This is a genomic window from Micromonospora sp. NPDC092111 (assembly GCF_044755745.1).
Taxonomy (GTDB): domain Bacteria; phylum Actinomycetota; class Actinomycetes; order Mycobacteriales; family Micromonosporaceae; genus Micromonospora.
Genome location: NZ_JBIVRQ010000010.1, coordinates 113631 through 171301, shown reverse-complemented (window position 1 = coordinate 171301; position 57671 = coordinate 113631). Strand labels below are relative to the sequence as shown.

The window sequence follows — 57671 nt, the reverse complement described above, 5'->3', positions numbered from 1 at the left end:
CCGATGCCGGTGTAGGTGGGGTTGCGCAGCATCCGGCCCCGCCGGCCCCGCTTCACCTCCCAGCCGATCTCGCAGCCGAACTGGAAGTTCAGCCGCTTGTCGTCGATCGACCAGGAACGGTTGACGTCCATCAGCACCCCGTCGTCGGTGGCCGCGACGATCTCGTCCAGCGTGTGTGGGCCGGGCTCCAGGCCGACGTTGGTCATCCGCACCATCGGCAGCCGGGCCCAACCGTCGGCGCGGACGCTGCCGCCGTACCCGAGGCCGGCGACCGCGGCCGAGTCCCGCCCGGCGAGCACCCCCACCCAGCGCCCCTCCCGGACCGCGTCCCGGGCGACGGCGGGGGAACCCTCGTCGTCGTAGCCGAAGCTGCCCAGCGCGCCCGGGATGGTCGGGTCGATGGTGACGTTCATCAGCTCGGAGCCGTAGCGCAGCGAGCCGAGCTGGGCCAGGTCCAGCCAGGACGTGCCGGCGAAGGCCGCCTCCCAGCCGAGGATGCGGTCCAGCTCGATGGCGTGCCCGACCGACTCGTGGATCTGGAGGGCGAGCTGCTCGCCGCCGAGGATCAGGTCGGTGTCGCCGGCCGGGCACTCGGGCGCGGTGAGCAACGCCCGGGACTCCTCGGCGATCCGCGCCGCGTGGGCGGCCAGCTCCAGCGACTCGACCAGCTCCCAGCCGGTGGTGCCGTACTGGCCCCGGTAGCTGGGCCAGGACCGGCGCTGGGTCTCGCCGTCGCCGATCGAGGTGGCCGAGATGCCCCCGCCGCACTCGCGGATGCGCTGGTCGATGCGGTGCCCCTCGCTGGAGACGAACCACTTCGTGGTGTCCCAGACCTGGTAGAGCCCCTCGGCCAGGTCGGCGCCGTGCTCACGCATCGCCGCGGTGGCCCGGACCAGCAGGTCGCCCTTGTCGGACAGCGGCACCCCGAGCGGGTCGATCTCGCAGGCGGAGGCCCAGCTCGCCACCGCCGGCTCGACCGGTACCAGGTCGATCGGCGGGCCGGGCACCCGGGCGCTGGCGGTGGCGACCGCCGCGGCCCGCCGTCCGGCGGCGCGGGCCGCGGTCGCCGACAACTCGGGTACGGCGTGGAAGCCCCAACCCGACCCGACCAGCGCCCGGACGCCCAGCCCGAGGCTCTCGTCCTGGGCCAGCTCCTCGACGTCGCCGTTGCGCGCGGACATCGACTCGTAGCGGCGGTGCATCACCCGGGCGTCGGCATACCGGGCACCCGCGTCGAGGGCGGCCTGTACGGCGGCGGACGCCACGTCGAACTCGGTCATGGCCCGACCCTAGGCGAGTCGACCGACATCCGTCAGGGGACGAGGTCGGAAGAGCCGCCGCGCACCGGTCTCCGGCTCCCGCGCTCGCCGGGTGTGAGGACGCCGGCCGGGACGGTGAACCCGTCGAGGACTGCGGTGCGGTGGTCCAGTCGTTACGCTGTGGCCTGCTGACAGCTCCCGGCCTGTAGCTTATTTTCACCCTCGGGTCTTTGTTGTAGGTTCTCTACAACCTGAGGGGAGGCGGTCGTGGACAGTCCGGAAGCAGCGCCGTCCGGGCAGCCGGACGACCAGCCGGCCGTGCCGGAGCGGCACGTCGACGGCGGCCCGGCCGTGCCGGAGCAGCGCACCGGGGCGGACCCGTACCTGCGGGTGGACGACCTGCGGGTCTCGTTCGACACCACCGACGGCGTGGTCCGCGCGGTCGACGGGGTGTCCTTCGCGGTGGACCGTGGCCGGACGCTCGGCATCGTCGGCGAGTCCGGCTCCGGCAAGAGCGTCACCTCGCTGGCCGTCCTCGGCCTGCACGACCCCCGGCGGAGCACCGTCACCGGCGGGATATCCGTCGGCGGCCGGCAGTTGGTGGGCCAGCCCGAGGAACAGGTACGCCGGCTGCGCGGCCGGGACATGGCGATGATCTTCCAGGACCCGCTCTCCGCGCTGCATCCCTACTACCCGGTCGGTCGGCAGATCGTCGAGGCGTACCGGGTGCACCATCCCCGGGCGGGGCGGCGGGCGGCCCGTACCCGGGCGGTGGAGATGCTGGACCGGGTCGGCATCCCGCAGCCGGCCCGCCGGTTCGACCAGTACCCGCACGAGTTCTCCGGCGGTATGCGGCAGCGGGCGATGATCGCGATGGCGCTGGTCAACGACCCGGCCCTGGTCATCGCCGACGAGCCCACCACCGCGCTGGACGTGACCGTGCAGGCGCAGATCCTGGACCTGCTGGCCGACCTCCAGGCCGAGTTCCACACCGCGATCATCCTGATCACCCACGACCTGGGCGTGGTCTCCCAGGTCGCCGACGAGGTGCTGGTCATGTACGGCGGCCGGGCGGTCGAGCACGGCAGCGTCGCGCAGGTGCTGCGTCGGCCGCAGCACCCGTACACCTGGGGGCTGCTCTCCAGCGTGCCGTCGCTGCACGGCGACGCGGACGCGGACCTGGTGCCGATCCCGGGCAACCCGCCGTCGCTGATCAACCTGCCGCCGGGGTGCGCGTTCCACCCCCGCTGCCGGTACGCCGACCGCACCGGGGACCGCTCCCGCACCCAAGTGCCGGAGCTGGGCCCGGCCGGGGAGGCCGGACACCTGGTCGCCTGTCACCTGGCGGCCGACGACCGGACCCGGCTCTACCGGGCGGACGTGGCCCACGTGGGGGTGGCCCGGTGAGCGCGAGGAACGCAGCGCAGCGGAGTCCCGCAGTCGCGAGCGAAGAGGTTGGCCCGGTGAGCGCGAGGAACGCAGCGCAGCGGAGTCCCGGGCCGGAGTCGACCGAGCCGCTGCTGCGGGTACGCGGGCTGGCCAAGCACTTCCCGGTGCGTACCGGCTTCCGGTCGAAGGGGCTGGTCCGGGCGGTCGACGGTCTCGACTTCGACGTGCGGCCCGGCGAGACCCTAGGGCTGGTGGGGGAGTCGGGCTGCGGCAAGACCACCACCGGCCGGATGCTGGTGCGGCTGCTGGAGCCGACCGCCGGGACCATCGAGTTCGCCGGCCGGGACATCACCCACGCCCGGCGTCGGGAGCTGCGGCCGTTGCGGCAGGACCTCCAGATCATCTTCCAGGACCCGTACGCGTCGCTGAACCCCCGGCACACCGTCGGGCGGATCGTGGCGATGCCGTTGCAGGTCAACGGGATCGACCCGCCCGGCGGGGTGCGTACCCGGGTGCGCGAGCTGCTGGAGCTGGTCGGGCTCAACCCGGAGCACTACAACCGTTACCCGCACGAGTTCTCCGGCGGGCAGCGGCAGCGGATCGGGATCGCCCGCGCCCTGGCGTTGCGGCCGAAGCTGATCGTGGCCGACGAACCGGTCTCCGCGCTGGACGTCTCGATCCAGGCGCAGGTGGTCAACCTGCTGCGGGACCTGCAACGCGACCTCGGCCTGGCGTTCGTGTTCATCGCCCACGACCTGGCCGTGGTGCGGCACTTCTGCCAGCGGGTCGCGGTCATGTACCTGGGCCGGATCGTGGAGATCGGCGACCGCGCCGACATCTACGAGCGGCCTCAGCACCCGTACACCCGGGCCCTGCTGTCGGCGATCCCGGACGTGACCGCGCTCGGCGCGGCCGGGCGGATCCGGCTCACCGGGGACGTCCCCACCCCGCTGGATCCGCCGTCGGGCTGCCGGTTCCGGACCCGCTGCTGGAAGGCCCGGGACGTCTGCGCCACCGAGGAACCGGCGCTGGTGGCCCGCGACGGCGGCCGGCAGGCCACCGCCTGTCACTTCCCGGAGGACGGGTCGGTGGCCGGGCCCGGAACGGCGGCCACTCCACCGCCGCCGACCCACCGTCGCGGGCGATCCGGCGCGGCGGCGAGCGACCCGCCGGTCGCCGGAGGGCCGGGCAGCGCGGACGCGCCGAGCGGCCCGGCGGGCCCGGCGTCGTCGGGCGGCGGAGCGGGTCGGCGGGACGCGAGCGCCGAGGAGGTGGCGACATGAGTCTGTCCCCGGTGGAGCCGGCGGCGCTGGCCGAGGCCGAGACCATTGGCGACCGGCCCGAGGCGGGCGGGGGGATCGTCGGGCGTTCGCCCGGCCAGCTCGCCTGGGCCCGGCTGCGGCGGGACCGCACCGCCGTGGTCAGCGGGGCCATGCTGGCGCTCTTCGTGCTGGTCGCGCTCGCCGCCCCGCTGATCGAGCTGGCGTACGGGATCGGGCCGCGCGAGCAGTTCCAGGGCCGGTTGGACGGCTTCGGCATGCCGCTCGGGTACGCCGGTGGGGTGACCGGTGAGCACTGGTTCGGCCTGGAACCGGGGCTCGGCCGGGACATCTTCATCCGGATGGTCTACGGGCTGCGTAGCTCGCTGCTGATCGCCTCCGCGGCGGCGGTGATCACCGCCGCCATCGGCATCGTGCTGGGCACCGTCGCCGGTTACCTGGGCGGCTGGCTGGACGCCGTGATCAACTGGATCACCGACCTCACCCTGGCCATGCCGTTCCTGATCATCGCGCTGGCGCTGACCCCGACCATCGCGCTGCGCTTCTACGGGCAGCGGGCGGCGGTGCCGCCGGCCTTCCAGATCGGGGTGCTCATCGCGATCTTCGCGATCTTCGGCTGGACGAGCACCGCCCGGCTGGTACGCGGCCAGGTCATCGCGCTGCGTGAGCGGGAGTTCGTGGAGGCGGCCCGGGCCAGCGGCGCCGGCCTGGGGCACATGCTCTTCCGGCAGTTGCTGCCGAACATCTCGGCGCCCGTCCTGGTCTCGTTCTCGCTGGCGGTGCCCGCGTACATCACCAGCGAGGCGGCGCTGTCGTTCATCGGGGTCGGGTTGACCGACGCCACCCCGAGCTTCGGCCGGATGATCTACCGCAGCCTGGACTACCTCCAGACCGACCCGGCGTACGTCTTCTTCCCCGGCGTCACGATCTTCCTGCTCGTGTTCGCCTTCAACCTCTTCGGCGACGCGCTGCGCGACGCGCTCGACCCGAAGTCGTCCCGGTAGGAGGGCACCCATGGCCCGGTTCCTGGTCAAGCGGCTCTTCTCCGCCACGCTCACGCTCTTCGCGGTCAGCGTGCTCAGCTTCCTGATGTTCTTCGCCCTGCCCCGGGACCCGGTCACCGGCATGTGCCCGAAGAACTGCAACCCGGAACGGCTGGAACGGGTTCGCCAGGAGTTGGGCCTGCGTGACCCGCTGATCAGCCAGTACGCCGGCTACATGAAGGGCATCGTCACCGGCCGGGACCTGGGCAGCGCCCAGGGCGGCCGGTGCGACGCGCCCTGCCTGGGCTGGTCGTACGTGGCCAACGAGGCGGTCTCCGACACCATCGCCCGGGTGCTGCCGGTGACCCTGAGCATCGTCATCCCGGCGGCGGTGCTCTGGCTGCTGCTCGGGGTCGGCCTGGGCATGGTCTCGGCACTGCGCCGGGGCACCTGGCTGGACCGGGCGGCGATCGGCTTCTCGCTGGCCGGTGCCTCGTTGCAGCTCTACTTCGTCGGTGCGGTGCTGCTGCTGGTCTTCGTCTACACGCTGCGCTGGCTGCCGGTGCCGAGCTACACGCCGCTGCTCGACAATCCGGTGCGGTGGGCCAGTGGGCTGGTGCTGGCCTGGTTGGCGCTGGCGTTCCTGTTCTCGGCGATCTACGCCCGGCTGTCCCGGGCGCAGATGCTGGAGACGCTGTCGGAGGACTTCGTCCGGACCGCGCGGGCCAAGGGCCTGGCGAAACCCACCGTGTACGGCCGGCACGCGCTGCGCGCGGCGATCACCCCGGTGGTGACCATCGCCGGGCTGGACGTGGGCGGGGCGCTGGGCGGGACGGTGATCACCGAGACCACCTTCGGCCTCAACGGCATGGGGCGGACGGCGGTCGACGCGGTCCGCTCCGGCGACCTGCCCACCATCATGGCGACCGTGCTGATCGCCGCGGTCTTCGTGGTGCTGGCGAACGTGTTGGTGGATCTGCTCTACGCGGCGATCGATCCCCGGGTGCGGCTGCGCTGACCGGGGCCGGGGATCGTCCCCGGTGACGAAATTTATCGACAACTGTTACACCGTCCGAAGGTTTTCTTCTTTACGATCCTCGGGACGTCGGCGTTCCCGTCCGACGGCAACCGGGGTGGAGGAGGTAGGAGATGCGACCACGCGCAGCAGCCGCCGCAGGCGGCGCGATCGCCCTGGTGGTGGCGTTGGGGGCGTGCTCGGAAAACACCGGTGAGGGCACCACGGTGGACACCGACCGGCAGCAGACCGGGGTGATCGCCACCGACCCGAAGGACTCCCAGGGTCCCGCCGCCGAGGTGACCGGCGCACGCAAGGGCGGCACCTTCACCATCATCCGGGAGACCCCGATCTCCCACCTGGACCCGCAGCGGACGTACTCGTTCGCCGGCCTGATGGCCAACCCGCTCTTCGCGCGCTACCTGACCACCTGGAAGGACGACGGCAAGGGCGGCCTGGTCCTGGTCGGCGACCTCGCCGAGACGCCCGGCAGCAACGTCAACAACGACTGCAAGGTCTGGGAATTCAAGGTCAAGGACGGGGTGAAGTTCGAGGACGGCAGCCCGATCACCTCGACGGAGATCGCCTACGGCATCGCCCGCTCCTTCGACCCCGACCTGACCGGCGGCCCCACCTACCTCCAGGAGTGGCTCGCCGACAGCCCGCAGTTCGACACCCGGTGGGACTTCAAGAAGAACAAGACCGGGCTGCCGCCGGGGTTGACCACCCCGGACCCGAAGACGCTGCGGTTCGAGTTCGCCAAGCCCCGCTGTGACCTGCCGTTCGCGGTCTCGCTGCCGACCACCGCGCCGCTGCGGCCCGACCAGGACACCGGTGTCAACCTGGACCAGAAGCCCTTCTCGTCCGGGCCGTACAAGGTCGCCAAGAACCAGGCCGGCGTGCAGCTCACGCTGGACCGCAACCCGCACTGGGACGCCGCCACCGACCCGGTCCGGCACCAGTATCCGGACCAGTTCGTCTGGACCTTCGGTCCGACCGCCGACGCCGCCACCAACCGGGTGATCGCCGACAACGGCACCGACCAGAGCGCGATCTCCTGGAACTACGTGCCCGCCTCGCTGGTCGCCCGGGTCGCCCAGGACGCGGCGCTCAAGGAGCGGACCATCCTCTCCCCGACGCCGAGCGCCAACCAGCTCGTCATCAACAACCAGCGGGTCACCGACCTGAAGATCCGGCAGGCCCTCAACTACGCCATCGACCGGGACGGCCTGGTCAAGGCGCTCGGTGGGCAGACCGTGGCCCAGCCGCTGACCACGCTGATGCCGCCGGCCACCATCGGCTTCCAGGCGTACGACGCCTATCCGGCCGGGGCCAACGGCGACGTCGACAAGGCCAAGGAACTGCTCGGCGGGAAGACCCCGGAACTGGTCCTCGGCGTCGCCGACAGCAGCACCGAACAGCAGATGGGCACCCAGCTCAAGGGCAACCTGGAGCGGGCCGGCTTCAAGATCACCGTGCGGAACATCCCGGACGACGCGAAGCTCGACGAGATCAAGAAGAAGAACAACCCGTGGGACCTGTACATCGGCAACTGGGCGGCCGACTGGCCCAGCGGCGCGTCGATCCTGCCGGTGCTCTACGACGGCCGGACCATCAAGGCCGAGGGCAACAGCAACCAGGCGTACTTCAACGACCCCGCGATCAACGCCGAGTTCGACCGGATCCTGGCCCTGCCCCCGGCCGACCAGGGTCCCGAGTGGGGCAAGCTCGACCAGCGGATCATGAAGGAGCAGGCCCCGGTGGTGCCGCTCTTCGTCGACGTGGCCTACACCGTGCACGGCTCCAAGGCCGCCGGGGTCTTCATCTCCAGCGTCTTCGGCTACCCGTCCTTCGTCAACGCCCACGTCAAGCAGTGACCTCGCACTGACCACCCGCGCTGCGGGCGGCAAGGGTCCCCTCTCGACAACGCCGTCGGGAGGGGACCCTCTCGTTCACCCCGGAGCGGTCCCGGCTGCTTCGCGGCCTCCGCCTTGGTCCGGTGCACGGCCTGGTCGTCCTCCCGCTACGCGGGCGGCGTGTTGTACTGGTCGAGGGTCGCCTTGGACGTCGACGCGACCTGGAAGGTCAGTTCCCACGGGCCGGTGTTGACGTCCATGTCCTTGCCGAACCCGACCCACTTCCCGGCCATCCGTCGCCCGGTGGGCTCGACCATCAGTTGGATCGCGCCGTGGTACCGGGCTCCCCGGTAGTAGCCGGCCGGGTCGGTCTGCTCCACCCAGGTGCCGGTGACGACGGCACCGTCCACGGTCAGGTCCAGCGACAGCGACGATGCCGCCGAGCCGGGCAGGCTGCGCGCGGTCAGCCGGTCACCGTGCTGGAGTACGACCACGAAGTGCTGCCCCGCGAACGACTCTCCCCGGCCGCTGGAGTGGTACTGGTATCGGCTGAGCCATACCCCCTCGTACGACCCGTGCACCGTGGCCGGTCTGGGCGTCGGTGTGGCCAGGTTGGACACGGGCGAGGTCAGGTCGTGGCCGCCGTGCTGGTCATCGACGGCATCGTCGTGGGGTGTCGCGGCGAAGCCGAGCAGTGAGATGGGCAGACCGGTGACGACCTCCAACGCGCGGGCGTAGCCGGGTCGCGGGGCGGCAATCACCCCGGACTCCCAGCGTTGGACGAGTCTCTTGTTGGCGTCGTTGGGCTCGCCGACGCGGTGGCCCGCGGCCTGGAGCGCACGCGCGAAGTCGTCCTGGCTCATGCGCATCCCGGTACGGACGGCGCGTAGGGCGGTGTTCGGGGCGGTCATGCCCGTCACGATAGCGGTATGTCGTCTTAATGTCGCCTCCGATGTGGCCGTCTTGTCGTGTCTTGGGCCGTCGCGCTGGGCGACATCCCGGCGTCATCGTGGATGACACGCGATGGCTGAGCTTGCCGCCGCGCCCTGCCATGCTGCCGAGATGGCCGCCCGGGTGGGCGACGGACACGACCATCATCGGACCGCGTTCGGGCCGACGGCCGTCGAGTTGGCGCGGGTCACCGCTGCCGTGGAATTGGGCGACGGCCCTGGGCGGTCGCCCGGCACGAGGAGGCGATCGGGTGGGACGGATGGCGGTGGCTGCCGGTCGAACACCGCGCCGCGCATTTGACCGACGCGGCTCGCGCCTACCTCCAGACCGACGATCCCGTCAGCGCGGCCCGGGTGCTGATGCGGGCCGACAGCATCGCACCCGCCGAGGTCCGACACCGGCCAGCCGTACGCGAGGTGGTCGGCCAGGTTGCCCGCGACCCGGACGCCCCCGCGACGATCACCCAACTCGCCATCAACCTCGGGGTGCTCTGAACATGACGGCGCCGTTCCTGTCCCGGCATGGATCCGCACCCGACTGACTCTCACCGCCCGGCGGTCGCGACCGTGCCGGCCCGCCCTCGACCGGGACAGGTGGCCCGCTCGTTCGCCCCACCGCAAGATCGTGCTCGATCCTGGATCGAGTGGTCATTCTGGCGCTGGGATACCACTCGATCCAGGATCGAGCACGATCTTGGGTTGCGGTTGCCGGATTGCCGGGTTGCGGTTGCCGGTCGGCCGGCGACAGGTCACCTCAGGTGGGTGCGGAGGAAGTCGAGTTCCAGCCGGAGCAGCCGCTCTGACAGCCCGCCGGCCGCCATGTGGCTGGCCCCGGTCAGCGGCAGCACCGCGTGTGGCCGGCCGGTGGACAGCAGCGCCGCCGAGAGCCGCATGGTGTGCGCCGGCACCACGTTGTCGTCGACCAGCCCGTGCACCAGCAGCAGCGGACGGGCCTCCGCCGGGTCGCGGACCGGCTCCGCCGCCAACTCCACCAGCGAGTGGTGCCCGTACACGTCGACGCCGTCGTCGGGCAGGCCCAGGTAACGCTCGGTGTAGGCGGTGTCGTACAGGGCCCAGTCGGTGACCGGTGCACCGGCGATGCCGCACCGGAACAGCTCCGGATGCCGCAGCACCGCCAGCCCGGCCAGCCAGCCCCCGAACGACCAGCCCCGGATCGCCACCCGGTCCAGGTCGAGGTCCGGATGCTTGCCGGCGAGCGCGGTGAGCGCGTCCACCTGGTCGGCCAGGATCACGTCGGCCACCCGCCGGTGGATCGCCTTCTCGAACGAGGGTGCCACCCCGGGCGTACCCCGGTTGTCGATGGTGACCACGGCGAACCCGCTGTCGGCCCACCACTGCCGCTCCAGCCAGGCCGAGCGGGCGGCGATCACCTCCTGGTGCCCCGGGCCGCCGTAGACGTCCAGCAGCACCGGCAGGCGGGTGCCCTTGACGTGCTCCGCCGGGTAGAGCACCGCCGTCGGCAGCCGCCGGTCGGTCACCCGGACCAGCATCGGCCGGGGCGCGTACGACGGGGTGGCCGCCAGCGAGCGGAGCTGGGCCACCTCCCGGTCGCCGCGCCACACCGACCAGCGGGTCCCCGCGTCGTCCAGCGAGGCGGTGCCGACCACCAGCACGTCCCCGCCGACGGCGGCCGTGTGCCAGCCCGGCGTGCTGCTCATCCGACGGGCGTCCACCCCACCGCCGATCACCGTCCGGACCCGGTAGAGGTGCCGCTGGCTCGGCTCGCCCTCGCTCGCCTCCACCAGCAGGTCGGCCGAACCGGCGCCGGTGGGCAGCCGGCCGACCACCCGGCGGACGTACAGCGACGGCGGGGTGAGCAGGGTGCCGTCGGCGAACAGGCAGCGGGCGTCGTACCCGTCGTGGGCCAGCTCGCCGCCGACCAGCACCCGGCCGTCCGGCAGGTGCGCCGGGGTGCCCGGGATCGGCTCCACCCAGCGCGGGTCGGCCAGCTCGGCGTGCACCTGGGTCTCCCCGGTGCGCGGGTCCACGGCCAGTACCAGGCCGTGCTGCTGGGAGCGGCGCAGCACCGTGATCAGCGGACTGCCGTCGGTCCAGTCGACCGAGGCCAGGTACGGGTAGGTCTCCCGGTCCCAGTGCACGTCGACCCAGCCGTCGCCCAGGTCGAGCAGGTGCAGGCTGACCTCGGCGTTCGGGCCACCGGCCCGGGGGTACGCGACGGTCGTCGGCGGGCTCGCCGGGTCGGTCGGGTCGTGCAGGTGCCAGCGGGGCAACCGGGACTCGTCCACCCGGGCGGCGAGCACCGCCCCGCCGTCCGGGGCCCACCAGTAGCCGCGGAACCGGTGGAACTCCTCCGCCGCGACGTGCTCGGCGAGCCCCCAGGTGACCCCGCCGTCCTCGCCGGCGAGCATGGTGTCGGTGCCGTCGGCGTCCACCACCCGCAGCTCGCCCCGGCGCACCCCGTCGGCGGCGTCGGTGACGTACGCCAGCCGCTGCCCGGTCGGGTCCGGACGCGGGTCGACCACCGGCCCGACGGTGGCCACCTCGACCACGTCGCCGTGCACCAGGTCGGCCCGGAACACCCGCCCGGCCAGCGTGAAGACGGCCACCCTGCCCGCGCCGTCCAGGACGTACGAACCGATGCCGGCGGCGCTGAGCCGGCGTCGTTCGCGCAGCGCCCGCTCGCCCGGGGCGAGCGCCGTCGGGGCGGCGTCCGCGCCCAGCAGCACGGCGGGGTCGGCGATCAGCCGTTCCTCGCCGGTGGCGGTCTCCAGCGACCAGAGCGCATCGGCCGGGTCCTCCGGCCCGCCCGAGCGGAGGAAGACCACCCGGGAACCGTCGTCGGCCACGGAAACGGCGCGCGGCGCCCCGTGGCTGAACCGACGGGTACGGGCGGCCAGCTCGGGAAAGTCCACAACCCGGATCGTAGAGCGGCGCCGGGCGTGATGTGGCCGACCTGCGTGGACGCGTACGGCTCGGGGGCGCGGGACCGCCGGTTAGAGTGACGGTCGTGACGACGCTGCCCGACCGACGCCTTCTCCTGGTCCACGCGCATCCCGACGACGAGGCCATCGGCACCGGGTCGACGATGGCGCACTACGCCGCCGCCGGCGCCCACGTCACGCTGGTGACCTGCACCCTCGGCGAGGAGGGCGAGATCCACCTGCCGGAGCTGGCGCAGCTCGCCGCCGCCGAGGCCGACCAGCTCGGCGGGTTCCGGATCGGCGAGCTGGCCGCCGCCTGCGCCGCGCTCGGCGTCACCGATCACCGCTTCCTCGGCGGGGCGGGCCACTACCGCGACTCCGGCATGATGGGGCTCGCCACCAACGAGCACCCCCGGGCGTTCTGGCAGGCCGACCTCGACGAGGCCGCCGGTCACCTGGTGGAGGTCATCCGGGAGCTCCGCCCGCAGGTCCTCGTCACGTACGACCCGAACGGCTTCTACGGGCACCCGGACCACATCCAGGCGCACCGGGTCGCGATGCGGGCGTACGAGCTGGCCGACGCCGAGGGCATCGCGCCGACCAAGGTCTACTGGACGGCGATGCCGCGCAGCGTCCTGGAGGCCGGCATGAACCACTTCACCGAGTCGTCGGACAACCCCTTCGACGGCATCGAGAGCATCGACGACCTGCCCTTCGGCACCCCGGACCCGGAGATCGCGGCCCGGATCGACGCCACCGAGCAGCACGCCGCCAAGGAGGCGGCGATGCGGGCGCACGGCACCCAGATCCCGGCCGGCTCCTGGCTCTACTCGATCGCCGGCAACTTCGGCGCCGAGTTCATGGGCGTGGAGTACTTCACCCTGGCGGTGGGGGAGAAGGGCCCCGGCAGCGGCCCGTACGGCTGGGAGGACGACCTCTTCGCCGGGCTGGCCGCCGACGGGTCGTACCGGGCCCCGGCTGTGACGGCCGGGCTTCGGTGACCCTGCCCGCCACGCCGATGCCGGTCGTCGAGGAGGAGACGGGTCCGCCACCACCACCGCCGCCACCCGGCCGGACGGGGTGGCTGCTCGACCTCGGGCTGCGGCTGGTGGGTGGGCTGGTCGCCGTGGTCGGCGGGGTGCTCACCGCCCTGCTCGGCCTGCTGCTGTCCACCGTCCGGGTCGGCGGGCACCTGATCGGGGTGTCGGTGGCGGTCACCATCGTGGGGGCGATCGCGGCGAGCTGGTTCGCGTACGCCACGGTCGGCCGGAAGTGGGCCGTGGCGCTGCCCGCGCTGCCCTGGTTCGTGCTGATGGCGTTGGCGGCGGTCCGCACCGCCGAGGGTGACCTGCTGGTCGCCGGGGACAACTGGGTCGGACTGGCGATGATCACCACCGGGGCGATGACCTTCGCGGTGATGGCGTTCCGGCAGATCCTCGGGCCCTCGCCGCGGCGTCACGACGGCTGACGGTCGGCGGCCCGCCGGCCGATGACCCGCGCTGGTCCCGCGCGTCGCGCCGGCCGTCCGCGTTGGTGTCCCGCAGGCTGGTGACGGCACCCAGCCCGCGGTGGTAGATATTCCTGCCAGGAGGCCCGCCGGTGGGGCGGGCAGTAGGCCGGGAGGCGTGCGATGAGGGATCGGTGGCGTGCGGTCGGGGTGCTGGCGGCGGCGCTGTTCGCGGTCAACGTGTTGGCCCGGGTGATCATCAAACTCGGCTTCGACGGGAACGACACCGCCGCCGACCGGGTCTCGCTGGGCATGTTCGTCGTGGTCGGGCTGGTCCTGGCCGGCGTGGTGTCGGTCCGGGGCCGGGTCGTCCCGGCCGCCCGTTGGGGTGCCGACGTGGCCGCCGCGGTCGCCGTGGCACTGCTGCTGACCGTCCTGGTCGGCCCGCTGCTGGTGGGCAACAACCCGTTCGGCGGAGGTGCCGGGCTGTTCTTCGCCCAGATCTGGCTCTACCTCGCCGCCGCGCTGGCCGGCGTGGCGATCGGCTACCTGGTGCTCATCGCGCTGGGCCGCGACCACCGGTCCCAGCAGCTCAAGCGGTACGCCGAGCTGAAGGCGGCGAAGCCCCGCCGGGTCGTCCGCCGCTGACCCCGCACACGGCCGGCCCGCCCGTCGTGATGGGCGTCACATCGGCGAGCTGGGGCCGGGTTCGGTGGTGCCGGCCGACCGGGGTGGCCCGGGTCGGGTCAGGCCGGTGGGGCGACCCGGGTGAGGTACGTGTGGTGGGTGGTGAAGCCGAGCCTCCGGTAGAGGGAGACGGCCGCCGTGTTGCGCTGCTCCACCTGGAGGAGGGCGTGACTCGCGCCCTCGGCGACGGCCCAGTCGGCGAGGGCCCGGACCACCCGGCCCGCCAGCCCCTGCCGGCGTACCTGCGGTGCCACCTCGATCAGGCTGAGCCCCAGCCAGCGGCCCTGCCCGGTGACCGTGCCCCGACCCGTCGCCACCAGCGCGCCGTCGGCGTACACCTGGGCGAAGCGGACCCGGTCCACGGCGGTGAGCACGTGCCGCGCGGCATCCGGCAGGCCGCCCTTGCGGCCGGCGGCGACCGCGAGCCAGTCCTCGGACGGCGCGGCGGTCAGGGTGACCGGCGGCGCGCCGGCCGGTTCCGCCGCCGGCGGCAGCGCGGCGAGCGCGACGGTCTGCACCAGCGTGAGCGGCCGGGACCCCCAGCCCCGGGCGTCCAGTTCGGCGCCGACCGGCACGGCCAGCGGTAGCGGCGTGTTGACCAGGGCGGGCCGACCTCGGTCGGCGTACCACCGTTCGATCGCGTCCACCGCCGCCGGCAGCGGACGGTCCGGGTCGCCGACCGGCAGCGCCGAGTTGGCCCGTCCGGTCCACCCGTCGGCGGACCGCAGCAGCCAGTCCCCGAGCCGGCCCCGGACCGGCGCGGGCCACGCCTCGTCCGCCGCCAGCTCCACCTCCACCACGGCGGCGGCGGTCGGCCGCCGGGTGGGCGGTACCCGCTTGGCCCGGTGCACCTCGGTCACCGGCACCCGTAACCGTCCCTGCGCGGTGGCGATGGTGAGATGCGTCTCGCTCAGCTCGACCAGCTCACCGAGGGCGTCCGAGAAGAGCGGCCGGCCCTCCCGAATCCCCACCATTCGGCGGACCACGATCCGGTGTCCCACATCCTGCTGTCGGAGCACGATCGACCTCCTCCCCGGCGAGATACTAGGCTCTTACCGTCGCGGGTGATCGCGACGAGTCTTGCGGAGGAGAAGACCGGTGACCTACATCATCGCCGAGCCGTGCGTGGATGTGCTCGACAAGGCATGCATCGAGGAGTGCCCGGTCGACTGCATTTACGAGGGCAACCGGATGCTCTACATCCACCCCGACGAGTGCGTCGACTGTGGTGCCTGTGAGCCGGTCTGCCCGGTGGAGGCCATCTTCTACGAGGACGACGTCCCGGAGCAGTGGAAGGACTACACCGGGGCGAACTACGAGTTCTTCGAGGACCTGGGCTCGCCGGGCGGCGCGTCGAAGATCGGCAAGGTGGAGAAGGACGCGACGTTCGTCGCCGGCCAGCCGCCGCGCGGCGAGGGCCACTGAACCGGCCCGCGCCGGTCTCGGCACGGCTGCCCGAGTTCACCTGGGACACCCTGGACGCCGCGGCCACCCTGGCCGCGGCGCACCCGGACGGTCTGATCAACCTCTCCATGGGCACCCCGGTCGACCCGGTGCCCCCGGTGATCCGGCAGGCGCTGGCGGACGCGTCCGACGCGCCGGGCTACCCGCTGACCGCGGGCACCCCGGCGCTGCGTGACGCGATCGCCGGCTGGGTGGCGCGTGCCTGCCGGGCCGGCGTCGACGGGCTCGGGGTGCTGCCGACGATCGGCTCCAAGGAGTTGGTCGCCTGGCTGCCCACCCTGCTCGGGATCGGCCCCGGCGACGTGGTCGTGGTGCCGTCGATCGCCTACCCCACCTACGAGGACGGGGTTCGGCTGGCCGGTGCCACCACGGTGCGCGCCGACTCGCTGACCGCGGTCGGCCCCACCCCCCGGGTACGGCTGGTCTGGGTCAACTCGCCCGGCAATCCGACCGGTCGGGTGCTGCCCGCCGCCCACCTGCGCAAGGTGGTCGACTGGGCCCGTGAGCGCGGTGCCGTGGTCGCCAGCGACGAGTGCTACCTGCCGCTGGGCTGGACCGCCGACGCCGAGCCGGTCTCGGTGCTCGCGCCGGAGGTCTGCGGCGGGTCGTACGACTCGGTGCTGGCGGTGCACTCGCTCTCCAAGCGTTCCAACCTGGCCGGCTACCGGGCCGGGTTCGTGGCCGGTGACCCGGCGCTGGTGGCCGAGCTGCTGAGGATCCGCAAACACGCCGGCATGATCGTCCCGGCGCCGGTGCAGGCCGCGATGGTGGCCGCGCTCGGCGACCAGGCGCACGCCGACGGGCAGCGGGAACGCTACCGGGCCCGGCGGGAGACGCTGCTCGCCGCGTTCACCGGGGCGGGCTTCACGGTGGAGCACTCCGAGGCGGGCCTCTACCTGTGGATGACCCGCGACGAGGACTGCTGGGACACCGTCGAGTGGCTGGCCCGGCGAGGCATCCTGGTCGCCGCCGGGGCCTTCTACGGGCCCGCCGGGCAGCGGCACGTCCGGGCGGCGCTGACCGGGTCCGACGCGCACGTGGCGGCGGTCGCGCGCCGCCTCGCCCAGCCGTAGCCGGCCCGGCCGGTCGGCCCTCGCCCACCGGTCGGTCGCGGGGCGATGGTTCGGACGGCGTCCGCCGGTCGACCCGGAGGGCGTGACGTACGAGAGGGGTCGGGTCGAGTTGAGCCACCAGGTCGACCAGTCGCACCAGGACGGCGCGGCGCGTGGCGGCGGGCCGACCGGCGCGCCCCGGGTCGCCGTGGTGGGCACCGGCCTGATCGGCGGCTCGATCCTGTTGCGGCTGCACGAGGCCGGTGCGCAGGTGACCGGCTGGGACCCGGACGGTGAGACCCGGGCCGAGGGCCGGCGCCGTGGCCTGGCCTTCCCGGAGGAACTGTCCGACGCGGTCCGCGACCGGGACGTCGTCTTCCTCTGCGGTCCGCTGCCCAGCCTGCCGGAAACCCTGCTCGCCGTGGCCGGGCAGACCGGCGACCGCTGTGTCGTCACGGACGTGGGCAGCACAAAGATGTCCGTCGCCGGGTTTGCCGCCGAGCACGGCCTGACCGATCGGTTCGTGCCCGGCCACCCGATGGCCGGCACCGAGCGGGCCGGTCTCACCTCGGCGCTGCCCGGCCTCTTCGCCGACGCGGCCTGGGTGCTCTGCCCGAGCGCCGACGGGTTGGTGCCGTTCCGGTCGCTGGCCGGGCTCCTCGTCGAGGTCTTCCACGCGCACGTCGTGCCGATGTCGCCGACCGTGCACGACTCCGTGGTGGCCCTCTCCTCGCACGTGCCGCACCTGCTCGCCGGCAGCCTGGCCGGAGCCGCCGCCGACTCGGTGGTCCGGGACGCCGTGCTCGGGCTCGCGGCGGGCAGCTTCCGGGACGGCACCCGGGTGGCGGCGACCCCCGCCCGGCGGACCGCCGACATGCTCCTGCACAACCGGGAACAGGTGCTCCGGCAGTTGGACGAGGTGCGGAGCGCCCTCGACGGGCTCGCCTCGGCGCTCCGCGACGGCGACCTGCCCGCGCTGGTGGCCCGGTACGAGCGGGCCGGGGCGCTGCGGCTGGCCGTGCCCGACCGGGCGCTGCGTCCGTTCCGCCGGCAGGTGGGGACCGGCGGGGAGCCCGCCGACGAGGTGGCGTTCCTGCTGGCGGTCGGCGAGTCCGGAGGCTACCTCACCGGGTGCGAGGTGGCGGGGGAGACGGTGACCTACACCGGTCTGCGCCCCGGCGATCCGGGAAACCCGGCCTGACCGAAGGAAAGCCGCGCTCGGCCCGGCGGCGCGGTCGGCCCGCCGTTAGGGTGGGGACGTGGCGGACGGACCAGTCGTGGTGGTGCGCGGTGAGGCATACCGGGAGGTGGCTCCCGAGCTGGCCCGGTTCGAGGTGACCGCGACGGCCCGGGAACGGGAGCGCGAGGCCACCGTCACCCGGCTCGCCGAGCGGGCCGCCGCCGTCCGGGTGCTGCTCGACGAGCACGAGCCGGCGGTGGACCGCCGGGAGACCGGGGAGCTGCGGGTCCGGCCCGAGACCAACCGGTCCGGCGATCGGGTGGTCGCGTACCTGGGCAGCGTCTCCACCACGGTCGTCGTCACCGACTTCAGCACCCTCGCCGACCTGATGCTGCGCCTGGCCGAGCTGGACCAGGTGGAGGTGGCCGGCCCCTGGTGGTCGCTGCGCCCGGACAGCCCGGCCCACCGGGAGGCCCGGCACGCGGCGATCGCCGACGCGCTGCGCCGGGCCCGGGAGTACGCCGAGGCGCTCGGTGCCCGGGTGACCGCCCTGCTGGAGTTGGCCGACGCCGACGAGGGGTTCGGGGGCGCGCGGTCCGGGGCGATGTTCGCCCGCCGGGCCGAGTCGGGCGGCCCGCCCGAGCTGGAGCTGGACCCCCGGCCGCAGACCGCGTACGCGGTGGTCCGGGCCCGGTTCACCATCAGCGAGCCGGTCCTGAGCTGATGCCGGAGGCGCGCCCGCTGTCCGTCGGCGAACTGGTGGCCCGGGCCCGGGCCCTGGCCGAGGCCGGCCCCCGGCAGTTGCTCGGCATCGCCGGGGCACCCGGGGCGGGCAAGTCCACCCTGGCCGAGCGGATCGTCGCGGCGGTCGGCCCGACCGCCCGGTTGGTGCCGATGGACGGCTTCCACCTGGCCCAGGCGGAGCTGGAGCGGCTGGGCCGGGCCAACCGTAAGGGCGCGGTGGACACCTTCGACGCCAACGGGTACGTCTCGCTGCTGCGCCGGCTGCGCCGGTTGGAGCCGACCGCGGTGTACGCGCCGCTGTTCCGCCGGGACCTGGAGGAGCCGGTGGCCGGGGCGGTGGAGGTGCCGCCCTCGGTCCGGCTGGTGGTGACCGAGGGCAACTACCTGCTGCTCACCGAACCGCCCTGGGACGAGGTACGGCAACTGCTGCACGAGGCGTGGTTCGTCGACCTGGACGCGGAGCTGCGGCTCCGCCGGCTGGTGGAGCGGCACATGGCGTACGGGCGGTCCCCGGACGCGGCGGCGGCCTGGGCGTACGGCAGCGACGAGGCGAACACCGCCGTCGTGGCGGGCACCGCCGACCACGCCGACCTGGTGGTCCGGCTAGCCGACCCGGGGTGACGGGACGACCCGGCGCAGCAGCCGGGCCACCAGGGCCCGTTCCCGGAGGAACTCCAGCGCCTCCGGATAGCCGCTGTGGTTGCGGATCGGCGGGTCGGCGACCTCGCCACCGCTGGGGTGCAGCGCCTCCGGGTCGACCACCGGCACGTCCCGCTCCCCGGCGCTGACCCGCCAGCCGAGCGGGTCGGTGGCGCGCCAGAAGTTGGTCCACGCCACGTTCCCGGCGGGCCAGGTCAGGGTGCTGGCGAGCACCCGGAGGCGGTCCGGTCCGAAGTAGGCGGGGAAGACCCGGCCGTAGAGCCGGGTGAGCTGGCAGCCGTACGAGAAGAACCAGATCCGCCGTCGCCACCGGGCGGGTAGCTGGAGCAGCATCGCCGCGCAGATCACGGTGCCCTGGCTGTGCCCGGAGAGGATCACCCCGTCCATCCGGCGCGGGTCGTGCCCGGTCAGCGCCAGCATGCCGGCGACCCGGGTCTGTAGTTCGGGGACCGCCCGCTCCGCGTAGCTGGGCGGGGCGAGCGGGTGCGCGGCGCGGGGCCAGAAGGTGCCGACGTCCCAGACCACCCCGACGGTGCGGCGGACGGTGTCGTTGCGGTAGACCATCAGCCCGATGCCGGCGACCACCACGGGCAGCCAGCCCAGCATCGTGTCGCCGAGGTCCGCGGCGGTGTGCACCAGGCCCGGCCAGCCGGACGCGGCCTTCGGCGCGGGCCGGGCCCAGCAGAGCGCCGCCGCGCAGGCGAGGGACACCAGCACCGCCGCGACGGTGGCGTAGTTGCCGATGAGTCGTACCGCGTGCTCGCCGACCAGTCGGTGCAGCGCGCGGAAGGTGCTCACCTCCCGGCAGCGGCGCAGGTCGTGCGCGGACATGGCGTGCCCGTCGGTGGTGAGCAGGGCGTACTCGCGGCGGCGCAGCCGGTGGAAGAGCACCCCGGCGCGGACCAGGGTGACGACCAGGGCGGCCACCGCGACGGTGCAGGCCAGCCCGGCCCAGATCACCGGCAACGGTGGGACGATCACCGAGTACCCGCTGGGTGAGGCGCCGCTGTCGAGCCGGTCGGTGACCCAGTAGAGCAGGCCGGCGCAGTAGGCGGTGGCCATCACCCAGCCGGAGCCGGCGATCAGCGCGGCGCCCCGGCCGCCCCAGGCCACGTCGGTGAACGCGCCGAGCGGTTGCTGTTCCGCGTCCGGCGGGGTGCGGGGCAGCAGCAGTCCGGTGGCGGCGATCGCGAGGGCCGGGACGGCGAGCATCCAGATCCGCAGCCCGTCGGGGGCGGCCGGCACGCCGGGCAGCCGGCCGTCGAGCCAGGCCACCGAGAGCGGCAGCAGCACGCTGCCGGCGACCGGGCCGAGCAGGGCCCGCCGTCCGGACCGGGCGACCGCGCCGATGCCGATCAGCAGCAGCACCTGGTACGTGGCCAGCCAGGAGATCGTGCTGTCGTACCCGGGTAGGGACCGGTCGGTGAGGCAGCCGGCGATGCCCGGGTCCCGGGTGCAGCCGCCGGGTGGGCGGAGCTGGTCCAGGGGCCGGCCGGCGGGACCGTCCGGGAGCAGCAGGAGCAGGAAGGCGCCGGCCAGCCCGACGCCGGTGAGCACTCCGACGGCGGCGCTCCACCGGCCGAGCGGGGTGGCCCCGGCCCGGCGGGTCAGCCAGGGGCGACCGACCGCCACCACCGCGATCGCCACCACCGTGACCAGGACGGCGACGGTCGGCCAGGCGACCAGGGCCCGGACGCCCCGGGGCGGGTCCATGGCGAGCACCGCGCCGACGGGCACCGCCGCGGCGAGCACCGCGCCGGTGCACAGGTGCAGCACGGCGGCCCGGCGTAGTTGGCCCTCCCCGCACCAGAAGGTGGGATCCTGGAGCGGGTTGTCCAGGGCCGGTGGTTCCTCGGTGGAGCGTTCCGGGTCGGTGTCGCCGTCGGGGTTCGGCGGGCGGGGGCGGGGCTCGGCGGGCATCTGCGCCTCGTACTGGTAGGTGCGCCAGGCGACCACGCCGAGCACCAGGAGCATGGCCAGCGGCAGCAGCAGGCCGATCGCGAGCGCGTGGGCGTCCTCGCGCCACCAGCCGTGGTCGAGGAACTCCCACGGGCCGGGCAGGTGGCGCAGGCAGTCCCGGTCGACGCACTGCCAGGCGATCAGGTCGACGCCGATCCCGGTGGTGGTGATGACCAGCGTGCCGGTGAGGCTGAGGCAGAAGAGCCGGATCAGCCAGGCGGCGATGCCGGAGCGGCTGCCCCAGCGTTCGGTGTCCGGGTCCGGTGGGATGCCGGGTCGGGCGTACAGGGCGACGTTGGCCAGGGTGAACGGGAGCAGCAGCGTCCACAGGGCGCGTTCGATGTCCCGCGCGGTCCGGGCCCCGGACGTCAACTGCCCCCAGCTGTACGCCTCGACGGTGATCGGGTCGTCCGCGCCGGCCGTGCTGGAGCGGTAGAAGCCGGTGACGTCGCCGCCCGCGACCAGCCAGGGCTGCGGGTCCTCGCCGTTCGGTTCGCTGCCCAGGCCGAGGAGTTGGTGGGGCGGGGTGTTGGACACCCCGTGCACCCGCAGTTCGAGCACTCGTTCGACCATCCCGTGCCCCCTGGTGACGTATCCACTACCCAGAGTGCACGCAAGTTGGCGATTCGCCCAGCGGTCGAACGAATGTTTTAGCAGTTCAGGCGGCTAGTCGAGGGTGCGGGCCCCGGTGTCGGGTTGCCCACGGCGACCACTTTGGGTGGCGGGTCCCGTCTCTGCAATGTGGCCGGACGGTCATCTTCGGGACTTCATTTTGCATACCCGGTATGTAATTCTGGGTCGTCGATGTGACTCGACATGAAGACGCCACAGAAGGAGGATCCGTTGCACGTACCACGAAGAATTGCGGCCGGCGGGCTGGTGCTCGCCCTGACGCTGGGCCTGCCGGCGACCGGCGCGGGCGCCGCACCCGCCGCCCAGAGCGCCCCGAAGACTCCCCGCGCCGCCGCCCCGGCGGCGGGCTCGACCACGGTCACCCTGGTGACCGGCGACCGGGTCACCGTCACCAGATCCGGCTCCGCCGCCGTCCGCCCCGGCCCCGGCCGCGCCGACCAGCAGTTCCTGGTACGCCGCGAGCGCGGTCACCTCTCGGTGGTGCCCCGCGACGCGGTCCCGCTGCTCCGGTCCGGTCAGGTCGACCGGCGGCTGTTCGACGTCACCGCCCTGATCGACGCCCGCTACGACGACGCCCACCGCGACGACCTGCCGCTGCTGGTGTCGTACCGCTCGGGGCAGGCCCGGCGGGGCCTGGCCGCGCTGCCCGGCACCCGGGTGGCCCGCGACCTGCCGGCGATCAACGGCGCGGCCCTGACCGCCGGCAAGTCCACGGCCGGCTCGGTCTGGTCGACGTTGACCAGCGGCCCCGCCGGGGCCCGGCTCGGCGCGGCGGGGGGCGTCGAGCGGATCTGGTTGGACGGCCGCCGCGCGGTCACCCTCGACCACAGCGTGCCCCAGATCGGCGCGCCCACCGCCTGGTCGGCCGGCTTCACCGGCAAGGGGGTGACCGTCGCGGTGCTGGACACCGGGATCGACGCCACCCACCCGGACCTGGCCGGCAAGGTGGCCGAGGCGCGCAACTTCAGCGACATGCCGGACCAGCGGGACACCGTCGGGCACGGCACCCACGTCGCCTCCACCATCGCCGGCAGCGGCGCCGCCTCCGGTGGGCGCTACAAGGGCGTCGCGCCGGACGCGAAGCTGCTCGACGGCAAGGTCTGCGAGGAGTTCGGCTGCGCCGAATCGGCCATCCTGGCCGGCATGCAGTGGGCCACGGTCGACAAGCGGGCCGCCGTGGTCAACATGAGCCTCAGCGGCTGGGACACCCCGGAGGTCGACCCGCTGGAGGAGGCGGTCCAGACGTTGACCGCCGAGACCGGCGCCCTGTTCGTCATCGCCGCCGGCAACGACGGCATGGACGGCACGGTCGGCTCACCGGCCACCGCCGACGTCGCGCTCGCCGTCGGCGCGGTCGACCGCGACGACGAGCTGGCCGAGTTCTCCAGCCGGGGCCCCCGGGTGGGCGACGACGCGCTCAAGCCCGACATCACCGCCCCCGGCGTCGACATCGTGGCCGCCCGGTCCGCCGACGGCCAGATCGGCGACCCGGTGGAGGAGCGGTACGTCACGCTCTCCGGCACCTCGATGGCCACCCCGCACGTGGCCGGGTCGGTGGCGCTGCTCGCCCAGCAGCACCCCGGCTGGAAGGCCGGGCAGTTGAAGGCGACCCTGATGGCCGCGGCAAAGCCGCATCCGGCGCAGACCGCCTACCAGCAGGGCGCCGGCCGGGTGGACCTGACCCGGGCGATCACCGAGCAGGTCAGCACCGACCCGGCCAGCGTCTCCTTCGGCCGTACCCTCTGGCCGCACGGTGACGACGCCCCGGTCACCCGGACGGTCTCCTGGCACAACGCCGGAGCCACCCCGGTCACCCTCGACCTGACCGTCGAGGCGAAGGGGCCGGGCGGGACGGCCGCGCCGGCCGGCATGTTCACCCTCGGCGTCAACCGGGTCACCGTCCCGGCGGGCGGCCGGGCCGAGACCACCGTCACCGCGAACACCCGGCTCGGCGACGTCGACGGCTACTGGACCGGCCGGGTCGTCGCCCGGTCCGGCGCCACCGTCGCGGTGACCCCGCTGGCCGTGCACCGGGAGGTGGAGGGCTACACCGTCACGCTGACCCACCTGGGCCGCGACGGCGCTCCCGGCGGTGACTACTCGACCACCCTGATCAGCCTCGCCGGCGCCGGCACCTGGGAGGTCTTCGACCCGGACGGCGTGGTCCAGGCCCGGGTGCCCAAGGGCCGGTACGGCCTGAGCAGCGTCTTCTTCGAGGAGACCCCGGACGGCGGACCGGGTGGGCTGGCCCAGCTCGCCCAGCCGGAACTGGTGGTCGACCGGGACGTGGCGCTCACCGTCGACCTGCGCCGGACCGCGCCGGTGCGGATGACGGTCCCGCAGGCCGACGCGAAGCTCTTCCTGGCCGACGTCGGCGTCACCTTCCTCACCGACGACGGCGGCAGCCACGGCTTCGGACTGATCTCCTTCGACACCTTCGACGGCCTGTCCACCGGACAGCTCGGCACCCCGGTGTCGGCGGAGAAGTTCGTCGCCACCTTCACCAGCCAGTGGGCCGAGCCCGGCCCGCGGCCCAGCCCCTACCTGTACGCGCTGGGCGAGGCGGTCCCGGGTCGGTTGCCCAGCGGCTTCGTCCGCGACTACCGCCCCGCCGACCTGGCCACCGTCGTGCACACCTTCCACAACCCCTATCCGGGCATGGAGGCCGAGCGGATGGTCTTCCCGGATCTCGGCTACAACATCGGGGGCTGGGCGGCCGTGCTCAACACCGACCTGCCCGGCCAGCGGGTCGAGCACTACAACACCAAGGGCGCCCGCTGGGAGTCGGCGCTGGAGTTCGGGGTGCGCGACCCCGAAGGCTGGTTGGAGATCGAGGCGGTGCTGGAGAACCCGCCCACCGCCTACCGGGCGGGCCGGAAGGTCACCGAGACCTGGGGTGGCGCGCCGCTCGGGCCGTCCTTCCCCGCCCCGCGCTGGCCGGAGCAGAGCGTCAGCCGGATCGGGGACGACATCCTGGTGAGCGTGCCGCTGCACAGCGACGCCGCCGGGCACCCCGGCGGGTCTCTCAACGACAGCGGTCGCACCGCCCTGTGGCGCAACGGCAAGCTGGTGGAGGAGACCGGCGCCCCGGGCTACGGGCAGTTCACCGTGCCGGCGGCGGCGGCCGACTACCGGCTGACCGTCGCGGCGACCCGCAGCCTCACCGACCTGAGCACCGAGGTGGAGGCGAGCTGGACCTTCCGGTCGGGGCACGCGGCGGGCGACCAGCCGGTCCGGCTGCCGCTCTCGGAGATCCGCTTCACCCCGAGGCTGGCCGCCGACAACAGCGCCGGAGCCGGGCGGGTCTTCGCCATCCCGGTCCAGGTGCGCCGGCAGCCCGGCGCCGGCACCGCCAAGGTGGCGAAGCTGAGCGTCGACGTCTCGTACGACGGTGGCCGGACCTGGCGGCGGGCGACCGTGGTGAAGGTGCCCGGCCAGGGCCTGGTGGCGCTGGTCAAGCACCCGGCCGGCACCGGGTACGCGTCCCTGCGGGCCACCGCCCGGGACACCGACGGCAACACCGCGAGCACCCGGATCATCCAGGCGTACCGCCTGAGGTGAGGTGACGTCCGGGCCCGGGGCGGGGACGCCACGGGCCCGGACGCCCGCTCAGTCGTTCGCGTGCAGGGCGGCGTTCAGCGCGATGCCCCGGCCGGTGCGCGGCTTCGCCTCCAGCGCCCCGGTGACCGAGTTGCGCCAGAACAGCAGGCCGTCGACGCCGGACAGCTCGCGGGCCTTGACCACCCGGCCGTCCGGCAGGGCGATCTTCGAGGCGGCGGTGATGTAGCAGCCCGCCTCCACGACGCAGTCGTCGCCGAGCGAGATGCCGACGCCGGCGTTCGCGCCGATCAGGCTCCGCTCGCCGATGCTGACCTTCTCGGTGCCGCCGCCGGAGAGGGTGCCCATGATCGACGCGCCGCCGCCGATGTCCGAGCCGTCGCCGACCAGCACCCCCTGCACGATCCGCCCCTCCACCATCGAGGTGCCGAGCGTGCCGGCGTTGAAGTTGACGAAACCCTCGTGCATCACGGTGGTGCCGGGAGCCAGGTGCGCGCCGAGCCGGACCCGGTCCGCGTCGGCGATCCGCACCCCGGCCGGGACCACGTAGTCGGTCATCCGGGGGAACTTGTCCACCCCGTACACGGCCAGGTGGCGGCCGGCGGCCCGCTCGATGACCCGCAGCTCGTCCACCCGCTCCGGCGGGCACGGCCCGGCCGAGGTCCAGGCCACGTTCGCCAGCTTGCCGAAGATGCCGTCGAGGTTCAGCTCGTTGGGCCGCACCAGGCGGTGGGAGAGCAGGTGCAACCGCAGGTACGCGTCGGCGGCGTCCTTGATCGGCTCGTCCAGCGCGCCGATCACGGTCACCACCTGCACCGTACGCAGACCCGGCAGGGCCTGCTCGCCGACCGCGCCGGGCGGCAGGTCGAGCACGTCGGCCTGGTCCTCCCCGGCGACCAGTGGCAGCTCCCCGAGTCCCAGCTTGCCGGTCGGGTACCAGGTGTCGAGCACCTGCTCGTCACCGGCGACGGTGGCCAGGCCGATACCCCAGGCGGATTGGGACGTCACTGTTCTACCTCTCGTTCGCGGCTGCGGAACCGGCGGGCTCACCCCGCATGCCCACCGTTCAGGACGGTACCGTGCGAACCATGGAGAACCCGCTGACCCCCGAGGTCCTGGCCGATCCGGTGGCGCTGACCCGCGCCCTGGTCGACATAGAGTCCGTCTCCCTCGACGAGAAGGCTATCGCCGACTGCGTCGAGGAGGTGCTGCGCCGGGTGCCGCACCTGACCACCTTCCGGTACGGCAACACGGTGATGGCGCGGACCGACCTCGGCAGGGCGCAACGGGTGGTGCTCGCGGGACACCTGGACACGGTGCCGCTGAACGACAACTTCCCGTCGACCATGCGCGGCGACCTGATGTACGGCTGCGGCACCTCCGACATGAAGTCCGGGGTGGCCTTCGCGCTGCACCTGGCGGTGACCCTGCCCGACCCCCGGTACGACGTGACGTACCTCTTCTACGAGGCCGAGGAGATCGAGTCGGAGTACAACGGGCTCACCCTGGTCGCCCAGGCGCACCCGGAATGGCTCCAGGCCGACTTCGCGGTGCTGCTGGAGCCGACGTACGGCATCGTCGAGGCCGGCTGTCAGGGCACCATGCGGGCGATCGTCACCACCCACGGTGAGCGCGCCCACGCCGCCCGGTCCTGGCACGGGGTGAACGCCATCCACCGCGCGGGCGAGCTGCTGCGCCGGCTGACGACGTACGAGGCGCGCCGGGTCACCATCGACGGCTGCGACTACCGCGAGGGCCTGAACGCGGTACGGATCAACGGTGGGGTGGCCGGCAACGTCGTCCCCGACCGCTGCGAAATCGAGGTCAACTACCGCTTTGCCCCGGACCGCGACCCGGCGGCGGCCGAGGCGCACCTGCGGGAGGTCTTCGCCGGGTTCGACCTGGCGATCACCGACGCGGCGGCCGGCGCGGCACCCGGGCTCGACGCGCCGGCGGCGCAGGAGTTCCTGGCGGCGGTGGGCGCGACCCCGATCGGCAAGCTGGGCTGGACGGACGTGGCCCGGTTCGCCGCGATGGGCATCCCGGCGCTGAACTTCGGCCCGGGCGACCCCAACCTGGCCCACCACAAGGACGAGCACGTGGAGCTGACCAAGATCCGCGACGGCGCCGCCACCCTCCACCGCTGGCTAACCCCCGCCTAACCCCCCGCCCCCCGCCCCCCCGTCCCCACCCGCCGTGCCCGCCCCGGTGATCAAGAGGTTTGCGTCATCGGAGGCGCTTGTCAGTGCTTATTTCTCTTGATCAACAAGCCGGACGGATGGGGTGGGGGCCTGGGGCGGTGTACCAAGCCGGCTTGCATTGCCGCCCATCAGAGGGGGCTGGGGCCTGGGCGGTGTACCAAGTCCGGGGTGCGTCGTCACCACCTGAGGGATCCCCGGCCAGGTCGGGGCCGGGCGTGGGGTGGGTCGGGGGTGGTGTGAGGTCCAGGGGAGTGGGGTGGCCGGGGCCCTCTGGTTCGGTGACGGTTCGGCGGGGCTCGGGCAGTCAGGCGGAGCCAGGTGGAGCCAGACGGCACCAGACGGCACCAGACGGCACCAGACGGCACCAGACGGCACCAGGTGGAGCCAGACGCCGCCAGGTGGCACCAGACGGCGCCAGGTGGAGCCAGACGCCGCCAGGCGGCGCCAGGCGGTGGTCAGACGGTGGTGAGTCGGGGACTGTCGGTGGGCTCTGCGGGCTCGGCGGCGGGCTCCGCCGGGGCCTCCAACTGTCGGGCGCGGCGGCGCTCGGCCACCACGTCACTGATGCGCCGCTGCATCTGCCGGCGGATCCGCATCCGTTCGTTGTTGCTGATCACGCTTGCTCCTCCCCCGAAGGCGCGCGCCCGGGCCATACCCGGTATGTGAATAGTAAGACGTACGGGCGACAGAATTAGTTGCCCAAGATCGCGAACTATTTCTCCGGCTCGCCGGCTGCCGCACCCGTGGCGTGCGCCTCCACTACGGTGGCTCCCATGAGCCAGAGCAACGGGCGGCAGCGGGGCCGCGATCCGGAGCGGCACCGGGGGGCCGTCACGCTGCGCCGGGGCGCGATCCCGAACAGCACCGCCGACCAGCGACTGCTGGACTCCCGGGGGCGCGGCGACTGGAAGACCAGGGACGCCTGGCGGGCGCTGCGGATCCTCTCCGAGTTCGTCGAGGGCTTCGACACTCTGGCTGACCTGCCGCCGGCGGTCAGCGTCTTCGGCTCCGCCCGCAGCACCCCGGAGAGCCCGGAGTGCCGGCTGGCCGAGGACCTGGGCGCCGCCCTGGCCCGGGCCGGCTACGCCGTCATCACCGGCGGTGGCCCCGGGGTGATGGAGGCGGCCAACCGGGGCGCCAGTGAGGCGGGCGGCCTCTCCGTCGGGTTGGGCATCGAGCTTCCCTTCGAGCAGGGCCTCAACGACTGGGTCGACCTGGCCATCGACTTCCGCTACTTCTTCGCCCGGAAGACCATGTTCGTCAAGTACGCCCAGGCGTTCGTGGTGCTACCCGGTGGTTTCGGCACCATGGACGAGCTGTTCGAGGCGCTCACCCTGGTGCAGACCGGCAAGGTGACCCGTTTCCCGGTGGTGCTGATGGGCACCGCCTACTGGCGGGGGCTGCTCGACTGGCTGCGGGACAGCATGGCCGCCGAAGGCAAGATCGGCCCGGTGGACCTGGAGCTGATCTGCCTCACCGACGACGTCAATGCGGCGGTGCGGCACATCGTCGAGGCCGAGGCGGCGCTCTCCGCCGAGCACGAGGCGGTCCGCGAGGAGGCGGTCGCCCGGGTCGCCGCCGACCAGCAGGCCGCCCGCCAGGCAGCCGACGCCGCCGGGCCCTCCGGTCGGCCGGCCGACGACGCCTTCGGGTCCCCCGGCGGGACGGGTCGCGGCGACGCCGACGGTCGGGAGGGCTGAGTCGGTGGCGGCGATCTGCGTCTTCTGCGCTTCCTCCCGTACCCTCGACCAGCGCTGGCTGGACCTGGCGGCCGAGACCGGCGCGGAGTTGGCCCGGCGCGGGCACACGCTGGTCAGCGGTGGCGGCTGCGTGGGCATGATGGGTGCCGTGGCCGCCGGGGCCCGGGCCGCCGGCGGGCGTACCGTCGGGGTGATCCCGCAGGCCCTGGTCGACCTGGAGGTCGCCGACCTGGCCTCGGACGAGCTGCTGGTCACCGACACCATGGCCAGCCGCAAGACCCTCATGATCGAAAAGTCGGACGCCTTCCTCACCCTGCCCGGTGGGCTGGGCACCCTGGACGAGCTGTTCGAGGTCTGGACCACCGCCACGCTGGCGATGCACGCCAAGCCGATGGTGCTGATCGACACCGACGGCTTCTACCGCCCGCTGCTGGACTGGCTGGACTCCCTCGCCGACCAGCGCTTCCTCAAGCCCGCCGGCCTGCGCCTACTGACCGTCGCCCCCACCGTCCGCGACGCCCTCGACGCCCTCGAATCCCGCCTCACCTGACATCCATCCCGGTTCCCCCAGTCCCACCCAGTCCACCCCGGTCCATCCCGCCCCGGTTCCGCGCCGGGGTCGTCGGGTCGGCGGTGCCGGACGGGATCCGGTGCGCCGTCGGCTTCCTGCCCACCAGCGGCTCCGGGTCGGGCAGAGCGGGCGGGGTGGTGGGTGGGTGGTGTCGTACCGGCGTGGTGGGATGTGGGGGTGCAGGGGTACCGGCTGGTGCGCCGGCCTGCCGGACCGGGCCCGGATGACGGGCGGTCCGCCGCGAGCGTTCGGGGGGACGGTCGGCGCGGCGGGTCGACCGAGGGGCCGGGCCGGGGCGGGCCGGGTGTCGAGGGGGAGCCGCGGCCCGGGGGGTCGGCGGGCGATGCCGCGTACCCCGACGGCCGGCGGAGCGACCCGCGCCAGGCCGAGATCGTGGCGCACACCGACGGGCCGATGCTGGTGGTCGGCGGGCCGGGCACCGGCAAGACCCGCACCCTGGTCGAGGCGGTCGCCGCCCGGGTCGCCGAGGGCGTCGACCCGGAGCGGGTACTGGTGCTCACCTTCGGCCGCCGGCAGGCCACCGAGCTGCGCCAGCGGATCGAGGCGCGGATCGCCGCCGACGGCCACCGGGTGCTGCGCGAGCCGCTGGTACGCACCTTCCCGGCGTTCGCCTTCGGGCTGCTCCGGCGGGCCGCCGCCGAGCGTGGCGAGCCGTCCCCCCGGCTGCTCACCGGCCCCGAGCAGGATCTGATCATCCGGGAGCTGCTGGACGTCGTCGGCGAGGAACCCGAGGACGACCCGGTCGGCTGGCCGGACGACCTGCGTCCGGCGCTGCGTACCCGGGCCTTCGCCGCCCAGCTCCGCGACCTGCTCATGCGCGCCGCCGAACGCGGCGTCGGCCCGGCCGAGCTGGCCCGGCTGGGGGAACGGCTGGGCCGCGCCGACTGGCCGGCCGCCGCCCGGTTCCTCCGGGAGTACGTCGCCGTCCTCGCGCTGCGCGACGTCGGCAACCGGGGCTCCGTCGCGTACGACCCGGCCGAGCTGGTCCGCGCCGCCACCGGGATGCTCCTCGACGACCCGGAGCTGCTGGAGGGCGAACGGCGTCGGCTGGCCCACGTCTACGTCGACGAACTGGCCGACACCGACCCGGCCCAGCAGGACCTGCTCGCCGTCCTGGCCGGGGGCGGCAAGTCGCTGGTCGCCTTCGCCGACCCGGACTCCTCCACGTACGCCTTCCGGGGCGCCGATCCGGCCGTGGTGGCCGCCTTCCCGCACCGGTTCCGGACGGCCTCCGGCGCACCGGCAGCGCAGGTCACCCTCACCGACTCGTACCGGGCCGGCGCGGAGCTGCTCGGGGCCACCGGCCGGCTGGCCCGGAGGCTGCGTGGCCCGGCCGCGCACCGGCGGCTGCGACCGCTGCCCGACGCGCCCCCCGGCACGGTCGAGGTGCGCACCTTCCGATCCGCCACCAGCGAGGCGGCCTGGCTCGCCCACGCGCTGCGCTCCGCCCACCTGCTCGACGGGGTGCCCTGGTCGGCGATGGCGGTGCTGGTCCGCTCGACCCACCTGCACCTGCCCGCACTGCGGCGGGCGCTGCACACCGCCGGGGTGCCGACCGTGGTGCACGGCGAGGACCTGCCGCTGCACCTGCAACCGGCGGTGGCCCCGCTGCTGCTCCTGCTGCGCTGCGCGCTGGAGCCGGCCAGCCTGGACGAGGAGGCGGCGGTCGCCCTGCTGCACTCGCCGCTGGGCGGGGCCGACCCGCTCGCCGAGCGGCGGCTGCGCCAGGGGCTGCGTGCGCTCGCGCTGGCCCGTGCCGACCGGCGGCCGTCCGGCGAGTTGATCGTCGAGGTGCTGGGCGACCCGGCGGAGCTGGCCGGGATCGAACGGCGCTGGGTCGAGCCGGCCTGCGCGGTGGCGGAGCTGCTGGCCACCGCGCGGGCCGCCGCGGCCACCCCCGGGGCGACCGCCGAGGACGTCCTCTGGGCGGTGTGGAGCGGCAGCGGGCTCGCCGAACGCTGGGCCGGGGCGATCAACCGGGGCCGGGCTGCCACCGGCGAGCACGAGACCGCCCAGCGCTGGCGGGCCGAGGCAGCCGACCGGGATCTCGACGCGGTGATGGTGCTCTTCGACGCGGCGGCCCGCTTCGTCGACCGGCTGCCCGGCGCCCGGACCGAGGTCTTCCTCGACCATGTTCTCGGCCAGGACCTGCCGGCCGACACCCTGGCGGCCAGCGCCGACCGGGGCGCGGCGGTCCGACTGCTCACCGCGCACGCCGCGAAGGGCCTGGAGTGGGACCTGGTCGCGGTGGCCGGCGTGCAGGAGGGCGTCTGGCCGGACCTGCGGCTGCGGGGCAGCCTGCTCGGTTCCGAACGGCTGGTCGACGTGCTGGCCGGCCGGGCCGACGGCGCCGGCACCCGGGCCAGCCTGGTCGGGCAGACCTCCGCCCTGCTCGACGAGGAGCGGCGGCTGTTCCACGTCGCGGTGACCCGGGCCCGACGCCGGCTGCTGGTCACCGCGGTCGCCTCGGCGGCAGTCGGCGGCGACGACCACGAGGAGCAGCCCAGCCGCTTCCTGCACGAGCTGGGCGCCACCGGCCCGGCGGGAGACGCCCGCACCCCGGGACCACCCGCCGCCGACCCCACCCCGCCGGAGGTGGCTGGGGCGGGTGGGGAGGACGAGGCCGGCGGGGAGGGCCGGGAGTTGCCGGTGGGGCGGGTGCCTCGGGCGCTCACCCTGTCCGCGCTGGTGGCGGAGCTGCGTACCGCCGTCACCGACCCGGCGACGTCGGTGGCCCGGCGGCGCGCGGCGGCGGCCGAGCTGGCCCGGCTGGCCGCCGCCGGCATCCCCGGCGCGCACCCGGACGACTGGTGGGGGCTGCGCGGCCTCTCCGACGACCGGCCGCTGGTCGACGAGGGCGAACCGGTCCGGGTCACCCCGTCGGCGATGGAGAGCGCGCTGCGGTGCAGCCTGCGTTGGCTGCTCGAACGGCACGGCGGCAGCGGCCCGCCCAGCGCCGCGCAGGGCGTCGGCAACCTGGTGCACGCCGCCGCCATGCTCGCCGAGGACGCCAGCGCCGACCGGACCGCGCTGCTGGAGTACGTGGCCGCCCGGTTCGACGCGATCGAGTTGGCCGCCCGCTGGATGGTCGGCCCGGAACGGGACCGCGCCGAGGCCATGGTGGACAAGCTGCTGCGCTGGCTCGCCGGCAACCCGCGCCGGCTGCTCGCCATCGAACACGAGTTCGCGGTCCGCCTCGACGACCCGCGACGGCCGGTGGAGCTGACCGGCCGGGTGGACCGGCTGGAGGTCGACGCCGACGGCCGGCTGGTGGTGATCGACCTGAAGACCGGCAAGTCGACGGCGGTCACCGAGCGGGAGGTGGCCGAGCACCCGCAGCTCGGGGCGTACCAGGCGGCGGTCGAGGCGGGCGGGTTCGCCGAGTACGGCGACGAAACCGGGGGAGCGGCGCTGGTGCAGCTCGGCACCGGCGCGAAGGACGCCAAGGAGCAGACCCAGGCCGCCGCCGGGCAGGGCCCCGAAGCCGGCTGGGCCACCGCCCTGGTCCGGCGTACCGCCGATACGATGGCCGCTGCCACCTTCGCCGCCGTCGCCAACTCGAAGTGCCGGGTCTGCCCGGTACGCACGAGCTGCCCGGTCTCCGGGCAGGGCCGCCAGGTCGTCGAGCCGCCAGCCGTCCGGGGTCCGGTCGAGGGCGAGCAGCGGTGAGCGGGCCGGCCCCGCAGCCGTGGACCGGGCGGCACCGGGAGGGCGAGGAGTGAGCGGGCGAGCCCCACAGCCGCGAACGGGGATGGCGCGATGACCCAGCCGACGCTGTTCAACGCCGTCGCCCCGGTGCCGCGCGCCGCCGACGCCGGGCCGCGCTACACCCCGGTGGAACTGGCCCGGCTGCTCCGGCTGCCGGCCCCGACGGCGGAACAGGCCGCGATCATCTCGGCTCCCGTCACGCCGTTGCTGGTGGTGGCGGGCGCCGGCTCGGGCAAGACCGAGACGATGGCCGCCCGGGTGGTCTGGCTGGTCGCCAACTCGTACGTCCGACCCGAGCAGATCCTCGGCCTGACCTTCACCCGCAAGGCGGCCGGCGAGCTGGCGCACCGGGTGCGTACCCGGCTCGACCAGTTGGTCCGGCGGCTGGGGCGGCGGGCCCGCAACCCGCTGGACGATCCGCTCGCCGGGGAGCCGATGGTCTCCACCTACCACTCGTACGCCGGCCGGATCGTCACCGAGCACGGGCTGCGTGCCGGCTACGAACCGACCACCCGGCTGCTCACCGAGGCGTCCCGGTGGCAGCTCGTCGACCTGCTGGTACGCAACTACGACGGCGACATGTCCGAGGTCGACCGGATGCCCAGCACCATCACCGACGCGGTGCTGGCACTCGCCGGTGAGCTGGACGAGCACCTGGTCGACCCGGACGACCTGGCCGCCTGGACCGGCCGGTTCTTCGCCACCGTGCAGACCCGCCCCGGGCGGGTGTACGCCGACGTCCGGAAGGCGCTCCAGCTCCAGCAGACCCGGCTGAAGCTGCTGCCGCTGGTGCGGGCGTACGGCCGGCGCAAGGACGACTTCGAGGCGATGGACTTCGCCGACCAGCTCGCCCGGGCCGCCCGGGTGGCCCGGGACCATCCGGCGGTCGGCGCGGTCGAGCGGGACCGCTACCGGGTGGTGCTGCTCGACGAGTACCAGGACACCAGCCACGCCCAGGTGGTGCTGCTCAACGCGCTGTTCGGCGGCGGCCACCCGGTCACCGCGGTCGGCGACCCCTGCCAGTCGATCTACGGCTGGCGGGGGGCCAGCGCCGGCACGCTGGACCGGTTCCCCACCGACTTCGCCCGCGCCGACGGCACCCCCGCCGAGGTGCTGAGCCTCACCACGAGCTGGCGCAACCGGCCGGAGATCCTCGGCGTGGCCAACGCGCTGTCGGTGCCGCTGCGCGCCGCCGGGGCCCGGGTGCCCGAACTGCACGCCGCGCTGAGCGTCCGCGACCCGATCCCGCACCGCAGCCCGCGCGGCCGGGCCGCCGGCACCGTGCACTGCGCGCTGCTGCACACGTACGCCGACGAGGCGGACTGGATCGCCGACAGCGTGCTCGCCGCCTGGCGGGGGGCGGCCCGGATGCCCGGCGCGCTGCCCGAGCACATCCCGGTGCCGCACCGCCCGACCACCGCCGTGCTGGTCCGGCTGCGCAGCCAGATCCCGGCGATCGAGGCGGCGCTGCGCGCCCGGGGGCTGCCCGTCGAGGTGGTCGGCCTGGGCGGCCTGCTGGACACCCCCGAGGTGCGGGACGTGGTCTGCACCCTGCGGGTGCTGGCCGACCCGACCGACGGCGCGGCGCTGCTGCGCCTGCTCACCGGGGCCCGCTGGCGGATCGGCCCGCGCGACCTGGTGGCCCTGCACCGCCGGGCCCGGGCCATCGCGCGGGCCCGCCGGGAGCTGACCGGCGACGACGGGCCGGAGATCACCGTGGACGTCCTGGACGAGGCGACCCTGGTGGAGGCGCTGGCCGACCTGGGGCCGGCGCAGACGTACTCGGCCGAGGGGTACGCGCGGCTGCGGTCGTACGGGATGGAGTTGGCGCTGCTGCGCTACCGGCTGGACCAGACCCTGCCGGAGCTGATCGCGGACGTCGAACGCACCATCGGCCTGGATGTCGAGGTGGCCGTGCGGGCCGGCCGGGACGGCACCGGCGACGCCGGGCTGGCCCGGGGCCACCTGGACGCCCTCGGTGACGTCGCCGCCCGGTTCAGCGGCGAGACCCCGTCGGCGACCCTGGCCGGCTTCCTGGCGTTCCTGGCCGCCGCCGAGGACGAGGAGCGCGGGCTGTCCCCCGGCGAGGTGGAGGTGGTGGAGGGCGCGGTGCAGGTGCTCACCGCGCACGCCGCGAAGGGCCTGGAGTGGGACGTGGTCGCGGTCGCCGGACTGATCCGGGGTGGCTGGCCCGGCCAGGTGCGCAACTCCGACCACTGGCTGGGCGGGCTCGGCGTGCTGCCGTTCCCGCTGCGCGGTGACGCCGACGGGCTGCCCGTACTCGACCTGGCCGAGGTGGCCGACCAGCGCGGGGTGGCCCGGGCGGTGGCCGACTTCACCGACGCCTGGCGGGCCCACGACGAGCGCGAGGAGCGCCGGCTGGCGTACGTGGCGGTGACCCGGCCCCGGCGGCTGCTGCTCTGCTCCGGCTACTGGTGGGGCGAGGGGACCAAGCGGTTCCGGGGCCCGTCGGTGCTGCTCCGCGAGGTGCACGACGCCTGCCTCGACGGCGGGGACGGGCTGCTGGTCGACGAGTGGGCGCCGGAGCCGGCCGGCGACGCGGTCAACCCCACCACCGAGCTGGTGCTGCGGGCGGAGTGGCCGGCCGACCCGCTCGGCCCCCGCCGGCCGGCGCTGGCCGAGGCGGCGGCGCTGGTCCGCCGCTTCCTCACCGACCCCGACCCGGCCCGAGAGGCGGTGGCCGATCCGGCGGCCGGCGATCCGGAGGTGGCGCGCTGGCGGCGGGAGGCGGATCTGCTCCTCACCGAGCGGGCCGAGCTGCTGCGGCAGGCCGAGGCGGTGGAGGTGGGTCTGCCCGGGCACCTGTCGGTGACCCAGCTCGTGGCGCTGCGCCGCGATCCGGCGGCGCTGGCCCGTACGCTGCGCCGGCCGATGCCGGCCGCGCCCAACCCGTACGCCCGCCGTGGCACCGCCTTCCACGCCTGGCTGGAGCAGCGGTTCGGGGCCGATCGGCTGCTGGACGTGGACGAGTTGCCCGGCGCGGCCGACGCGGACGCCGCACCCGACGAGGCGCTGGCCGAACTCCAGGAGCGCTTCCTGGCCAGCGAGTGGGCCGACCGGGTGCCGGTGGAGGTGGAGGTGCCGTTCGCCACAGTTCTCGCCGGCGTGGTGGTCCGGGGGCGGATGGACGCCGTCTTCGCCCGCCCCGGCGGCCGGTACGACGTGGTCGACTGGAAGACCGGTCGGCAGCCGGCCGGCGGGGAGGCCGAGGTGGTCGCGGTGCAGTTGGCCGTCTACCGGCTGGCCTGGGCGGAGCTGGCCGGGGTGCCGGTCGACCGGGTGGGGGCCGCCTTCCACTACGTCCGGGAGGGGGCCACGGTCCGCCCGGCCGACCTGCTCGACGCCGAGGGGCTGACCGCGCTCATCACCGGCCTGCCGGAAACTCCGGCGGGGGGTGGCGCGTCGGCGTATCCGTGGTAGGTTGTTCCTGTTGCAGTTTTGGTTTCCAGAGACTCTGTGTGCGCCTGGCGGATTGTGGCCCCAGGCGCTCTTTGTTGTGTCCGGAGTTCTCCGGGCGGGGCGACCAGAAGCGACAGGCGATTCGCGCACCCCGCGCGGAGCGCTCCTCTTCGAGTCCGCAACAGGTGCGGGTTCGACGTTCCGTCAAGGAGACGAAACACATGGCTATTGGCACCGTCAAGTGGTTCAACGCTGACAAGGGCTTCGGCTTCATCACCCCGGACGGCGGCGGCGCCGACGTCTTCGCCCACTTCTCGGCGATCCAGTCCTCCGGCTACCGGAGCCTGGACGAGAACCAGCGGGTCGAGTTCGAGGTGACCCAGGGCCAGAAGGGCCCGCAGGCGGAGAACATCCGTCCGCTCTGATCTTCGGATCGTCCGGTAACACCCACCTGGTCCTCCGGACCAGGTGACGGACCGGTCCGCCGCGCCGCCCCCCGCCTCGGCGGGACGCGGCGTGCTGCGGCGGACCGGCCCGTACCCCATCGGTTCGTGCTTGTGAGTCCTGACGGAGTGCTCCGTCGGTGACCGCGCCGATTTCCCGGCGCCCTCCCTCGACACGTGCCGCGTCGAGGAAGGCATTCCGCATGACCATGACCGTTCCCACCTTCGCCGCGACCGGCCTGGCGCCGGAGCTGCTCACCGAGCTGTCGGCGCAGGGCATCACCGAGCCGTTCCCGATCCAGTCGGCCACCCTGCCGGACTCGCTGGCCGGCCGCGACGTGCTCGGCCGGGGCCGCACCGGTTCCGGCAAGACGCTCGCCTTCGGGCTGCCGCTGCTGCACCGCACCACCGGCCGCCGGGCCCGCCCGGGCCGGCCGCTCGCCCTGGTGCTGGTGCCCACCCGCGAGTTGGCGGCGCAGGTCACCGCCGCGCTCACCCCGTACGCCCGGGTGCTCGGGCTGCGCTGCGCCACCGTGGTCGGCGGCCTCTCCCTCCAGCGACAGGCGGACGCGCTGCGCGCCGGCGCCGAGGTGCTGGTGGCCACCCCCGGTCGGCTGCACGACCTGATCAACCGGGGCGACGCCCGACTCGACCAGGTCGCCATCACCGTGCTGGACGAGGCCGACCAGATGGCCGACATGGGCTTCCTGCCGCAGGTGACCAAGCTGCTGGAGCAGGTCGCCCCGAACGGCCAGCGGATGCTCTTCTCCGCCACCCTGGACGGCGGCGTGGACAAGCTGGTCCGCCGGTTCCTCAGCAACCCGGTCTCGCACTCGGTCGACCCGGGCACCGCGACGGTGACCGCGATGACCCACCACGTGCTGCACCTGGACGCGGCGGACAAGCCGGACGCGCTGGCCCGGATCGCCGCCCGCGAGGGGCGCACCATCCTGTTCATGGCGACCAAGCACCGGGCCGACCGGGTCGCCCGCCAACTCCTGGCCAAGGGGGTACGGGCCGCCGCGCTGCACGGGGGCAAGTCGCAGCCGCAGCGGACCCGGATCCTGGAGCAGTTCCGCAACGGCCAGGTGACCGCGCTGGTCGCCACCGACGTGGCCGCCCGGGGCATCCACGTCGACGGGCTGGACCTGGTGGTCAACGCCGACCCGCCGACCGAGGCGAAGGACTACCTGCACCGGGGCGGCCGGACCGCCCGGGCCGGGGAGTCCGGCACGGTGGTCACCCTGGTCCTGCCGGAGCAGCGCCGGGACGTCTCCCGGCTGATGAGCGCGGCCGGCATCCGGCCGCAGACCGTCCAGGTACGCCCCGAGGACGAGGCGCTGGCCCGGGTGACCGGTGCCCGTGCGCCGTCCGGGGTGCCGGTGACCATCGTCGTCCCGCCGCCCGCCCCGGCCGCCCGGCCGCGCGTCGCCGCCGCCGCCGGTGCCGGTGCCGAGGGTGGCCGGTCCCACCGGGCGTCGGGTCGGTCCCGCCGTCCGCGTCGTCCCCGTACCGTCTGAGGTTCGGCTGCTGCGGCGAGGGGCGTGGGGGTGATCGACTCCGATTCCGCGAAAGGGCGGTATCGGAGCGACGATGACACCGCCACTCCGCCGCAAAGGAGTCGATCTTGTCGATCCGTGCGACGCGGGGACGCTTCGGGTTCGGTTGCGGACCCTCGGTGATCATGGTCGCCGACCAGTCGGCTTGCCGGCTCGATTGAGTCCGATCGGTGACTGTTCTGCCGGCCCTGACTGGTCGAAGCTTGCTGTCGGGGGAAGAACCGACCGGCACGGTCGGGGCACGGGAGGGGTGACCGTGGGGGGCGACGCCGAGTCGGGGGCGGGGCGCGAGCTCCTGGTGGTACTCGCGGTGGCGGGCGCCGGGCTTTTGCTCGCCATGGTGGCGGCGTTCGCGCCGTGGCACCCGAGGCCGGGACGGGTCGCCCCGGCCGGTCTGGTCGAACTGCACAGCCCCGACGAGGAGCACCCGCCCGCGGTCGAACTGACCGCCGGTTGAGCTGCCCCGGATGGCGGGCCGGTCGGTCTCCGGGGGGATGACCGACCGGCCCGCCTCTCGTCACCGGGCCGGTGACTGCTCCCGTCGTACCAGCAGGTCGGTCAACGTGGTCCGGTCGACCACCACCGCGATCGCGCCGTCCACGGCGAGCCACACGTCGCGCAGGCCGGCGGCCACCCCGTGGTAGCCGGCGTCCTCGGCGGGCAGGCCACGCACGGTGGTGAGCGATCCACCGACGGCGCGCAACACGTCCCCGACGCTGATCTCCGAGGCGGGCCGGGTCAGCGCGTAGCCCCCCTCGGTGCCCCGGTGGCTGTGCAGCAGCCCGGCCCGGCGCAGGTCGAGCAGGATGCCCTGGAGGAAGCTCAACGGGATGCCCTGGGCCTCCGCCAGGCTCGCCGCCTTGACCAGCTCCCCGCCGGTCCCGCCGTCGGGTCGAGCTGACCCGCCGCCGTCGTCGGTGGATGCGGTGGAGGTTGAGGCGTCGGCGGAGGCGGCGACGGCGAGCATGGCCCGGAGCGCGTAGTCGTTGCGCGCGGAGATGTACACGTCACTGACCGGCCTGGTCCAGCACGCCCCAGCGGCGGCGGATCGCCTTGTCGGCCGCCCCGAAGGCCGCGTCGACCAGCAGCCCGACCACCAGGATGACGATCATCGTGGAGAGCAGCCAGGGTGCGTCGGAGAGTTCCCGCGAGTAGGTGAGCTGGGCGCCCAGCGAGGTCTGCGAGATGCCGACCACCAGCAGCTCACCGGCCATCAGGCTGCGCCAGGAGAAGGCCCAGCCCTGCTTGAGCCCGGCGACGATGGCGGGCAGCGCGGCGGGCGCGATGACGTACCGGTAGAGGTTCAGCCCCCGGGCGCCGAGGTTGCGACCGGCCCGGACCAGCAGCGGCGGCACGTAGTCGACGCCGCTGATCACCCCGTTGGCGATGGACGGCGCGGCGCCGAGGACCACCACGAAGAAGATCGCCTTCTCGCTCAGCTCGAACAGCAGGATGGCCAGCGGGAACCAGGCGATCGACGGCATGGTCTGCAACGCGGTGATCATCGAGCCGATCGCGGCGCGGAGCACCCGGAACCTCGCCACCGCCAGGCCGACCAGCAGGCCGACCGCGACGGAGAAGACGTATCCCAGCGCAGCGCGTTGCAGCGTGGTGGCCAACCCGTCCCAGAGTTGCCGGCCGCCGGCCTGCCGGGCCAGCTCCTCGGCGACGGTGACCGGCCCGGGCAGCGAGTACGGCGGCTTCCAGCCGCTCCAGACCACCACCTGCCAGAGCCCGATGGCGATGGCGAGCGCGGCGATCTTGGGCCAGGTCGACGCCCAGATCCGGGTGCCCCGGGACACCTCCTTCTCCCGGCCGGCGATCTCCAGCGCGTCCAGCCCGGAGATCTCCGCGTCGGTACGTGCCGTGTCGGTGAGGGTGTCATTTGCCATGGCGGCCCACCTCCGTACGGAGCCGGTCGGTGACCTCGGAGGCGATCGCGGCGACCTCGGGGGAGTCGATGCGTCGGGGGCGGGGCACGGCCACCTCCGTGGACCAGATGATCCGGCCGGGCCGGCTGCTGAGCAGGATGATCCGGTCGGCGAGCCGGGCCGCCTCGCGGACGTTGTGGGTCACGAAGAGCACGGTGAGCTTCCGCTCCGCCCAGATCCGTTCCAGCTCGTCGTGCAGGATGTCCCGGGTCATCGCGTCGAGCGCGCCGAACGGCTCGTCCATCAGCAGTACCGGGGTGTCCAGGGCCAGGGTGCGGGCCAGCGCGACCCGCTGCCGCATCCCGCCGGAGAGTTCGTGCGGGCGCTTGCGCCCGAAGTCGGACAGGTGGACGGTGCGCAGCAGCTCCGCCACCCGCTCCCGGCGGTCCGCCCGGGGCAGCCCGCGCAGCTTCAGCGGCACCTCGACGTTGGCCTCGACGGTCAGCCACGGGAAGAGCGCCGGTTCCTGGAACATCAGGCCGGGGCGGGCGTCGTCGGCCACCGAGATCGTCCCGCCCTGCGCGCGGTCCAGCCCGGCGACCAGGTTGAGCAGGGTGCTCTTGCCGCAGCCGGACGCGCCGACGAGGCAGACGAACTCGCCCGGCCGGACGTCCAGGCTCACCCCGTCCAGGGCGAGGACGGCGTTCGTCCCCCGCCCGTACACCTTGGTCACGCCGGAGAGCGCGACCGCGGTGGTCGCGCTCCCCGGCGCCGTCGTGGTCGACGTCATGGCTGGGTGACCTCGGCCTGGCCCTGTGCCTTGAGCACCTCGTTGAGGTACGTGAGGTCGTACAGCCCGTCGAGGCTGACCGGCTGGGTGAGCTCCACCGCGACGGCGTGGTCGAGCCCGGTCTTCAGCGAGGACGCGATCGGGTCGTTGGTGAACAGCAGGGTCGGCCACGCCTGCTTGATCAGCTTGAGGTCCAGCGGCTTGCCGGTGATCTTGCCGATGTGGTCGGAGATGGCCTGCTGGGCCTCGTCCGGCTTGGTGTTGACGAACTCGTTCGCCGCGACCTGCCCCTCGACCAGCTTCTTCACCACGTCGGGGTGGGCCTTGAGGAACTTGGTGGAGACGATCAGGTTGGTGATGACGAACTTCTTGTCCGGCCAGAGGTCCCGCTCGTCGACGAGGACCTTGCCGCCGGCGTTGACCAGCCGGGAGACGAACGGCTCGGGCACCCACGCGCCGTCGATCGCGCCGCTGGTGAAGGTCTCCACCGTCTGCGCGTTCTCCTGCGGGACGATCTTGACGTCGCCGCCGCCCTCCTTGGTGGTCTTGAGGCCCTTCTCCTTGAGCCAGTACCGGATGGCCACGTCCTGGGTGTTGCCGAGCTGCGGGGTGGCGATCTTCTTGCCGCGTAGCTGCTCGACCGAGGTGATCTCCGGCTTGACCACCAGCGCGACCCCGCCGGAGGCGGCGCCGGAGATGACCCGGACGGCCTCGCCGTTGGACTTCGAGAAGGCGTTCACCGTCGGGTTCGGACCGATGTACGTCGCGTCGAGCGCACCGGAGAAGATCGCCTCGATGGCGGCCGGGCCGGCGTTGAACGTCTTGGTCTCCAGCTTGACGTCGCCGCCGAGCTTTCCGGTGAAGATGCCCTTCTCGACGCCGACCACGGCCGGGGCGTGGGTGATGTTGGGGAAGTAGCCCAGCCGGAGGGTGACCGGGCCGGACCCGCCGGCCGCGCTGTCGTCGTCACCGCACGCCGCGGTGGTCCCCATCGTCGCCGCGCCGATGACGGCGAGGGTGGCGAGGGAGACCAACCGACGGAAGGGGAGCCGTCTCATCGTCCATCCAATCCGCAGTATTCCTACTTAGTTGGTAGGAAGAGTGGGCCAGGGCCTGGCCGGCGTCAAGACCCGTCCACATCGCGGGATGAGCAGTCTCAGATATTCCCGGTTTTCCTACCTTCTTGATAGGTTTCTGCACCCCGGCGGCGAGCGCCTGGCGGGACGCGGCGAGAGGGCGGCCGGCATGACCTTCCACTGGTTCCTCCCCACCTCCGGCGACGGCGACCAGGTCGGTGCGGCCACCGTCACCGCCGGCGCGGCCCGGCACGACCGGGCCGCCACCGTCGGATACCTGACCGAGGTGGCCCGGTCCGCCGAGGCGGGCGGGTTCACCGCCCTGCTCACCCCGGTCGGGTCCGGCTGCCCCGACCCGTGGATCGTCTGCGCGGCGGTCACCCAGCACACCGACCGGATCGGCCTGCTGGTCGCCGTCCGGGCCGGCTTCGCGCTGCCCACCCTGATCGCCCAGCAGGCCGAGGCGTTCCAGGCGGTCTCCGGCGGGCGGCTCGCGCTCAACGTCGTCACCGGCGGCGATCCCGCCGAGCAGCGGGCGTACGGCGACTTCCTCGACCACGACGCCCGGTACGCCCGCACCGGCGAGTTCATCGAGGTGCTCCGCCGGGCCTGGCGGGGCGGCCCGTTCGACTTCGCCGGCGCGCACTACCGGGTCGACGGCGGCGGGCTGGCCACCCCGCTGGCCGACCCGCCGCCGGTCTACCTCGGCGGCGCGTCCCCGGCCGCCGAGCAGGTCGCCGCCCGACAGGCCGACGCGTACCTGATGTGGGGGGAGCCGCCCGCCGCGATCGCCGCCCGGGTGGCCCGGGTCCGGGCGCTCGCCGCCGCGCAGGGCCGTACCCTGCGTACCGGGTTGCGGCTGCACGTCATCGCCCGGCCCACCGCCACCCAGGCGTGGGCCGAGGCGGACCGGCTGCTGGCCGGGATGAGCCCGGAGCGGATCGCCGCCGCCCAGGCCCGGTTCGGCCGGATGGACTCCGTCGGCCAGGCCAGGATGGCCGCCCTGCACGGCGGCAGCGCCGACGGCCTCACCGTCGCGCCGAACCTCTGGGCCGGAATCGGCCTGGTCCGCGAGGGCGCGGGCACCGCGCTGGTCGGCAGCTACGACGAGGTCGCCGCCCGGATCGACGAGTACGCCGCCCGCGGCGTCGACGAGTTCATCCTCTCCGGCTGGCCGCACCGGGAGGAGGCGGAACGGGTCGGCGCCGAGGTGCTGCCCCGGGTCACCGCGTTCCCCGCCCCCGCCGGTGTGCCCGGCTGAGTCGCGCCCGAGGTCACCCGTGCGGCGGGTGCCGACACGCTAGGGTCGATCACGTGCCGACGCGGAGAGCGAGAATTCCAGCGACGAAATACCCGGTCGAGCGGTTCACCCTCGACAACGGCCTACGGGTGGTCCTCACCCCGGACCGCAGTGCTCCGGTGATCGGGGTCGCGGTCGTCTACGACGTCGGCATCCGCTCCGAGCCGGAGGGGCGCACCGGCTTCGCCCACCTCTTCGAGCACCTGATGTTCCAGGGCTCGGAGAACCTGGAGAAGCTGGCCCACTTCCGGCACATCCAGGGCGCCGGCGGGACCTTCAACGGCTCCACCCACCTGGACTACACCGACTACTTCGAGACGCTGCCCAGCAACGCCCTGGAACGGGCGCTCTTCCTGGAGGCCGACCGGATGCGCGGCCCCCGGCTGACCGAGGAGAACCTGCGCAACCAGGTCGACGTGGTCAAGGAGGAGATCCGGGTCAACGTGCTCAACCGGCCGTACGGCGGTTTCCCCTGGTTGACCCTGCCGCCGGTCATGTTCGACACCTTCCCCAACGCGCACGACGGCTACGGGTCCTTCGGTGACCTGGAGTCCGCCACCGTCGCCGATGCCGCCGACTTCTTCCGCCGCTACTACGCCAGCGGCAACGCCGTCCTGGCGGTCAGCGGCGACATCGACGTGGCCGGGGCGACCGAGCTGATCCAGCGGCACTTCGGCGACGTGCCGGCCCGGCCGGCCCCCGTACGCCCCGACTTCACCGAGCCGGACCTGACCGCCGAGCGGCGCACCTCGTACACCGACCGGCTGGCGCCGCTGCCGGCGGTGGCCTCGGCCTGGCGGGTGCCCGACCCGCTCGGCGACTTCGCCGGCTACCTGCCGTACGTGGTCCTCGCCGAGGTGCTGACCGACGGCGACGCGTCCCGGCTGGTCGAGCGGCTGGTCCAGCGGGACCGCAGCGTCACCGGCGTCGGCGGCTACCTCGGCTTCATGGGCGACCCGTTCGACGTCCGCGACCCCACCGCGCTGCTGTTCGAGGCACACCTGCCACCCGGCGGCGACGTGGACAAGGTGCTGCGCACCGTCGACGAGGAGCTGGACCGGCTGGCCACCGACGGGCTGACCGACGGCGAACTGGCCCGCACCCAGGCGCGGATGGCCACCCACCTGCTGCGGGACACCGACGCGGCGCTCGGCCGGGCGCTGCGGATGGCGGTCCTGGAGCAGCAGCGCGGCGAGCCGGGTCTGCTCAACGAGCTGCCCCGGCTGGTCGGCGAGGTCACCGAGGAGCAGGTCCGCGCCGCCGCCGCCACCCTGCGGCCGGAGCGCCGCGCGTCCATCGAGGTCGTCCCCGGAGGTGCCAGGTGAGCGCGAGGAGTGAGCCGGGTCTGCGGGCCCTTCCGCCGCTCGGCCCCACCCGCCGGCTCACACCACCGAAGCAGGCCGAGCGGCGGCTCGGCAACGGGCTCACCGTGATCGCGGTCCGCCGGTCCGCCGTCCCGCTGGTCGAGCTGCGGCTGTGGATGCCGTTCGGCCGCACCGACCTGTCCCGGGGCGCGATGCTCGCGCAGACCATCCTCGCCGGCACCCGGACCCGCACCGCCACCGAGATCGCCGCCGAGTTGCAGAAGGTCGGCGGCGGGCTCTCCGCCGGGGTCGACCCGGACCGGCTGATGCTCTCCGGGGCGGGCCTGGTCACCGGGCTGGACCGGATGCTGGAGCTGCTGGCCGACGTGCTGACCGGGGCCAGCTACCCGGTCGACTGGGTGAACACCGAGCGGGACCGGCTGGTCGACCGGATCCAGGTGGCGCAGAGCCAACCCGCCCACCTGGCCCGCACCGCGCTGCTCCGGCGGATCTACGGCCGGCACCCGTACGCGGTGCAGACCCCGGAGCCCGAGCAGGTCCGCGCGGTCCGCCCGGCGGCGCTGCGCCGGCTGCACGCCGACCGGGTACACCCGGCCGAGGCGGTGCTGGTGCTGGTCGGCGACGTGCAACCGGAGCGCGCGCTGGACGCCGCCGAGAAGGCCCTGGCGGGCTGGACCGGTGACAGCCGGGGCGTCGGCCTGCCGCCCGCCCCGCCGCTGGAACCCGGCCCGCTGCTGCTGGTGGACCGGCCCGGGTCGGTGCAGTCGTCGCTGCGGGTCGCGCTGCCGGCGGTGCCCCGCACCCACCCGGACCACGCCGCGCTGCAACTGGCCAACCTGATCTTCGGTGGCTACTTCTCGTCCCGCTGGACGGAGAACATCCGCGAGGACAAGGGCTACACCTACGGCCCGCACTCGGTGGTGGAGCACTCGGTCGCCGGTTCGGTGCTGGTCGCCGCCGCCGAGGTGGCCACCGAGGTGACCGGCCCGGCCCTGCTGGAGACCCTGTACGAGCTGGGCCGGCTGGCCTCGCTGCCGCCCGGGCCGGAGGAGCTGGAGCAGGCCCGCCAGTACGCCCTGGGCACACTCCAGCTCGGCATCTCCACCCAGGCCGGGCTGGCCTCGCTGACCAGCGCGTACGCCGGCAGCGGGCTGCGCCTGGACTTCCTCGCCGAGCATGCCGCCCGGCTGGCCAGGGCGACCGTCGAGGATGTCGCCGAGGCCGGTGCCCGGTACCTGGCCCCGGCCCGGGCGGTCACCGTGGTGCTCGGGGACGCCGAGCGGATCGCCGGGCCGCTGGCCGCCCTCACCCCGGTTCGGACGGAGTCGGCGTGAGCGGTGAGACCGACCCGCCGCTGGCCCGCTCCACGCTGGACCGGGCGGCGCACCGGCGGACCGACCCGCAGTGGCTGGCGCAGGCCTGGCGGCGGGCCCGGGTGCTGGTGTTGGACTCGACCCGGGAGGGCCGGGCGTTGGTCCGCACCGACGTCACACCGCCGGCGTTGGTGCTGCGGGACGCCGTCGAGCTGGGGTCGCCGGGGGAGTCGTACCCGCTCTTCCTCGGGGTGGAGCCGGACGGCGTGCCGGTCTTCGCGGTGGACGCCCCGCTGCCGCAGTTGCCGGGCACCCGGGAGGCCAACCTGCGCGAGGTCGGCCACCTGCTCTGCGATCGGGACGCCGGGATCTTCACCACCGCGTTGGCCCTGGTCAACTGGCATCTGGGGCACGGCTGGGCGCCCCGCAGCGGGCACCGGACGGAGGTCGACGAGGGCGGCTGGTCGAGGGTGGCGGCGGACGGCCACCGGGTCTGGCCGCGTACCGACCCGGCGATGATCGTCCTGGTGCACGACGGGATGGACGGGCAGGAGGGGCGCTGCCTGCTGGGCAACAACGCCGGCTGGCCGCGGATCCCCGGCGAGCGCCGCTTCTCCTGCCTCGCCGGTTACGTCGAGCCGGGGGAGTCGGCCGAGGCGGCCGTGCTGCGCGAGGTCCGCGAGGAGGTCGGCGTCGGGGTCGAGCGGATCGCGTACGCGGGCAGCCAGGCATGGCCGTTCCCCGGCTCGCTGATGCTGGGTTTCCTGGCCGAGGCGGACCCGGGTGAGCCGGTGCGGGTCGACCCGACGGAGATCGCGTACGCCCGCTGGTTCACCCGGCGCGAGATCGGCGCGGTGCTGGCCGGCCGCCCGGTGGACGCCGGGGACGGCGACCGGGTGGTCCTGCCGCCCCCCTCGTCGATCGCCCTCTTCCTGATCTACCGCTGGCTCGACGGCCACTACTGACACCCGCACCGGGTCCCGGGGCGACAGGCGACCGTCATCACGGTCACGGCCCGTGAGCGTCGTTGCCGCGACGGTCACGGGCCGTGACACGGGCCGTCGTGGACGGGCGGGGAACGAACTCGGCGGGGAGCCGGTCCGACCACGGCGGACGTGGGTGTGCCGGTCAGCCCGGTGGGTCGGTCCACCGCTGCCGGTGGCCGGGCTCGTCGAGCGGGAGCACCTTGACCCGTTGCCGGCCGGAGCGGACCGCGCCCACCGTGGCCAGGGCCCGGGCCAGCAGCAGGGCCGCGTCCCGGTCCTCGGCGTGCACGGTCTGGCGGCGGGACTCCGGGGCGGTCGGTTCGTCCCGCAGCGGGCCACCGCCGGCCCAGGCGGCGGCGAGGTCGATGTCGGCGGCGGTACGGATGTCGGTACGAACGATCAGGAACCGCATGGGTGTCTCCGGTCGGACCGCAGTGGACGGGTACGTTGTGGAACTTCCACGTCACTGGAACGTCATGTTACGCCCGTCGGCGTTCCCAGCAAGTGAAACGCCGCCATCGATCCGGTCCTGTCCGATCGGCCCATGCCTGGTCAGGCGGGCGGTCGCGGCGGAGACGACGCGGGGCCGCCGGCATCGCGCCGACGGCCCCGCCGTACTCACCGGATCAGTTCAGATCGAACTGTCCGTTCTTCGCGCCCTCGATGAACCCGAGCCAGCCGGCCCGGTTGAACAGCAGCACCGGGCCACCCGGGTCCTTGCTGTCCCGCAGCGCCACCCCGGTCGTCCCGGCGCCCATCGCCGCCACCTCCACGCAATTGGAGGTCTGGCTGCGGGTGCTCTTGTGCCAGCGGGCGTCGGCGGGGACGGTCTCGCGGATCTCGTTCATGGTTCTGCTCCTGGTCCTGGAACTGTTCCGACGGGGACGAGTGACGGCCGCCCGGCCCCGACGGTGTGGATCACCGTTCCGTCAGGCGCCCGGAGTGCCGGCGGCGCTGGGCCGGCGCCGATGCCGGACCCGGGGCCACCGTGGACGGAGCTGCCGTGTCGGACAGCCGTCCCGTCGCTTTGAAGAGCCAGGTAAGGGTGTCCGTTGCGGAGAGCGCCGCCGAGCATAGCCACTCAAAAGCCACTTTATAGCGATTTACGGTGGATGCCTCGGTCGACATGACGTCGATGAAGCCTCCTTCGATCGCCAACGTCTCCGGATCCTGCGGATCGGCGAACCGGTACAGCGAGAAGGCCGTCGGTGGCAGGTAGAACTCGCCGATCCGGGTGTCCCTCGGCAGCAGGTGCAGCGTCACGTTCGAGAGCATGGCCAGCTCGCACAGGTGGGCGAGCTGTTCGCGGAGCACGTCCGGCGGGCAGGCCCGGCGTCCCAGCGCCGCCTCCTCCAGCACCGCCGTGTAGCGCGGGCCGTCCGCCCGGTCCAGCAGGGACTGCCGGGCCAGCCGGGCCTTGACCTCGGTCTCCGGGTCCTCCCCGGCGGACGGGTCACCGACCTCGGTGGTGGCGGCGTCGGCCGAGACGATCCGCAGCCGGGCGTACCCCTCGGTCTGGAGCAGGCCCGGCACCAGGACCGGGTTGTACTCCCGGATCTCGGCGCAGCCCGCCTCCAGCTCCGCCCACCCAAGCTGCTGCTGGGTCATCACCGGGTACGACTTCCGCCAGCCGCGCATGTCGCCGGCCTCCTCGGTGATGCCGAGCAACTCCTCGCGGCATTCCTCGTCGGCCCCGTAGAGGTCCAGCAGGAGCCGGACGTCGTCCGGGTCCGGCCGGCTGCGGCCGTTCTCCAGCCGGGACAGCTTGGATGCCGACGCCCAGCCGATCCGCTCGATCACCTGGTCGCCGGTCAGCCCCGCCAGTTCGCGCAGGCGGCGCAGATCATTGCCGAGCCTGCGCCGGCGCAGGATCGGACTCGGTACGGCAGGAGGCACGGTGTCCTCATTTCCGTCGACCGCCGCAGACGCGACGGTAACTGTATGAAATTCGCCCCCCACGGTCAGTATGGACGGCGCGACCGGCGTCGGAGGTTCCGGCAAGGGCGTGTCTTGCGACAAAAAGAGGACTGTGGAACGTGCCACCGACCCCGGACGACCCCGTCCCCGGCCGGCGGCGCCTCCCCCGTACGCGCCCACCCGGGCGCCACCCCCGCCGGAGGGAACCCATGCGCACCGTGCTGCGCCGCCCCGACTTCCGACTGCTCTTCGCCGCGCTGCTGGCCAGCATGGCGGCCGAGTCGATCCTGCTGCTCGCCCTGGCCATCTGGGTCAAGGACCTCACCGGCTCCGACGGCCTGGCCGGCGCGACCATCTTCGCGATCATCGCGCCGATGACCCTCGCCCCGCTGGTCGGCTGGGTCGTCGACCGGTACCCCCGTCGGCCCTTCTTCGTCGTCGCCAACCTCGGCACGGCGCTGCTGCTCACCCCGCTCTTCGCGGTCCGCGACCGGGCCGACGTGTGGATCATCTACGTGGTGGCGGCGCTCTACGGGCTGTCGTACCTGACGCTGACCGCGACCCTGAGCGGCCTGATCCGCCAGCTCGTGCCGAGCGAGTTGCTGGCCGACGCGAACGGGGCGTTGCAGACCGTACGGCAGGGCCTACGCCTCGGCGGCCCGCTGGCCGGGGCGGCCCTCTACGCGGCCGTCGGCGGCTGGCTGCTCACCACCCTGGCGATGGCCGGCTTCGTCGTCGCCGCCGCCGTGGTGGGGCTGCTCCGGGTGACCGAGCAGGCGCCCGCGACGGGCACCCTGCGCTGGCCGGCGGAGCTGGGCGCGGGGCTGCGCCACCTGGCCGGCGAGGCGGCGCTGCGCCGGGCGCTGCTCGGCTACGGGCTGGGCTCGCTGGTGATGGGGTTCAGCGAGTCGTTGATCTTCGCGTACGTCGACCAGGGGTTGCGCCGCGACGCCGCCTTCGTCGGTGTGCTGGTCACCGTGCAAGGGGTCGGCGGCCTGGTGGGCGGCCTGCTCTCGCCGGCCGTGGTCCGCCGGTTCGGCGAACTGGGGGCGCTCGCCGCCGGGGTGACCTTCTTCGGACCGGCCGCGCTGGCGCTGGCCTGGCCGGACCTGCGGCTCGGGGTGCTGGCCCTGCTGCTCGCCGGGGTGTCCCTGCCGCTGACCACGGTCGGGCTCAACACGCTGGTCCAGCGGCGGACCCCGGCGGGGCTGCTCGGTCGGGTCACCGCGGCGTCCGAGGCGCTGGTCAGCGGACCGCAGGCGGTCTCCATCGGGGCCGGGGCGCTGCTCGTCGGCGTGCTGGACTACCGGCTGCTCTTCGTCCTGGTCGGCGTGGTCACCACCGCCGCCGGCCTGTGGCTCTGGCGGGGTCGTGAACTCTCCCCGCCGCCCGTCGCGGTGCCCCCCGTCCCGGTCCTGCCGACCCCGGCCGCCCGCATCCCGACGCCCCGCCGGCCGTTCGCCGAGCCGACCCGCCCGGTCGACCATCGGGTCGTCACCGCGGCCCGCCGGTTCCGGGGGCGATAGCTTCATGATCAACGGGGGCCGGGGCGGAGCCCACCAGGAGCGGCCGGCCCATCCGGGCCGGCCGCTCCTGGCCGTCGTGCGGGGTCAGCCGGGGAGGCTGGCCAGGTGTTGCTTGACCTGCGTGATCGACGGGTTGGTGAGGGCGCTGCCGTCGGCGAAGCGCAGCGTCGGGACGGTCTGGTTGCCCCCGTTGACGCTCATCACGAAGTCCGCCGCCTTCGGGTCCTGCTCGATGTCGACCACCTCGTACCCGATGCCCTCCCGGTCGAGCTGCGACTTCAGCCGGTGGCAGTAGCCGCACCACGGGGTGGAATACATCGTCAACATGGTCGGATCCTCCAAGGGTCGCCGCGCCCGGTCCGGTCAGGCCAGGCTAACCGGTGCAACATCAGCCGGAGCTGAGATGATTCCTCGCTGTGGTGGTTCACTCGACGGCGGAACTCGTGCTCGCCGGACTGGATCCGGAACAGCGGTCGGCGGTGACCGCCCCGGCCGGCCCGGTCTGCATCCTGGCCGGCGCCGGCACCGGCAAGACCCGCGCGGTGACCTCCCGGATCGCCCATCGTGCGCTGGCCGGCGAGATCTCCCCCCGGCACGTGCTCGCGGTCACCTTCACCGCCCGGGCCGCCGCCGAGATGCGCCACCGCATCGCCCTGATCGGAGTGCCGGGCGTGCAGGCGCGGACGTTCCACGCCGCCGCGCTGCGCCAGGTGCGCTACTTCGCCCCCCGGCTGCTCGACGGCCGGGCCATGCCCGAGCTGCTGGACAGCAAGGTCCGGGTGGTCACCCTGGCCGCCGCCAAGGTCGGCCTGCGGGCCGACCGGGCCGCCGCCCGCGACCTCTCCGGCGAGATCGAATGGGCCAAGTCGTCGCTGGTCGAGCCGGGGGAGTACGTCGTCGCCGCGGCCAAGGCGCTGCGCGAGACGCCGTACGAGCCGACGAAGGTGGCCGACGTCTTCGCCGCGTACGAACGGCTCAAACGCTCCGCCGGGGTGATCGACTTCGAGGACATGCTGCGCGCCGCCGTGTGGGGCATCGAGGAGCACCGGGACGTCGCCGAGCAGGTGCGCGGCCAGTACCGGCACTTCGTCGTCGACGAGTACCAGGACGTCAACCCGCTCCAGCAGCGGCTGCTGGACGCCTGGCTGGGCGGCCGGGACGACCTCACCGTGGTCGGCGACGCCAGCCAGACCATCTACTCGTTCACCGGGGCCACCTCGTCGTACCTGGTCGACTTCCCGCGCCGGCACCGGGGCGCCACCGTGGTCCGGCTGGTCCGCGACTACCGCTCCACCCCGCAGGTGGTCGGGCTGGCCAACGCGGTGATCAGTCAGGCCCGGGGCACCGAGGCCCGGCTCCGGCTGGAGCTGCACGGGCAGCGCCCGCCCGGCCCCGAACCGGAGCTGCGGATCTTCACCGACGAGCCGGCCGAGGCGACCGCCGTGGCGGCCCGCTGCCGGACCCTGGTCGACGGGGGCACCCCGGCGAAGGAGATCGCCGTGCTGTTCCGCACCAACGCCCAGTCCGAGGCGTACGAGAAGGCGTTGACCGAGGCCGGCGTGCCCTACGTGGTGCAGGGCGCCGAGCGGTTCTTCGAGCGGGCCGAGGTACGCCAGGCGATGATCGCGCTGCGCGCCGCCACCCGGTCCATCCCCGGCGAGACCCCATTGCCCGTCGCCGTGCGGGAGGCGCTGGCCGCCGTCGGCTGGGCGCCCGACGCGGCCCCGCCCGGCGGTGCCGCCCGGGAACGCTGGGAGGCGCTCGCCGCGCTGGTCCAACTCGCCGAGGAGTACGCGGCCACCCCCGAGGTGCTGCCGATCGGCGAGGCGGCGGCGGTGGAGCGCCCGGCCACCCTGGCGGACTTCAACGACGAACTGGCCCGCCGGGCCGCCCAGCAGCACGTGCCGACCGTGGACGGGGTGACCCTGGCCTCGCTGCACTCGGCCAAGGGGCTGGAGTGGGACGCCGTCTTCCTGGTCGGCCTCTCCGAGGGCACCCTGCCCACCTCGTACGCCCGCACCCCGGAGCAGGTCGAGGAGGAGCGCCGGCTGCTGTACGTCGGGATCACCCGGGCGCGGGAGTGGCTCTGGCTGTCGTACGCCTCGGCCCGCTCGCCCGGTGGTCGGGCCCGGCGGCCGTCCCGCTTCCTGCCCCAGCTCGACCGCTCCGGCGGCGGCGAACGGGCCGGGACCGGCGGGACCAGGCGGCCGGTGGAACGGCGGCGGACCCAGGTGATCTCCTGCCGGATCTGCGGCGCGACCCTGCTCGCCGGTCCGGACCGCAAGCTGGGCCGCTGCCCCACCTGCCCGTCCGACCTCGACGAGGGCCTGTACGCGCGGCTGTGCGACTGGCGGGCCCGGGTGGCCGGGGCGCAGAGGGTCCCCGCGTACGTGGTCTTCACCGACGCCACCCTGACCGCGCTGGCCGAGCGGCGGCCCGGACGGGTCGAGGAGTTGATCGCAATCGCCGGCATCGGCCCCCGCAAACTCGGCCTGTACGGCGAGGCGGTCCTGGCGTTGGTGGACGGCGCGGCGGTGGACGACATCGCCCCGGAGAAAACTTTCGAAATCTCGTCGTAAATTCGTTTGCCCTCGCCCCGGGGCGAGGAATAGCCTCAGGACACACCTCGCGAGCGGCGCCATTCCGGCTGCTCACGGGGGTTGAGTCCGAGCCGATACGAGGAACGTGAGGGAGGTGGCACCAATGAGGATCTTCACTTATGAGCGTCCGGCGGCGATGCCAGCCACCCACGCTCCGCTGTCGGCTGTCCGGGTGGCCCTTGCCGCCACGCGACCGTCGATTCCGCAGGTGCACCAGGTCCCGGTTCAGGCCGAGCTGAACCTGACCGTCGCACCGACCACCGGAGTCGAGGGGACCAGTGGCTTCACGGGTCTGGGCATCGATGTCGCCAAGAAGCGCATGGATGTCCGCGGCGTTCCACCTCGAGGTAGACCGGTCTGACCACCAGACCACCGGCTCACCTCGAGGCCGCGGAACCCGATAACCGGGATCCGCGGCCTCAGTTTTTTGCCCTGCCGAAGTACGTCGGTAATGCGATCCACGAGATCGAAGTGAGAGAGAGGTGACCGGGAGATGAGTCTGGCGTTGGCCCCCCTCGACGTGAGCGTCGAGCTGGAGGCGAACCTGCCCTGCCGGAAGTTCGACCCCGACCTGTGGTTCTCGGACTCGCCCACCGAGCTGGAAGTGGCCAAGTCGCTCTGCGGGGACTGCCCGCTGCGCGTCGAGTGCCTGGCCGGCGCGGTCGAGCGGGCCGAGCCGTGGGGCGTCTGGGGCGGCGAGATCTTCGAGCGTGGCGCGGTCGTCCCGCGCAAGCGGCCCCGTGGCCGTCCGCGCAAGGAGGACCTCGCCCGCGACGCGGCGCTCCGGGTCGAGGCCGAGGCGCGACTGGCGGCCAGTGGTGTGGCCACCTCGCGCAACGCGGTCCGGCTGGCGGCCTGACACCCACCCGATCCGTTCCATCCACCGCCGGTGACCACCGGCCACGAGAAAGCTGACACCGATGCTGCACCTGCCGAACGGAACCGAGATGCAACTACTCCACGAAGCGTTGTCCCGGGCTCGAATGCCCCGGCCTCAGGCCGGTCGTACCACCACGAGCACTGAGGCGCACCGTTCCGCCCGTACCGTCGCGATGAAGAGCCGGAGCCAGTCGGCCCGCGACCTGGGCGTTCTCTAGATCACCAACGATACGCGGGGGCGGTGACCGGAATCCGGTCACCGCCCCCGCCGCCGTCGTCGTCAGGCCACCGGCGCGAAGCCGGGCAGCCAGCGTTCCAGAATGTCGCGGTACGGCGCCTTCGCCTCCAGTTGGCACAACACGCCGATCGAACCCAGCGTCACCCGGTGGACGAGCAGGTACGACGGCGGCAGGTTGAGCTGCCGGCTGAGCTGGAAGGCCGGCGACTTCGGGCTGGCCAGTCGGGTCGCCTCGGACCGCAGCCAGGCCCGGGTGAACCGGAACTCCTCCTCGGCGACCGGGGCCAGCATCGGCCGGATGTAGTCCAGCAGCGCCGGTGCGTCGATCGGCTCGGTGGGGCTGACGAACCCCTCCTCGCGCAGCCCGGCGACCACCGCGTCGGCGTCGCCGCGCAGGGCCAGCCCGGCGAGCCGGCCGATCGGCTCGGGCGTGCCCTCCGGCATCCGGGCGACCGCGCCGAAGTCGATCACGCCGAGCCGGCCGTCGGGCAGCAGCCGGAAGTTGCCCGGGTGCGGGTCGGCGTGCAGCAGCCCGGCCCGGGGCGGGGCGGACAGATGCAGGATCGCCATCAGCCGGCCGGCGGCGTCCCGCTGCTCCTCGGTGCCCTCCCGGATGATCTCCGCCAGCGGTGTCCCCTCGATCCACTCGGTCACCAGCACCCGGGGCGACGCGGAGAGCACCGCCGGGATGAAGATCTCCGGGTCACCGGCGTACGCGGCGGCGAAGGCGCGCTGGGACTCGGCCTCCAACTCGTAGTCGAGTTCCTCGGTGATCCGTTCGCGCAGCTCGACCAGGAGCGGCTTGACGTCCAGGCCGGGCTGGATGGCGCGGAACATCCCGCCGAGCCGGGAGAGCTGCTTCAGGTCCGCCAGCAGCGCGTCCCCGGCACCCGGATACTGGATCTTGACGGCGGCGTCCCGGGACACGCCGGTCTCCGGGTCGCGCCACACCGCCCGGTGCACCTGGCCGATGCTCGCCGCCGCGGCCGGGGTGTCGTCGAAGGAGACGAACCGGTCCCGCCAGTCCGGGCCGAGCTGCTCGGCGAGGACCCGGTGCACGCTCGCCACGGGCAACGGCGGGGCCGCCTCCTGAAGCTTCGTCAACGCCTGCCGGTAGGGCGCGGCGATCTCCTCCGGCAGCGCCGCCTCGAAGACCGACAGCGCCTGGCCGAACTTCATCGCCCCGCCCTTGAGCTGCCCGAGGACGCTGAAGAGCTGCTCGGCGGTGCGTTGCTGGATCTCGGCGGAGATGACCTCGGAGGCGAGGCCGGTGACGCGCTTTCCCATGCCGAGGACGGTCCGGCCGGCGAAGCCGAGCGGCAGAGCGGCGAGCTTGGCGGTCCGGGACACGGCCCGGCGCGGGATGTCGGTCACCCGGTCATTGTTACCGACTCCGAGGGCCCACTGTTGCTCCGAAGCCGGGCTCGGTGCCCGCTACCCCTCTTCCGCGCCGCATGACCGCCCTGTCCGGGGACCGGTCACCGTCACCGGCCGGAGCAGGCGCAGGACGGATGCGGGGCCCAGACCCGACGCCGGAACCGGCCGGCCGCGTCGATCTCCACCGCGCAGCCGAGCGTCTCCGGGGTGCCGCCGTCGAGGTGGGTCAGCGCCTCCGCCACCGCGTACCCGGCGGCGGCGAGCAGGGTCGCGGTACCGCAGGACTGGTCGACCGGACCGGCGGCGAGCTGGGCGGCCAGCCCGGGCCAGCCCGGGTCGCGGTCGGTGCGGTGCAGGTCGAGACAGTGCAGGCAGGGGCCGACCGGCGGCCGGACCAGGGGGCCGACCACCGGCACCCCCTCCCGGACGGCGAGCAGCAGGTGCGGCTGGCGACGGCGGGCGTAGCCGGCGGCGAGCAGCGCCGCCGGCCGGTCCGCGCCCAGGTGCACCACCAGTTCCACCCGGCTCCGCCCGCCGGAACGGCCGCGGGTACCCGGAGCGGCGCGCTCGATCACGGCCCGGACCGCGTCGGCCAGCGGACTCCCGACGTCGGTCGCGGCCAGTCCGGTGCCGACCAGGTCGGCCGGCTGCACCGGGCCGGGCAGGTCGGCGGCCACGTGACCGACCCCGGCCTGGGCCAGCGCGACGGCGACCGGTGCGCCGAGCCGGCCCGACCCGGTGACCACCACCCGCGCCGCGCGCCGCCGACGGAGCACCTGGGCCGGGGTGCCGGGCAGCACCGGCGCGGCCAGGGACAACGCCCCGGCCTCCGCGGCGAGCCGGGCCCGCTCCGGGCCGGTCAGCTCGCGGGGCAGCAGGGTGTGCGCGGGTACGACCAGCCCGGCGGCGCGCAGCGCGTCCATCAGCCCGCGGGCCTCGCCCGGGTCGAGCTGCGCCTCCGCCGCGTCGGCGAGGACGAGACGTTCGCTACGGCTGCCGTCGAGCAGGTCGAGCAGCCGGATGGCGCGCGGGTTGGCCACCTCCAGCAGGACGGCCCGGCCCGGGGTCAGGCCGAGTTGCAGGGTGTGCCGGTCGCGCCAGAGTCGGGTCAGACCGGGCAGCAGGGTGGGCCGGGACAGCGCCGCGCGGGACGGCGCGGGTTGGGGTGGTGCGGCGTGGGCTGGCGCTGAGCGGTACGGCGCGGGTTGGGGTGGCGCGGGTTGGGGTGGTGCGGCGTGGGCTGGGGCTGAGCGGTACGGCGCGGGTTGGGGTGGCGTTGAGTGGGGTGGCGCGGGTGGGGTCGGCGGCGCTGCGTGGGACGGGATTGTGCGGGGCGGCGCTGCGTGGGACGGGGTTGTGCGGGGCGGGGTGGCATGGGGCGGGGTTGTGCGGGGCGGGGTGGCATGGGGTGGCGCTGGGCGGCACCGGGTGGGGTGGGGCCCTGGGTGTTGGGACAGGCTCATGACGACGAATCGTGACCGAGTCCGTGCTGTCCGTCGATCGTTGTCCACAGGTGCGCAGCGCTGCGTCCAGCGTTGTCCACAGGCTTTGGTGGGATATCCACAACTCGGCGGTAACCCTGTCAGGCACCCGACAGTCGGCCGGGATGGATGGCCCCCGGCCCCCGGCGCCCGGCGCCCGGCCCCCGGCCCCCGGCGCCCGGCCCCCGGCCCCCGGCATCCGGCCCCCGGCCCCCGGCATCCGGCCCCCGGCATCCGGGGCACCCGGATGCCGGGCACCCGGTGGCAGGCCGGTCGACCTCGTCGCCTGGCGTCCAGGCCGGGGCGGGAGGGCGGCCGGAACAGGGACGTTCGGAACGGAACGTTCGGAA

General features: G+C 74.0%; 47 protein-coding genes and 1 pseudogene (1 of these 48 only partly in view). 31 read left to right on the top strand and 17 right to left on the bottom strand.

Going from position 1 to position 57671, the window contains the following annotated elements; all coding sequences use genetic code 11:
* Positions 1-1280, bottom strand: the 5' portion of a protein-coding gene (locus ACIQG9_RS20305; RefSeq protein ID WP_400404507.1) for a TldD/PmbA family protein. Its footprint begins 157 nt before the window's first position; the window shows 1280 of its 1437 coding nt (coding positions 1-1280); it begins with the start codon at positions 1278-1280; the stop codon falls past the left edge of the window.
* Positions 1281-1577: 297 nt separating this feature from the next.
* Here ACIQG9_RS20305 and ACIQG9_RS20300 point away from each other — a divergent pair, with 297 nt between their 5' ends.
* The 5 genes from ACIQG9_RS20300 to ACIQG9_RS20280 all read left to right on the top strand — a co-directional run bounded on the left by ACIQG9_RS20300 (position 1578) and on the right by ACIQG9_RS20280 (position 7803).
* Positions 1578-2666: an ABC transporter ATP-binding protein gene (locus tag ACIQG9_RS20300; RefSeq protein WP_400404649.1), complete on the top strand. Its 1089-nt coding sequence runs from the start codon at positions 1578-1580 to the stop codon at positions 2664-2666.
* Between the two features lie 56 nt (positions 2667-2722).
* Positions 2723-3931 (top strand): ABC transporter ATP-binding protein, encoded by a 1209-nt coding sequence (locus ACIQG9_RS20295; RefSeq protein WP_400404505.1) that lies wholly within the window; start codon positions 2723-2725, stop codon positions 3929-3931.
* A complete protein-coding gene (locus ACIQG9_RS20290) occupies positions 3928-4932 on the top strand; it encodes an ABC transporter permease (RefSeq protein ID WP_400404503.1) in 1005 nt (334 codons plus the stop codon). Before ACIQG9_RS20295 ends, ACIQG9_RS20290 begins: the two co-directional genes overlap by 4 nt.
* 10 nt (positions 4933-4942) lie before the next feature.
* The gene (locus tag ACIQG9_RS20285; RefSeq protein ID WP_400404501.1) at positions 4943-5929 is read left to right on the top strand and encodes an ABC transporter permease; all 987 of its coding nucleotides are present in this window, start codon (positions 4943-4945) and stop codon (positions 5927-5929) included.
* A 131-nt stretch (positions 5930-6060) separates the two neighbouring features.
* Positions 6061-7803, top strand: coding sequence for an ABC transporter substrate-binding protein (locus tag ACIQG9_RS20280; RefSeq protein ID WP_400404499.1), 1743 nt, complete (start codon positions 6061-6063; stop codon positions 7801-7803).
* 146 nt (positions 7804-7949) lie between these two features.
* Here ACIQG9_RS20280 and ACIQG9_RS20275 read toward each other — a convergent pair whose 3' ends face one another.
* Entirely contained in the window at positions 7950-8702 is a 753-nt protein-coding gene (locus tag ACIQG9_RS20275) for a helix-turn-helix domain-containing protein (RefSeq protein ID WP_400404497.1), read from the bottom strand.
* Between the two features lie 327 nt (positions 8703-9029).
* On the opposite strand from ACIQG9_RS20275, the gene ACIQG9_RS20270 reads away from it, so the two are divergent.
* Complete coding sequence (locus ACIQG9_RS20270) at positions 9030-9227, top strand: hypothetical protein (protein ID WP_400404495.1); 198 nt, start codon at positions 9030-9032, stop codon at positions 9225-9227.
* A 254-nt stretch (positions 9228-9481) separates the two neighbouring features.
* Here the strand turns inward: ACIQG9_RS20270 and ACIQG9_RS20265 are convergent, their stop codons facing one another.
* A complete protein-coding gene (locus ACIQG9_RS20265; protein WP_400404493.1) occupies positions 9482-11626 on the bottom strand; it encodes a prolyl oligopeptidase family serine peptidase in 2145 nt (714 codons plus the stop codon).
* Positions 11627-11712: 86 nt separating this feature from the next.
* On the opposite strand from ACIQG9_RS20265, the gene mshB reads away from it, so the two are divergent.
* From mshB to ACIQG9_RS20250, 3 genes are all read left to right on the top strand, one after another.
* Positions 11713-12636, top strand: a complete 924-nt coding sequence (mshB, locus tag ACIQG9_RS20260; protein WP_400404491.1) for an N-acetyl-1-D-myo-inositol-2-amino-2-deoxy-alpha-D-glucopyranoside deacetylase — start codon at positions 11713-11715, stop codon at positions 12634-12636.
* A 17-nt stretch (positions 12637-12653) separates the two neighbouring features.
* Complete coding sequence (locus ACIQG9_RS20255) at positions 12654-13103, top strand: hypothetical protein (RefSeq protein ID WP_400404646.1); 450 nt, start codon at positions 12654-12656, stop codon at positions 13101-13103.
* Between the two features lie 162 nt (positions 13104-13265).
* Entirely contained in the window at positions 13266-13730 is a 465-nt protein-coding gene (locus ACIQG9_RS20250) for a hypothetical protein (protein ID WP_400404489.1), read from the top strand.
* Positions 13731-13828: 98 nt separating this feature from the next.
* On the opposite strand, the gene ACIQG9_RS20245 is transcribed toward ACIQG9_RS20250, so the two are convergent.
* Positions 13829-14788: a GNAT family N-acetyltransferase gene (locus tag ACIQG9_RS20245; RefSeq protein WP_400404487.1), complete on the bottom strand. Its 960-nt coding sequence runs from the start codon at positions 14786-14788 to the stop codon at positions 13829-13831.
* 79 nt (positions 14789-14867) lie between these two features.
* On the opposite strand from ACIQG9_RS20245, the gene fdxA reads away from it, so the two are divergent.
* The 5 genes from fdxA to ACIQG9_RS20220 all read left to right on the top strand — a co-directional run bounded on the left by fdxA (position 14868) and on the right by ACIQG9_RS20220 (position 18830).
* Entirely contained in the window at positions 14868-15194 is a 327-nt protein-coding gene (gene fdxA / locus ACIQG9_RS20240) for a ferredoxin (RefSeq protein ID WP_007072862.1), read from the top strand.
* Positions 15191-16306, top strand: a complete 1116-nt coding sequence (dapC, locus tag ACIQG9_RS20235) for a succinyldiaminopimelate transaminase (RefSeq protein ID WP_400404644.1) — start codon at positions 15191-15193, stop codon at positions 16304-16306. Before fdxA ends, dapC begins: the two co-directional genes overlap by 4 nt.
* 82 nt (positions 16307-16388) lie before the next feature.
* A complete protein-coding gene (locus tag ACIQG9_RS20230) occupies positions 16389-17486 on the top strand; it encodes a prephenate dehydrogenase (protein WP_400404485.1) in 1098 nt (365 codons plus the stop codon).
* Positions 17487-17544: 58 nt separating this feature from the next.
* Positions 17545-18189 (top strand): SIMPL domain-containing protein, encoded by a 645-nt coding sequence (locus ACIQG9_RS20225; RefSeq protein ID WP_400404483.1) that lies wholly within the window; start codon positions 17545-17547, stop codon positions 18187-18189.
* The gene (locus ACIQG9_RS20220) at positions 18189-18830 is read left to right on the top strand and encodes a nucleoside/nucleotide kinase family protein (RefSeq protein WP_400404481.1); all 642 of its coding nucleotides are present in this window, start codon (positions 18189-18191) and stop codon (positions 18828-18830) included. Before ACIQG9_RS20225 ends, ACIQG9_RS20220 begins: the two co-directional genes overlap by 1 nt.
* Here the strand turns inward: ACIQG9_RS20220 and ACIQG9_RS20215 are convergent.
* The gene (locus ACIQG9_RS20215) at positions 18813-21401 is read right to left on the bottom strand and encodes a hypothetical protein (protein ID WP_400404479.1); all 2589 of its coding nucleotides are present in this window, start codon (positions 21399-21401) and stop codon (positions 18813-18815) included. The genes ACIQG9_RS20220 and ACIQG9_RS20215 overlap by 18 nt on opposite strands.
* 243 nt (positions 21402-21644) lie before the next feature.
* On the opposite strand from ACIQG9_RS20215, the gene ACIQG9_RS20210 reads away from it, so the two are divergent.
* Positions 21645-25022 (top strand): S8 family serine peptidase, encoded by a 3378-nt coding sequence (locus ACIQG9_RS20210; RefSeq protein ID WP_400404477.1) that lies wholly within the window; start codon positions 21645-21647, stop codon positions 25020-25022.
* Positions 25023-25070: 48 nt separating this feature from the next.
* On the opposite strand, the gene dapD is transcribed toward ACIQG9_RS20210, so the two are convergent.
* Entirely contained in the window at positions 25071-26027 is a 957-nt protein-coding gene (gene dapD / locus ACIQG9_RS20205) for a 2,3,4,5-tetrahydropyridine-2,6-dicarboxylate N-succinyltransferase (protein WP_400404475.1), read from the bottom strand.
* An 80-nt stretch (positions 26028-26107) separates the two neighbouring features.
* Between dapD and dapE the strand changes: the two genes are divergently transcribed.
* Positions 26108-27181, top strand: coding sequence for a succinyl-diaminopimelate desuccinylase (gene dapE, locus ACIQG9_RS20200; protein WP_400404473.1), 1074 nt, complete (start codon positions 26108-26110; stop codon positions 27179-27181).
* Between the two features lie 494 nt (positions 27182-27675).
* Here the strand turns inward: dapE and ACIQG9_RS20195 are convergent, their stop codons facing one another.
* On the bottom strand, positions 27676-27837 hold the full coding sequence (locus tag ACIQG9_RS20195) for a hypothetical protein (protein WP_400404471.1): 162 nt from the start codon (positions 27835-27837) through the stop codon (positions 27676-27678).
* A gap of 156 nt (positions 27838-27993) precedes the next feature.
* Between ACIQG9_RS20195 and ACIQG9_RS20190 the strand changes: the two are divergent.
* The 7 genes and pseudogenes from ACIQG9_RS20190 to ACIQG9_RS20160 form a co-directional block, all read left to right on the top strand.
* Positions 27994-28815, top strand: a pseudogene (locus tag ACIQG9_RS20190) (TIGR00730 family Rossman fold protein); the annotation flags it as partial.
* A gap of 109 nt (positions 28816-28924) precedes the next feature.
* Entirely contained in the window at positions 28925-29470 is a 546-nt protein-coding gene (locus tag ACIQG9_RS20185; protein WP_400404469.1) for a TIGR00730 family Rossman fold protein, read from the top strand.
* Positions 29471-29668: 198 nt separating this feature from the next.
* Positions 29669-33181 carry an ATP-dependent helicase gene (locus ACIQG9_RS20180; protein ID WP_400404642.1) on the top strand — a complete coding sequence of 1171 codons (3513 nt, stop codon included), beginning with the start codon at positions 29669-29671 and terminating at the stop codon, positions 33179-33181.
* 90 nt (positions 33182-33271) lie between these two features.
* Positions 33272-36661: an ATP-dependent helicase gene (locus tag ACIQG9_RS20175; protein ID WP_400404467.1), complete on the top strand. Its 3390-nt coding sequence runs from the start codon at positions 33272-33274 to the stop codon at positions 36659-36661.
* 200 nt (positions 36662-36861) lie between these two features.
* Positions 36862-37065, top strand: coding sequence for a cold-shock protein (locus ACIQG9_RS20170; protein ID WP_007464836.1), 204 nt, complete (start codon positions 36862-36864; stop codon positions 37063-37065).
* 221 nt (positions 37066-37286) lie between these two features.
* Positions 37287-38603 (top strand): DEAD/DEAH box helicase, encoded by a 1317-nt coding sequence (locus ACIQG9_RS20165; RefSeq protein WP_400404465.1) that lies wholly within the window; start codon positions 37287-37289, stop codon positions 38601-38603.
* A 295-nt stretch (positions 38604-38898) separates the two neighbouring features.
* Positions 38899-39099 carry a hypothetical protein gene (locus ACIQG9_RS20160; RefSeq protein WP_400404463.1) on the top strand — a complete coding sequence of 67 codons (201 nt, stop codon included), beginning with the start codon at positions 38899-38901 and terminating at the stop codon, positions 39097-39099.
* A 60-nt stretch (positions 39100-39159) separates the two neighbouring features.
* Here the strand turns inward: ACIQG9_RS20160 and ACIQG9_RS20155 are convergent, their stop codons facing one another.
* From ACIQG9_RS20155 to ACIQG9_RS20140, 4 genes are read right to left on the bottom strand one after another with little or no spacing between them, the layout of a single operon-like run.
* On the bottom strand, positions 39160-39648 hold the full coding sequence (locus ACIQG9_RS20155) for an RrF2 family transcriptional regulator (protein ID WP_400404461.1): 489 nt from the start codon (positions 39646-39648) through the stop codon (positions 39160-39162).
* A 1-nt stretch (position 39649) separates the two neighbouring features.
* Complete coding sequence (locus tag ACIQG9_RS20150; protein ID WP_400404459.1) at positions 39650-40534, bottom strand: ABC transporter permease; 885 nt, start codon at positions 40532-40534, stop codon at positions 39650-39652.
* On the bottom strand, positions 40524-41303 hold the full coding sequence (locus ACIQG9_RS20145) for an ABC transporter ATP-binding protein (RefSeq protein ID WP_400404457.1): 780 nt from the start codon (positions 41301-41303) through the stop codon (positions 40524-40526). The genes ACIQG9_RS20150 and ACIQG9_RS20145 overlap by 11 nt, the downstream gene beginning before the upstream one ends.
* Positions 41300-42361, bottom strand: coding sequence for an ABC transporter substrate-binding protein (locus ACIQG9_RS20140; protein ID WP_400404455.1), 1062 nt, complete (start codon positions 42359-42361; stop codon positions 41300-41302). Before ACIQG9_RS20140 ends, ACIQG9_RS20145 begins: the two co-directional genes overlap by 4 nt.
* A gap of 187 nt (positions 42362-42548) precedes the next feature.
* Here ACIQG9_RS20140 and ACIQG9_RS20135 point away from each other — a divergent pair, with 187 nt between their 5' ends.
* The 4 genes from ACIQG9_RS20135 to nudC are packed head-to-tail and all read left to right on the top strand — an operon-like array spanning position 42549 to position 47282.
* Complete coding sequence (locus tag ACIQG9_RS20135) at positions 42549-43640, top strand: LLM class flavin-dependent oxidoreductase (protein ID WP_400404453.1); 1092 nt, start codon at positions 42549-42551, stop codon at positions 43638-43640.
* 53 nt (positions 43641-43693) lie between these two features.
* Positions 43694-45004 carry a M16 family metallopeptidase gene (locus ACIQG9_RS20130; protein ID WP_400404451.1) on the top strand — a complete coding sequence of 437 codons (1311 nt, stop codon included), beginning with the start codon at positions 43694-43696 and terminating at the stop codon, positions 45002-45004.
* On the top strand, positions 45001-46338 hold the full coding sequence (locus ACIQG9_RS20125) for a M16 family metallopeptidase (protein WP_400404449.1): 1338 nt from the start codon (positions 45001-45003) through the stop codon (positions 46336-46338). The genes ACIQG9_RS20130 and ACIQG9_RS20125 overlap by 4 nt, the downstream gene beginning before the upstream one ends.
* Positions 46335-47282 carry an NAD(+) diphosphatase gene (gene nudC / locus ACIQG9_RS20120; RefSeq protein ID WP_400404446.1) on the top strand — a complete coding sequence of 316 codons (948 nt, stop codon included), beginning with the start codon at positions 46335-46337 and terminating at the stop codon, positions 47280-47282. Before ACIQG9_RS20125 ends, nudC begins: the two co-directional genes overlap by 4 nt.
* Positions 47283-47445: 163 nt before the next feature.
* Here nudC and ACIQG9_RS20115 read toward each other — a convergent pair whose 3' ends face one another.
* The 3 genes from ACIQG9_RS20115 to ACIQG9_RS20105 form a co-directional block, all read right to left on the bottom strand.
* Positions 47446-47715 carry a hypothetical protein gene (locus ACIQG9_RS20115; RefSeq protein ID WP_400404444.1) on the bottom strand — a complete coding sequence of 90 codons (270 nt, stop codon included), beginning with the start codon at positions 47713-47715 and terminating at the stop codon, positions 47446-47448.
* 214 nt (positions 47716-47929) lie between these two features.
* The gene (locus ACIQG9_RS20110; RefSeq protein WP_400404442.1) at positions 47930-48151 is read right to left on the bottom strand and encodes a DUF397 domain-containing protein; all 222 of its coding nucleotides are present in this window, start codon (positions 48149-48151) and stop codon (positions 47930-47932) included.
* Between the two features lie 70 nt (positions 48152-48221).
* Positions 48222-49199, bottom strand: coding sequence for a helix-turn-helix domain-containing protein (locus ACIQG9_RS20105; protein ID WP_400404439.1), 978 nt, complete (start codon positions 49197-49199; stop codon positions 48222-48224).
* A gap of 230 nt (positions 49200-49429) precedes the next feature.
* Between ACIQG9_RS20105 and ACIQG9_RS20100 the strand changes: the two genes are divergently transcribed.
* Entirely contained in the window at positions 49430-50746 is a 1317-nt protein-coding gene (locus ACIQG9_RS20100) for an MFS transporter (protein WP_400404438.1), read from the top strand.
* Between the two features lie 84 nt (positions 50747-50830).
* Here the strand turns inward: ACIQG9_RS20100 and ACIQG9_RS20095 are convergent, their stop codons facing one another.
* Positions 50831-51073, bottom strand: coding sequence for a mycoredoxin (locus tag ACIQG9_RS20095; RefSeq protein WP_400404435.1), 243 nt, complete (start codon positions 51071-51073; stop codon positions 50831-50833).
* Between the two features lie 89 nt (positions 51074-51162).
* Here ACIQG9_RS20095 and ACIQG9_RS20090 point away from each other — a divergent pair, with 89 nt between their 5' ends.
* From ACIQG9_RS20090 to ACIQG9_RS20080, 3 genes are all read left to right on the top strand, one after another.
* Positions 51163-53325 carry an ATP-dependent DNA helicase UvrD2 gene (locus tag ACIQG9_RS20090; RefSeq protein WP_400404432.1) on the top strand — a complete coding sequence of 721 codons (2163 nt, stop codon included), beginning with the start codon at positions 51163-51165 and terminating at the stop codon, positions 53323-53325.
* A 124-nt stretch (positions 53326-53449) separates the two neighbouring features.
* Complete coding sequence (locus ACIQG9_RS20085) at positions 53450-53707, top strand: hypothetical protein (protein ID WP_400404430.1); 258 nt, start codon at positions 53450-53452, stop codon at positions 53705-53707.
* 132 nt (positions 53708-53839) lie between these two features.
* Positions 53840-54205, top strand: coding sequence for a WhiB family transcriptional regulator (locus tag ACIQG9_RS20080; protein WP_400404428.1), 366 nt, complete (start codon positions 53840-53842; stop codon positions 54203-54205).
* A gap of 300 nt (positions 54206-54505) precedes the next feature.
* Here the strand turns inward: ACIQG9_RS20080 and ACIQG9_RS20075 are convergent, their stop codons facing one another.
* Complete coding sequence (locus ACIQG9_RS20075; protein ID WP_400404426.1) at positions 54506-55837, bottom strand: ABC1 kinase family protein; 1332 nt, start codon at positions 55835-55837, stop codon at positions 54506-54508.
* Positions 55838-55947: 110 nt separating this feature from the next.
* Entirely contained in the window at positions 55948-56979 is a 1032-nt protein-coding gene (locus ACIQG9_RS20070; protein ID WP_400404640.1) for a hypothetical protein, read from the bottom strand.
* Positions 56980-57671 lie beyond the last annotated feature (692 nt).

What these genes read in the sequence shown, in the direction of transcription:
- ACIQG9_RS20145 (WP_400404457.1), bottom strand. Translation starts at nt 41,303, where the DNA reads ATGACGTCGACCACGACGGCGCCGGGGAGCGCGACCACCGCGGTCGCG.
- ACIQG9_RS20210 (WP_400404477.1), top strand. Translation starts at nt 21,645, where the DNA reads ATGAAGACGCCACAGAAGGAGGATCCGTTGCACGTACCACGAAGAATT.
- ACIQG9_RS20080 (WP_400404428.1), top strand. Translation starts at nt 53,840, where the DNA reads ATGAGTCTGGCGTTGGCCCCCCTCGACGTGAGCGTCGAGCTGGAGGCG.
- ACIQG9_RS20140 (WP_400404455.1), bottom strand. Translation starts at nt 42,361, where the DNA reads ATGAGACGGCTCCCCTTCCGTCGGTTGGTCTCCCTCGCCACCCTCGCC.
- ACIQG9_RS20095 (WP_400404435.1), bottom strand. Translation starts at nt 51,073, where the DNA reads ATGTTGACGATGTATTCCACCCCGTGGTGCGGCTACTGCCACCGGCTG.
- ACIQG9_RS20085 (WP_400404430.1), top strand. Translation starts at nt 53,450, where the DNA reads ATGAGGATCTTCACTTATGAGCGTCCGGCGGCGATGCCAGCCACCCAC.
- ACIQG9_RS20215 (WP_400404479.1), bottom strand. Translation starts at nt 21,401, where the DNA reads ATGGTCGAACGAGTGCTCGAACTGCGGGTGCACGGGGTGTCCAACACC.
- ACIQG9_RS20250 (WP_400404489.1), top strand. Translation starts at nt 13,266, where the DNA reads ATGAGGGATCGGTGGCGTGCGGTCGGGGTGCTGGCGGCGGCGCTGTTC.
- ACIQG9_RS20150 (WP_400404459.1), bottom strand. Translation starts at nt 40,534, where the DNA reads ATGGCAAATGACACCCTCACCGACACGGCACGTACCGACGCGGAGATC.
- ACIQG9_RS20135 (WP_400404453.1), top strand. Translation starts at nt 42,549, where the DNA reads ATGACCTTCCACTGGTTCCTCCCCACCTCCGGCGACGGCGACCAGGTC.
- ACIQG9_RS20165 (WP_400404465.1), top strand. Translation starts at nt 37,287, where the DNA reads ATGACCATGACCGTTCCCACCTTCGCCGCGACCGGCCTGGCGCCGGAG.
- ACIQG9_RS20115 (WP_400404444.1), bottom strand. Translation starts at nt 47,715, where the DNA reads ATGCGGTTCCTGATCGTTCGTACCGACATCCGTACCGCCGCCGACATC.
- ACIQG9_RS20110 (WP_400404442.1), bottom strand. Translation starts at nt 48,151, where the DNA reads ATGAACGAGATCCGCGAGACCGTCCCCGCCGACGCCCGCTGGCACAAG.
- ACIQG9_RS20290 (WP_400404503.1), top strand. Translation starts at nt 3,928, where the DNA reads ATGAGTCTGTCCCCGGTGGAGCCGGCGGCGCTGGCCGAGGCCGAGACC.
- ACIQG9_RS20255 (WP_400404646.1), top strand. Translation starts at nt 12,654, where the DNA reads ATGCCGGTCGTCGAGGAGGAGACGGGTCCGCCACCACCACCGCCGCCA.
- ACIQG9_RS20280 (WP_400404499.1), top strand. Translation starts at nt 6,061, where the DNA reads ATGCGACCACGCGCAGCAGCCGCCGCAGGCGGCGCGATCGCCCTGGTG.
- ACIQG9_RS20175 (WP_400404467.1), top strand. Translation starts at nt 33,272, where the DNA reads ATGACCCAGCCGACGCTGTTCAACGCCGTCGCCCCGGTGCCGCGCGCC.
- ACIQG9_RS20285 (WP_400404501.1), top strand. Translation starts at nt 4,943, where the DNA reads ATGGCCCGGTTCCTGGTCAAGCGGCTCTTCTCCGCCACGCTCACGCTC.
- ACIQG9_RS20170 (WP_007464836.1), top strand. Translation starts at nt 36,862, where the DNA reads ATGGCTATTGGCACCGTCAAGTGGTTCAACGCTGACAAGGGCTTCGGC.
- ACIQG9_RS20220 (WP_400404481.1), top strand. Translation starts at nt 18,189, where the DNA reads ATGCCGGAGGCGCGCCCGCTGTCCGTCGGCGAACTGGTGGCCCGGGCC.
- dapE (WP_400404473.1), top strand. Translation starts at nt 26,108, where the DNA reads ATGGAGAACCCGCTGACCCCCGAGGTCCTGGCCGATCCGGTGGCGCTG.
- ACIQG9_RS20100 (WP_400404438.1), top strand. Translation starts at nt 49,430, where the DNA reads ATGCGCACCGTGCTGCGCCGCCCCGACTTCCGACTGCTCTTCGCCGCG.